The sequence below is a fragment of the Vibrio sp. FE10 genome (assembly GCF_030297155.1).
GTDB classification, from domain to species: Bacteria; Pseudomonadota; Gammaproteobacteria; order Enterobacterales; family Vibrionaceae; genus Vibrio; species Vibrio apostichopi.
On the sequence record NZ_AP028068.1, the window covers coordinates 57672 to 115342 of the forward strand.

The 57671-nt window shown below is 43.7% G+C and carries 48 protein-coding genes and 2 pseudogenes (1 of these 50 only partly in view); 15 read left to right on the forward strand and 35 right to left on the reverse strand.

Features of this window, described 5'->3' with window-relative positions; genetic code table 11:
- The first annotated feature begins 190 nt into the window (after positions 1–190).
- The 3 genes from QUF19_RS17395 (at position 191) to QUF19_RS17405 (ending at position 4483) form a co-directional block, all read left to right on the forward strand.
- On the forward strand, positions 191–805 hold the full coding sequence (locus QUF19_RS17395; protein WP_192891979.1) for an NAD(P)H-dependent oxidoreductase: 615 nt from the start codon (positions 191–193) through the stop codon (positions 803–805).
- A gap of 3 nt (positions 806–808) precedes the next feature.
- Positions 809–2731 carry a monovalent cation:proton antiporter-2 (CPA2) family protein gene (locus QUF19_RS17400; RefSeq protein WP_192891978.1) on the forward strand — a complete coding sequence of 641 codons (1923 nt, stop codon included), beginning with the start codon at positions 809–811 and terminating at the stop codon, positions 2729–2731.
- Positions 2732–3259: 528 nt separating this feature from the next.
- Positions 3260–4483, forward strand: coding sequence for a DUF819 family protein (locus QUF19_RS17405; protein WP_065112819.1), 1224 nt, complete (start codon positions 3260–3262; stop codon positions 4481–4483).
- Between the two features lie 521 nt (positions 4484–5004).
- Here QUF19_RS17405 and QUF19_RS17410 read toward each other — a convergent pair.
- The 6 genes and pseudogenes from QUF19_RS17410 to QUF19_RS17435 form a co-directional block, all read right to left on the reverse strand.
- On the reverse strand, positions 5005–5865 hold the full coding sequence (locus QUF19_RS17410) for a hypothetical protein (RefSeq protein ID WP_286301491.1): 861 nt from the start codon (positions 5863–5865) through the stop codon (positions 5005–5007).
- 179 nt (positions 5866–6044) lie between these two features.
- Positions 6045–6185: pseudogene (locus tag QUF19_RS17415) on the reverse strand (L-threonine 3-dehydrogenase); the annotation flags it as partial.
- 432 nt (positions 6186–6617) lie between these two features.
- Complete coding sequence (locus tag QUF19_RS17420) at positions 6618–7808, reverse strand: BspA family leucine-rich repeat surface protein (RefSeq protein WP_286301492.1); 1191 nt, start codon at positions 7806–7808, stop codon at positions 6618–6620.
- Positions 7809–7834: 26 nt separating this feature from the next.
- A complete protein-coding gene (locus QUF19_RS17425) occupies positions 7835–8272 on the reverse strand; it encodes a BspA family leucine-rich repeat surface protein (protein WP_102560557.1) in 438 nt (145 codons plus the stop codon).
- 363 nt (positions 8273–8635) lie between these two features.
- Complete coding sequence (gene tdh, locus QUF19_RS17430; protein WP_004730216.1) at positions 8636–9667, reverse strand: L-threonine 3-dehydrogenase; 1032 nt, start codon at positions 9665–9667, stop codon at positions 8636–8638.
- Between the two features lie 110 nt (positions 9668–9777).
- Positions 9778–10971, reverse strand: coding sequence for a glycine C-acetyltransferase (locus QUF19_RS17435; RefSeq protein WP_017094962.1), 1194 nt, complete (start codon positions 10969–10971; stop codon positions 9778–9780).
- A gap of 383 nt (positions 10972–11354) precedes the next feature.
- Between QUF19_RS17435 and QUF19_RS17440 the strand changes: the two genes are divergently transcribed.
- A complete protein-coding gene (locus tag QUF19_RS17440; RefSeq protein WP_102307159.1) occupies positions 11355–12086 on the forward strand; it encodes an EAL domain-containing protein in 732 nt (243 codons plus the stop codon).
- A gap of 7 nt (positions 12087–12093) precedes the next feature.
- Here the strand turns inward: QUF19_RS17440 and QUF19_RS17445 are convergent, their stop codons facing one another.
- From QUF19_RS17445 to QUF19_RS17475, 7 genes are all read right to left on the reverse strand, one after another.
- Positions 12094–12915, reverse strand: a complete 822-nt coding sequence (locus QUF19_RS17445; RefSeq protein WP_286301506.1) for a helix-turn-helix transcriptional regulator — start codon at positions 12913–12915, stop codon at positions 12094–12096.
- 132 nt (positions 12916–13047) lie between these two features.
- Positions 13048–13752: an ABC transporter ATP-binding protein gene (locus QUF19_RS17450; protein WP_102312109.1), complete on the reverse strand. Its 705-nt coding sequence runs from the start codon at positions 13750–13752 to the stop codon at positions 13048–13050.
- Positions 13753–13777: 25 nt separating this feature from the next.
- Complete coding sequence (locus QUF19_RS17455; RefSeq protein WP_286301514.1) at positions 13778–15061, reverse strand: ABC transporter permease; 1284 nt, start codon at positions 15059–15061, stop codon at positions 13778–13780.
- A 2-nt stretch (positions 15062–15063) separates the two neighbouring features.
- Positions 15064–16278, reverse strand: coding sequence for an ABC transporter permease (locus tag QUF19_RS17460; protein ID WP_286301515.1), 1215 nt, complete (start codon positions 16276–16278; stop codon positions 15064–15066).
- On the reverse strand, positions 16271–17599 hold the full coding sequence (locus QUF19_RS17465) for a TolC family protein (RefSeq protein ID WP_286301518.1): 1329 nt from the start codon (positions 17597–17599) through the stop codon (positions 16271–16273). Before QUF19_RS17465 ends, QUF19_RS17460 begins: the two co-directional genes overlap by 8 nt.
- Positions 17592–18725, reverse strand: coding sequence for an efflux RND transporter periplasmic adaptor subunit (locus tag QUF19_RS17470; RefSeq protein WP_286301520.1), 1134 nt, complete (start codon positions 18723–18725; stop codon positions 17592–17594). Before QUF19_RS17470 ends, QUF19_RS17465 begins: the two co-directional genes overlap by 8 nt.
- Positions 18726–18911: 186 nt before the next feature.
- Positions 18912–19505 (reverse strand): cysteine dioxygenase, encoded by a 594-nt coding sequence (locus QUF19_RS17475; RefSeq protein WP_286301523.1) that lies wholly within the window; start codon positions 19503–19505, stop codon positions 18912–18914.
- Between the two features lie 375 nt (positions 19506–19880).
- On the opposite strand from QUF19_RS17475, the gene QUF19_RS17480 reads away from it, so the two are divergent.
- Together QUF19_RS17480 and gloA2 are read left to right on the forward strand one after the other, a co-directional pair.
- Positions 19881–20813, forward strand: coding sequence for a LysR family transcriptional regulator (locus tag QUF19_RS17480; protein ID WP_286301525.1), 933 nt, complete (start codon positions 19881–19883; stop codon positions 20811–20813).
- Entirely contained in the window at positions 20813–21196 is a 384-nt protein-coding gene (gene gloA2, locus QUF19_RS17485) for an SMU1112c/YaeR family gloxylase I-like metalloprotein (protein ID WP_286301527.1), read from the forward strand. The genes QUF19_RS17480 and gloA2 overlap by 1 nt, the downstream gene beginning before the upstream one ends.
- A 113-nt stretch (positions 21197–21309) precedes the next feature.
- Here gloA2 and QUF19_RS17490 read toward each other — a convergent pair whose 3' ends face one another.
- The 4 genes from QUF19_RS17490 to QUF19_RS17505 all read right to left on the reverse strand — a co-directional run bounded on the left by QUF19_RS17490 (position 21310) and on the right by QUF19_RS17505 (position 24908).
- Positions 21310–22821, reverse strand: coding sequence for a PepSY-associated TM helix domain-containing protein (locus tag QUF19_RS17490; protein WP_286301528.1), 1512 nt, complete (start codon positions 22819–22821; stop codon positions 21310–21312).
- Positions 22822–22926: 105 nt separating this feature from the next.
- Entirely contained in the window at positions 22927–23283 is a 357-nt protein-coding gene (locus tag QUF19_RS17495; protein ID WP_026084120.1) for a hypothetical protein, read from the reverse strand.
- 305 nt (positions 23284–23588) lie between these two features.
- The gene (locus tag QUF19_RS17500) at positions 23589–23984 is read right to left on the reverse strand and encodes a cytochrome b562 (protein WP_004730193.1); all 396 of its coding nucleotides are present in this window, start codon (positions 23982–23984) and stop codon (positions 23589–23591) included.
- A gap of 177 nt (positions 23985–24161) precedes the next feature.
- On the reverse strand, positions 24162–24908 hold the full coding sequence (locus QUF19_RS17505) for a phosphatase (RefSeq protein WP_286301537.1): 747 nt from the start codon (positions 24906–24908) through the stop codon (positions 24162–24164).
- A gap of 267 nt (positions 24909–25175) precedes the next feature.
- On the opposite strand from QUF19_RS17505, the gene QUF19_RS17510 reads away from it, so the two are divergent.
- Positions 25176–28190 (forward strand): HD domain-containing phosphohydrolase, encoded by a 3015-nt coding sequence (locus tag QUF19_RS17510; protein WP_286301539.1) that lies wholly within the window; start codon positions 25176–25178, stop codon positions 28188–28190.
- Positions 28191–28241: 51 nt separating this feature from the next.
- On the opposite strand, the gene QUF19_RS17515 is transcribed toward QUF19_RS17510, so the two are convergent.
- Positions 28242–29270, reverse strand: coding sequence for a DMT family transporter (locus QUF19_RS17515; protein ID WP_286301541.1), 1029 nt, complete (start codon positions 29268–29270; stop codon positions 28242–28244).
- Between the two features lie 91 nt (positions 29271–29361).
- On the opposite strand from QUF19_RS17515, the gene QUF19_RS17520 reads away from it, so the two are divergent.
- Positions 29362–30276 (forward strand): LysR substrate-binding domain-containing protein, encoded by a 915-nt coding sequence (locus QUF19_RS17520; protein WP_286301543.1) that lies wholly within the window; start codon positions 29362–29364, stop codon positions 30274–30276.
- A gap of 72 nt (positions 30277–30348) precedes the next feature.
- Positions 30349–30669, forward strand: coding sequence for a heavy metal-binding domain-containing protein (locus QUF19_RS17525; RefSeq protein ID WP_004730185.1), 321 nt, complete (start codon positions 30349–30351; stop codon positions 30667–30669).
- Positions 30670–30774: 105 nt separating this feature from the next.
- On the opposite strand, the gene QUF19_RS17530 is transcribed toward QUF19_RS17525, so the two are convergent.
- Positions 30775–32031: a peptidoglycan DD-metalloendopeptidase family protein gene (locus tag QUF19_RS17530; RefSeq protein ID WP_286301574.1), complete on the reverse strand. Its 1257-nt coding sequence runs from the start codon at positions 32029–32031 to the stop codon at positions 30775–30777.
- A 147-nt stretch (positions 32032–32178) separates the two neighbouring features.
- Entirely contained in the window at positions 32179–33018 is an 840-nt protein-coding gene (locus tag QUF19_RS17535; protein WP_286301575.1) for a tetratricopeptide repeat protein, read from the reverse strand.
- A gap of 323 nt (positions 33019–33341) precedes the next feature.
- Between QUF19_RS17535 and QUF19_RS17540 the strand changes: the two genes are divergently transcribed.
- Positions 33342–33809 (forward strand): cytochrome b, encoded by a 468-nt coding sequence (locus tag QUF19_RS17540; protein WP_286303315.1) that lies wholly within the window; start codon positions 33342–33344, stop codon positions 33807–33809.
- Positions 33810–33890: 81 nt separating this feature from the next.
- On the opposite strand, the gene QUF19_RS17545 is transcribed toward QUF19_RS17540, so the two are convergent.
- From QUF19_RS17545 to QUF19_RS17575, 7 genes are all read right to left on the reverse strand, one after another.
- On the reverse strand, positions 33891–34325 hold the full coding sequence (locus QUF19_RS17545) for a hypothetical protein (RefSeq protein ID WP_286301576.1): 435 nt from the start codon (positions 34323–34325) through the stop codon (positions 33891–33893).
- Positions 34326–34487: 162 nt separating this feature from the next.
- The gene (locus QUF19_RS17550; RefSeq protein WP_102433803.1) at positions 34488–34754 is read right to left on the reverse strand and encodes a hypothetical protein; all 267 of its coding nucleotides are present in this window, start codon (positions 34752–34754) and stop codon (positions 34488–34490) included.
- A 234-nt stretch (positions 34755–34988) separates the two neighbouring features.
- Positions 34989–36773: an ABC transporter ATP-binding protein gene (locus QUF19_RS17555; RefSeq protein WP_286301577.1), complete on the reverse strand. Its 1785-nt coding sequence runs from the start codon at positions 36771–36773 to the stop codon at positions 34989–34991.
- Positions 36767–38530 carry an ABC transporter ATP-binding protein gene (locus tag QUF19_RS17560; protein WP_286301578.1) on the reverse strand — a complete coding sequence of 588 codons (1764 nt, stop codon included), beginning with the start codon at positions 38528–38530 and terminating at the stop codon, positions 36767–36769. Before QUF19_RS17560 ends, QUF19_RS17555 begins: the two co-directional genes overlap by 7 nt.
- 211 nt (positions 38531–38741) lie before the next feature.
- Positions 38742–39242, reverse strand: a complete 501-nt coding sequence (locus tag QUF19_RS17565) for a hypothetical protein (RefSeq protein ID WP_017111808.1) — start codon at positions 39240–39242, stop codon at positions 38742–38744.
- A gap of 13 nt (positions 39243–39255) precedes the next feature.
- Positions 39256–41364 (reverse strand): LruC domain-containing protein, encoded by a 2109-nt coding sequence (locus tag QUF19_RS17570; RefSeq protein WP_017111807.1) that lies wholly within the window; start codon positions 41362–41364, stop codon positions 39256–39258.
- Between the two features lie 551 nt (positions 41365–41915).
- On the reverse strand, positions 41916–42434 hold the full coding sequence (locus QUF19_RS17575; protein ID WP_017059522.1) for an NUDIX hydrolase: 519 nt from the start codon (positions 42432–42434) through the stop codon (positions 41916–41918).
- 382 nt (positions 42435–42816) lie between these two features.
- Between QUF19_RS17575 and QUF19_RS17580 the strand changes: the two genes are divergently transcribed.
- Both QUF19_RS17580 and QUF19_RS17585 read left to right on the forward strand, forming a co-directional pair.
- Positions 42817–43071 (forward strand): putative hemolysin, encoded by a 255-nt coding sequence (locus tag QUF19_RS17580; protein WP_048659117.1) that lies wholly within the window; start codon positions 42817–42819, stop codon positions 43069–43071.
- Positions 43072–43281: 210 nt separating this feature from the next.
- Positions 43282–43959, forward strand: a complete 678-nt coding sequence (locus tag QUF19_RS17585; protein ID WP_286301579.1) for a hypothetical protein — start codon at positions 43282–43284, stop codon at positions 43957–43959.
- A gap of 4 nt (positions 43960–43963) precedes the next feature.
- On the opposite strand, the gene QUF19_RS17590 is transcribed toward QUF19_RS17585, so the two are convergent.
- Positions 43964–44842 carry a YdcF family protein gene (locus QUF19_RS17590; protein WP_286301580.1) on the reverse strand — a complete coding sequence of 293 codons (879 nt, stop codon included), beginning with the start codon at positions 44840–44842 and terminating at the stop codon, positions 43964–43966.
- 337 nt (positions 44843–45179) lie between these two features.
- Between QUF19_RS17590 and QUF19_RS17595 the strand changes: the two genes are divergently transcribed.
- From QUF19_RS17595 to QUF19_RS17605, 3 genes are all read left to right on the forward strand, one after another.
- The gene (locus tag QUF19_RS17595) at positions 45180–46550 is read left to right on the forward strand and encodes an L-serine ammonia-lyase (RefSeq protein ID WP_286301582.1); all 1371 of its coding nucleotides are present in this window, start codon (positions 45180–45182) and stop codon (positions 46548–46550) included.
- Positions 46551–47019: 469 nt separating this feature from the next.
- On the forward strand, positions 47020–48498 hold the full coding sequence (locus tag QUF19_RS17600; RefSeq protein WP_029223660.1) for a peptide MFS transporter: 1479 nt from the start codon (positions 47020–47022) through the stop codon (positions 48496–48498).
- A 201-nt stretch (positions 48499–48699) separates the two neighbouring features.
- The gene (locus QUF19_RS17605; RefSeq protein WP_286301587.1) at positions 48700–49482 is read left to right on the forward strand and encodes a siderophore-interacting protein; all 783 of its coding nucleotides are present in this window, start codon (positions 48700–48702) and stop codon (positions 49480–49482) included.
- Positions 49483–49586: 104 nt separating this feature from the next.
- Here the strand turns inward: QUF19_RS17605 and QUF19_RS17610 are convergent, their stop codons facing one another.
- The 7 genes and pseudogenes from QUF19_RS17610 to QUF19_RS17640 all read right to left on the reverse strand — a co-directional run.
- Complete coding sequence (locus QUF19_RS17610; RefSeq protein WP_286301588.1) at positions 49587–50489, reverse strand: EamA family transporter; 903 nt, start codon at positions 50487–50489, stop codon at positions 49587–49589.
- 192 nt (positions 50490–50681) lie between these two features.
- A complete protein-coding gene (gene phnR / locus QUF19_RS17615; protein WP_102433816.1) occupies positions 50682–51386 on the reverse strand; it encodes a phosphonate utilization transcriptional regulator PhnR in 705 nt (234 codons plus the stop codon).
- Between the two features lie 68 nt (positions 51387–51454).
- Positions 51455–53113: pseudogene (locus QUF19_RS17620) on the reverse strand (putative 2-aminoethylphosphonate ABC transporter permease subunit); the annotation flags it as partial.
- A gap of 71 nt (positions 53114–53184) precedes the next feature.
- Positions 53185–54294, reverse strand: a complete 1110-nt coding sequence (locus tag QUF19_RS17625) for a putative 2-aminoethylphosphonate ABC transporter ATP-binding protein (RefSeq protein ID WP_286301594.1) — start codon at positions 54292–54294, stop codon at positions 53185–53187.
- A 298-nt stretch (positions 54295–54592) separates the two neighbouring features.
- A complete protein-coding gene (locus QUF19_RS17630) occupies positions 54593–55243 on the reverse strand; it encodes a haloacid dehalogenase-like hydrolase (protein WP_286301597.1) in 651 nt (216 codons plus the stop codon).
- A gap of 131 nt (positions 55244–55374) precedes the next feature.
- Positions 55375–56793 (reverse strand): FAD-dependent oxidoreductase, encoded by a 1419-nt coding sequence (locus QUF19_RS17635; protein WP_286301599.1) that lies wholly within the window; start codon positions 56791–56793, stop codon positions 55375–55377.
- A gap of 167 nt (positions 56794–56960) precedes the next feature.
- Positions 56961–57671, reverse strand: the 3' portion of a protein-coding gene (locus QUF19_RS17640; RefSeq protein WP_286301602.1) for a putative 2-aminoethylphosphonate ABC transporter substrate-binding protein. Its footprint extends 300 nt past the window's final position; only the last 711 of its 1011 coding nucleotides appear in the window; the start codon falls outside the window, past its right edge; its stop codon occupies positions 56961–56963.

Below are 57671 nucleotides of genomic sequence, written 5' to 3' on the forward strand. Positions count from 1 at the left end.
GGCAGGATGTGCCAAAACGCAAAAACTGACGTGTGTTTTATACCCGATTTCAGATAATAAGTACGACACTCAAAAATCACCGTATCTGAATAGATGAGTATGGCTAATTCGTTGTTCTTCAATCATTCTTCTATTATTGTATATCTATAATTCCAATAAACATTATTCGTTAATGGACAAAGAGGGCTATATGTCGAAAAATCGAGTCTTGGTGCTATTCGCCCACCCTTCTCAGCATCGCTCTGAAGCTAACAAACCCTTATTTGAGCAAGCCAAGCGCATTGATGGGGTAACCTGTGTCGATCTCTATGCGGAATATCCGACCTTCAAAATCAACATCGATCGCGAACAGAAACGCCTGTTGGACCATGACATCATCATTTTTCAGTTCCCTCTATATTGGTACTCAACACCCGCGATTCTTAAAGAGTGGCAAGACCTCGTCCTAGAATACGGATTTGCTTATGGCACCGACGGTAATGAACTGCAAGGTAAAAGCTTGTTATGCAGTATCACCGCTGGCGGCAAGAAAGATGCTTATCAGACTGACGGTTATAACCACTTCACCATACGTGAACTGCTTCACCCCATCGAACAAACGGCTTCTTTGTGCGGTATGAACTACTTGGCCCCGTTGGCTTTGTTTGGTTCACGTACAGCATTGGAAGAAGGCCGAATTCAAGATCACGTAAACAGCTATAAAACGCTTTTAGAGGCTTTTGTTGCGGGCGAAGTCGACCTTAAAAAGGCAAGCAAGGCTGAAAAGCTAAACCATTACGTTGATGAAATGATGAGCAGAGGTTAGATCATGACAGGATACTTTCTACAAGCATTTATCTATTTGCTCGCTGCAGTCATCGCGGTCCCTATCGCCAAAAGGCTTGGCCTCGGTTCTGTGCTTGGCTACCTGATTGCTGGTGTTGTGATTGGTCCAATTATCGGCTTAGTCGGCGAAGAGACCACAACCATTCAACACTTTGCTGAATTCGGCGTAGTTATGATGCTGTTCTTAGTTGGGCTGGAACTTGAGCCTAAGATGCTTTGGGCAATGAGAAACCGTCTGATGGGGCTCGGCGGCTTACAAGTCGGAGGCACAACGGCCATTGTCATGGGTATTGCATTGTTCTTCGGGCAACCTTGGACGATCGCTCTCACCATCGGCTTGATCTTCGCGCTTTCATCTACCGCGATTGTTCTTCAAACGTTTAATGAGAAAGGGCTATCAAAGACAGAAGGCGGTAAGAACGCTTTCTCGGTCTTACTGTTCCAAGATATCGCCGTCATTCCGATGTTGGCATTCATTCCCTTATTGGCTCTTCCAGAACTGGTTGCCTTGGCAGAAAGCGCTGCACAAACCGCTGCACATCACGATGAGCTAAGTTTGGTTGCAGGCTTACCAAGCTGGGCATATGGCCTTGTCATTACGGCTTCCATCGCCATCGTGGTTGTGGGAGGACATTATCTAAGCCGTCCACTGTTCCGCTTTGTTGCGAGCTCTGGTCTACGTGAGATCTTCACCGCAACGGCACTGATGCTGGTTATTGGTATTGCCGCGCTGATGAGCCTGGTTGGTTTGTCTCCAGCGCTTGGTACCTTCCTAGCGGGCGTTGTACTTGCCAACAGTGAATTCAGACACGAGCTTGAATCTAACATTGATCCATTCAAAGGGCTGTTGCTTGGACTGTTCTTCATTACGGTGGGTGCAGGTATCGATTTTGGAGTTCTGTTTAACGACTTTGGACTCATCATTGGTTTAACGCTAGGCGTTATGGCACTGAAAGCATTGGTGCTGTTCACACTGGCGCTGATCTTCAAAATCAAAAATAGCGACCGATGGTTGTTTACGTTGAGCTTGGCGCAAGCCGGTGAATTCGGTTTTGTACTACTGAGCTTCTCAGCCCAAAACCATGTACTGCCCTCAGATATTGTTCAAACACTATCGTTGGTTGTCGCCCTTTCGATGTTCTTAACACCTGGTCTGTTCATTTTGTTTGATAAAGTAATCCTGCCTCGTTACGAGCAAAAATCTAACGACCGTGAAGAAGATACTATCGAAGAGAAAGGCACGGTCATCATTGCTGGTATTGGCCGATTCGGTCAGATCGTTAACCGTTTATTGGTATCGAATGATGTCAATACTGTGGTTTTGGATCACCAAGCCAACCAAGTAGATTTATTACGCTCCATCAATATCAAATCTTACTTTGGTGATGCGACTCGTCATGACTTATTGCATACCGCAGGAATCGAAGAAGCCGCAATGCTTGTCGTCGCGATAGATAACCAAGACTCAAGCGTTGAATTGGTGAAGTACGTTAAGCACACCTACCCTAAAGTGAAAATCTTAGCGCGAGCATTCGACCGTGGTCACAGCTATCGCCTAAGAGAAGCCGGTGCAGATTTTGTGGAATCAGAAACGTACCACTCGGCGCTTGAAATGGGTGCAGAAGCCTTGCGTTCGCTAGGCCATCACCCATTCTTCGTTGAACAGCAAAAATCAACGTATCAGCGTGTTGAAAGTCGTAAGTCTGAAAAGCTCTACCAAGCTTGGTCTGAAGCGGAAGAAAACCCACGCTACGACAACAACTACCGACAAATCTTTATTCATCTAGAAGAAGCGATGAAAGAAGATATGAAAAAAGACCGCTCAGATAAGCACTCTCGCTCAGAACGAGGTTGGACACCGCCACCGAAAGGTTATGCCGACGGCTTTGAGGAAGAAGAAAGCTAAACGGAAATTCTACTAAACACTCTAAGTTACCATTCAAAAGTGGCTCTCGAGCCGCTTTTTCATTGTCTAGACACCAACAGCGCGACCAATGAAGCCAAATCACTGGACCTAAATCAGATGAACCACGAGATTTATGTGATCCAGCTATAATTTTCAATCTCAAGCTACCCGTCAAAAATGAATTCAGTTTTTACAATTATGAAACATTACCTCATCGCATAAACCACACCTTAAACATGGCTATATATGCACTCATTTTAGCAGCTCACTTGCCAACTAAAATCGAAATGACCAGTTTCAGGGGTTTGAATAACATTGCATATATCAAAATCAGCCTGTCTCATCCCAACAAAATCATTCACAAAACCAATAAATTACGCATAGCATTCACAAATCCAACCCATTTGAGTTAACACAAACGTTTCAAAGTATGTCTATCGTTACAATTTGTAACGAATGGAAGTTATCGGTATAGTCCTGCAATTCAAAAAGTGAGACCTTTGCGCTCACCTTAAAGGAGATATAATAATGATTACTAATGATGCTGTAATAATGGGCATGTTAGCTGTTATTCTTGGCGGTGTTTTTATCACGGAAAGTAGCCAAAATAGCGCACTGAAAAAATTCTACTCGTTCGTTCCGGGTCTATTGCTCTGTTACTTTGTTCCTTCATTGTTGAACAGCTTCGGCATCATTGATGCGTCAAACTCTAAGCTATACTTCGTAGCAAGTCGCTACCTACTGCCAAGTGCATTAGTTCTTCTGATCATCTCAGCTGACCTACGCAAGATTTTTGGACTAGGTTCAAAAGCCGTCATCATGTTCCTTACCGGTACTGTCGGCATTATCATTGGTGGTCCACTGGCTATCTTGATCATCGACCAAATCAACCCTGACCTTGTATCTGGTGACGTATGGCGTGGCCTAACAACCGTTGCAGGTTCTTGGATTGGCGGCGGTGCAAACCAAGCCGCAATGAAAGAAGTGTTCGAGGTTGATGACCAACTCTTCTCTGCAATGATTACAGTAGACGTTATCTGTGCAAACATTTGGATGGCTGTATTGCTTATCATGGCAGGCCGTCAGAAGAAGATTGATGCATGGTTAAAAGCGGATACTTCATCTATTGAAGAGCTAAAAGAGACGGTTTCTAAATACCAAGAAGAGAACGCTCGCCCAACTACCACAACCGATCTAATGAAGATCACGGGAATTGCATTCGGTCTGACCGGCCTAGCTCACCTATTCAGTGACCTAATCGCACCTTGGATCTCGACCAACGCACCAGAACTCGCAAAATACAGCCTTACATCTGGTTTCTTCTGGTTAATCGTAATGGTAACAACGTTCGCGCTCATCGCTTCATGCTTTAAATCAACACGCAGCCTTGAACACAGCGGCGCGTCTAAAGTGGGCTCGGCATTCATCTACATCCTAGTTGCAACCATCGGTATGCAAATGGACGTGACGGCTATCTTAGACAACCCAGGCTACTTCTTCATTGGTATCACATGGCTAACAATCCATGCCATTCTAATGATTGTGATGGCGAAGCTTATCCGTGCACCACTGTTCTTCATGGCAGTTGGTAGCCAAGCTAACGTAGGCGGCGCAGCATCGGCACCTATCGTAGCAGCGGCATTCCACCCAGCATTAGCTCCAGTAGGTATCCTAATGGCGGTATTGGGTTACGCACTAGGCACATACGGCGCCTACATCTGTGGCCTAATAATGCAGGCTGCTGCGGGTTAATTGAGTTAACTTCACTCAAGCCAACCATTAAACATCAAAGTCCGATATTGGTACGCCAATATCGGACTTTTTTATGCCTACAAGTATTGAAGAGTTTCGTTTAGGACTTCTCAACCTTCTTGTTCAAATACGAGAGAGATACTGGGGCGATGTCGTGAATTGAATCTTTGAGTGCTTTGGCTAGTAACACCGCCCTCTTCTCTGGAACGCCCACATCGTTCAAATTGGCTAAACACATGTTGAAAAATTCTTGATTTATCCAAACATACCTATCCAGTTATAGTGTTTGTAGAGGTGACCGACGATGAAAGAACTCGATAGATATTGTGAACAAATAAACCTAAACCTGACAAAACAACAAGTAGATCGACTTAGATGGAACAAGCCTGTGTTTAGCAAGCGTATTACTATTTTTTCAGCGATGTCTTTGTTTATTTTATGGGTAACGTATTGGTTTTAATTGAATAAAAGGTGAAACGATGTCCGTTCAGCCTCTCTTTTTGCATAATACTCAACAAAGATTAATCGAATAAAGACGCCAATTTATTTTCAACTACAGGGCTGATATTAAAGCTCAACATAAAGTCTGGACGCGTCTTTTCATCTTTCTCAATATAGTAATTAGCTTCAATGCCAAACTTCCAAGGACGTCCGTTCAACACCGCAGTTTTACTTACGCTAATATTCAACGGAATCTCCGCCTGATCTTTATTCCAATCGTAGGACGGTGTCGGAGCTGAGCCTACCGTCCATCCGCCCTCCAATAACTCTACCCAAAATAACTGCGTAGAAGTCTTGTTGATACGAGTATCAGAGTGATCTGCCCCATTGCCAGACAAACCATAGAGATGGCTTGGGAACACACCTACAACGCAATCGGCACTCACTTTCCCGACCATAAACTCAGGACCGACAGCAAATTGATCAGCCGTTAAGTCATTACTACCTGTAGGCAAAGAAGCAAACAGACCGAAAGCGACAATAGTCCCACCCTCCATTTTAGGCGCATAAGCTAAATCAAATGAGATGTCAGTAACGCCTGACTGCTTCATATGTTGGGAGCTTGTCGACGTATCCATATTGAAATCATTCTGAACATAAGAGATAGCCGGGCGGAAGATCACTTTGTCGCCATTATCCATTGGAAACGGTAATGTCGGCTGTAATACAGTCGCGAAAGCATCCCCTCCACCATCGTAACCACCTGAATACTGGAGCTTTAAGTTAAGGCTAGCGTAAGCTGTGTTTGGGTTTGCAAGTTCCTTTGCTGCCTGTTCTGCTGCTTGATTGCTTTCAGATTTCGAAATGTCGACCTTAGCGCTAGCAAAATTCGGCTTTAATAATAGTCCAGTTATTATCAGTGCAAGTGGTTTACAAGCCATTGAAGCCCTCTTTAAAAATTAAACGCAGTTTATTACGCGTATTTTAAAGACTAACGAGAGACAAAATGGCCATTCAGCGACATCAAGAATTAATTGATTCCCCGAAAACAAAAATGCCCCAAATCTCTTTGGGGCATTTTCAAATAATCAGGAAGCGAGGGAGTGTTTACTCCTTTAGCTTATTCCCAATCAAGAATTACTTTACCTGACATACCAGAGCGCATCATGTCGAAGCCTTTCTGGAAGTCGTCCACTTTGTAGTGATGAGTAATGATTGGTGTTAGATCAAGACCAGACTGGATTAGTGAAGCCATTATGTACAAAACAAAAATTAAACCTTACAAAACAACAATTTAATGTTAATGCACAAAGTTTATGGCGACACAGTGGCGACAGTTTCAGTCGTTGTTATAACTCCCCCACTTCAATAGGAGGTGTCTTTCCCCACCTTTCTTCCTATTTAACGCCTACAAACAAGTAAGCACTGTAAGAAAATATGCCGTAGAACTTAACAAAAACAAGTAATATTACTATAAAATCAACGATTTACTCTAATCTCAGTGTATATAAAAACAGTAACAAGTGGCGATTTACACCCATAAATAACGCTCTTTTACAATGAATGCCGCCATTTTTGCCGCCACTTTTTATTGGAATTTATCCGCTCTGTTATCCCAGCATCACTTGTAAACAAAAAAGCCAGCGTTGAATCCATCAACACTGGCCTTTGTTTAGTTAAACCGATGAGAGGGTTAGTCTACAAAATACGGCAGTTGTTCTTCAGTCAGAGCACTGTCTTTGGCAAAGTCAGTATGCCCCAGTACCCTGCTCACATTCCAATTGGTTAAATCTTGGTTAAATGCAGAAGCATTAGAAAACATCTCTTTCATATTTTTCACACTCAATGTATTCCAATTACCAATATCTTGGTTAAATACTTTTGCCCCAGAAAACATATTATCCATTGAAGCTACGTGTGAAGTATACCAATTGCCAATGTCTTGGTTAAATTTTTCTGCGCCAGAAAACATCTTATTCATAACCCATACTCTTGATGTATCCCAATCCCCAATATCTTGATTAAAGGCTTTTGCTTCAAAAAACATGTAATTCATAGTGGTTACATTCGATGTATCCCAATTCCCAATTTTTTGGTCGAATGCGAGTGCTTCACTGAACATACTTTGCATAAACTCCACATTAGACGTATCCCAATTACCAATATTTTGATTGAACGCGTATGCTTGCCAGAACATCGCATTCATATCCAGAACTCTTGATGTATCCCAATTACCGATATCTTGATTAAAGGATTCTGCCTTTCTAAACATATCCTTCATACTTGTTACATTAGACGTATCCCAATGACCAATATTTTGATTAAACGCGTATGCGTTCCAGAACACCGAACTCATATTCAGAACACTTGATGTATCCCAATAACCTATATCTTGGTTAAATACCCATGCAGAACTGAACATAAAATCCATTCTTTGAACACTTGATGTATTCCAATAGCCTATATCTTGGTTAAATGAATGTGCCCAAGAGAACATAGTACTCATATCTGTAACATTAGATGTATCCCAATGTCCTATGTCTTGATTAAAAACTCGTGCTTTGTAAAACATCCAAGCCATGTTCGTCACATTTGATGTATCCCAATCACTAATATCTGTATTAAAATTAACTTGGTCATAAAACACTCTACTCATATCCGTCACCTGTGTGGTGCACAAGCGGATATGACCTTGCTCTAAATTATCTAACAAAGTCTTATTTTTAATTAGAGCGTTATCCACCACGACATAAACTTTGCCATTCTCAAACATCACTGAGTTAACGGCTTGGTCAGGGCACTTTACTGAGATATCAGCAGCAAAAGCAGTTTGGCTAGCAAGCGCGGCGGCGCCCACAAGAAGTGAGGTTATGGTTCTTTTCATTATATTGTCCTAGGGTTGAATAGACGTTATTGCGTAAAAGTTGGAAGGCTATCTTCAGACAGGCCACTGGCTTTAGCGAAGTCGGTATGACGAGAGACGCGCTTGACGTCCCAATAAGTTAAATCTTGGTTAAAGCGCTTGGCACCAGAAAACATGCGGTCCATATTAGTCACACGAGAGGTGTCCCAACGGCTGATGTCCTGATTGAAGTATTTGTTTTTAGAAAACAGGTCACTCATGTCTGTTACGTGAGTGGTACAGAGTTGAATGTTGCCATCCAGAAAGTTTTGCCAGTAGTCTGAATTGCGGATGAGTGCGTCATTGACGACCACAAACAACTCATCTTCTTGAACCATTACTGTTCCCGGTTTGTTTGACTCGCAGGTGACTGTTTTAGGCTCATTAGCTAAAGCTTGACTACAACTTAATAGCGCGCAGGTGGAAATAATTGAACGTAACTTCATAGTTAAAACCATGATTTAATTAAAATTAGTTAAGAATCATACAGAAAGCACACCTATCTATTTCACTATTTGGGTCTGCAATTTCACTAAAAAAGTGGAATTGCATTCACCATCCCAATAAATAACATTATTAATGACAGAACGCGTTATAAATAATCCTTTGTGTCGGAGTGCCACAATAATTAGTTAATCATCTAGCACATGTTTACCCTCGTTCACCACTTCGCACTCTGCCTTAAGCATTCAGCTCTTTTTTTTTAGCCTTAAATAACGTTTTATCTACTCATTTAAATACAAAAAAGGCGACAGTAATAACTGTCGCCTTTCTATTAAGCTTTCTTAAGTTAGCTTCCTAACTCAGAATTATTCCCAATCTAGGATCACTTTACCTGACATACCAGATCGCATCATGTCGAAGCCTTTCTGGAAGTCGTCCACTTTGTAGTGGTGAGTAATGATTGGCGTTAGGTCTAAACCTGACTGAATCAAAGAAGCCATCTTGTACCAAGTTTCGAACATCTCACGACCGTAGATACCTTTGATAACCAAGCCTTTAAAGATTACTTGGTTCCAGTCTACTGCCATGTCTGATGGTGGAATACCTAGTAGAGAGATCTTACCGCCGTGGTTCATGTTAGTCAGCATGCTGTTGAACGCAGATGGGTTACCAGACATTTCTAGACCTACATCGAAGCCCTCAGTCATGCCAAGATCAGCCATTACGTCTTCAAGCTTCTCTTCCATTACGTTTACTGCGCGAGTCACACCCATTTGACGAGCAAGGTCTAGGCGGTATTCGTTTACGTCAGTAATTACAACGTGACGAGCACCAACGTGCTTAGCAACAGCAGCAGCCATGATACCGATTGGACCAGCACCAGTGATTAGCACGTCTTCGCCTACTAGGTCGAAAGAAAGCGCTGTGTGTACTGCGTTACCAAACGGGTCAAAGATTGATGCTAGATCATCAGAGATTTCTGCAGGGATCTTAAATGCGTTGAACGCAGGAATCACAAGGAACTCAGAGAACGCACCAGTGCGGTTAACACCAACACCTGTTGTGTTACGACAAAGGTGAGTACGGCCGCCACGACAGTTACGACAGTGACCACATGTGATGTGACCTTCGCCAGATACACGGTCGCCGATTTCAAAACCACGAACTTCTTGGCCAATGCCAACAACTTCACCCACGTATTCGTGACCTACTACCATAGGTACTGGGATTGTGTTTTGTGACCACTCATCCCAGTTGTAGATATGTACGTCAGTACCACAAATTGCAGTTTTCTTAATACGGATAAGAAGATCATTATGACCCATTTCAGGTTTTTCAACCTCAGTCATCCAGATGCCTTCTTCAGGCTTAAGCTTAGAAAGTGCTTTAATTTTCATAATGTTATCCAGTTCATCTCGCCTAACTGTAAGGCGAGAATCAAAAATCTATATGTGCTATTAGGTGTTGCTCTATCTAATCAAAGGATGCACAAGGCACCCCTTTAAAATTAGATGATAGCCATGTCTTTACCAACTTGGATGAACGCATCGATTGCGCGATCCAGTTGCTCACGTGAGTGTGCAGCAGACATTTGCGTACGGATACGAGCTTGGCCTTTTGGTACTACAGGGAAAGAGAAACCTACCACGTAGATGCCTTTCTCTAGTGCACGCTCTGCGAATTCAGCCGCTACTTTTGCATCACCCAGCATGATTGGGATGATTGCGTGATCAGCACCGCCCATAGTGAAACCAGCTGCTTCCATGCGAGTACGGAAGTGAGCAGAGTTTTCCCATAGTTGAGTACGTAGGTCGCCAGATTCCGCTAGAAGATCGAGAACACGGATAGACGCAGATACGATTGCAGGTGCAACAGAGTTAGAGAATAGGTATGGACGAGAGCGTTGACGTAACCAGTCGATCACTTCTTTCTTACCAGAAGTGTAACCGCCTGAAGCGCCACCCATTGCTTTACCAAGCGTACCTGTGATGATGTCGATACGGTCAACAACGTTGTGGAACTCGTGAGTACCCGCGCCGTTTTCGCCCATGAAGCCAACTGCATGAGAGTCATCAACCATCACTAGTGCGCCGTACTTGTCCGCAAGGTCACAGATAGCAGGAAGGTTAGCGACTACGCCGTCCATTGAGAACACGCCGTCAGTTACGATTAGTGTGTGACGAGCGCCTGCTTCTTTAGCTGCGATAAGTTGCTGCTCTAGCTCTTCCATGTTGTTGTTCGAGTAACGGAAGCGCATTGCTTTACATAGACGAACACCATCAATGATAGATGCGTGGTTTAGAGCATCAGAAATGATTGCGTCTTCTTTGCCTAGGATCGTTTCGAATAGGCCAGCGTTTGCATCAAAACAAGATGTGTAAAGGATAGTGTCTTCTTTACCAAGGAACGTAGATAACTTTTGCTCTAGTTCTTTGTGAGAGTCTTGAGTACCACAGATGAAACGAACAGAAGCCATACCAAAACCGTGTTGATCCATACCGTCTTTAGCAGCTTCGATAAGGTCAGGGTGGTTAGCAAGGCCTAAGTAGTTGTTTGCACAGAAGTTTAGTACTTCTTCACCAGTCGAGATAGAAACCGCTGCTTTTTGAGCAGAAGTGATAATGCGCTCAGACTTGTAAAGACCTTCTTCTTTAACTTCTTCGATTTGAGTTTGAATCTGTTGGTAAAATGCAGAAGACATTGTCTATTCCTTCCTAATTATTATTCAGCAGCATCGCGCGCCGCATTATGTAGGGGATGTAAACGATTTCAATTCGATCATTTACACTGTAAAACTTATACCCCTATTCTAGTTGAACATCCCCTTCTCGATTATCCCTTTAGTTGGAAAAACATTAATGAATCACAGGCACTAATAATAGTTCATCCCAGTGACACAGGGCACATAAACGCGTCTTACCTGTTCTTTTTAACGTCAAATCCCCTTCCGTTCCTGTCTAATTTCGCTTTCATATCAAATATCAATTTTTCATCTCAGAACGATATAGTGATGATTCTCTGCTTCTCTCAGAATGTGCGACCGTTACGCCGCTATGTAAATGAGACAAAATGAGAAACAAACACATGACCCTATCCGATCACACCATTCAAGAAGCCTTCGAAAACGACTGGTACACCTGCTTTTATCAGCCAAAGGTGCAGCCTAGTGTCGAGAAAGTGACTGGAGTGGAAGCGCTGTTTCGTTTAGATATTCCAGAAGAAGGAATTTTCTCTCCGGGCGTGTTTATTGATCGCGCGTTTGCATTGGGTTATGAAGAAGAAATCTTCTTTAGCGTGCTTGAACAATCTCTAACGGAGGTCAAATCGCTTTCCATTCATCTAAGCTTGGCGGTAAACATCAGCAAGAAAGTGCTAGCAAACCCTGATAATGTCGAAAAGGTTCGTGAATTACTTTGGAATGCATCTTTCAAAGCAGAACAGCTTACCTTTGAGCTAAGTGAAAATGATCAGTTAGATGAGCAGCTTTGTGAGCAGATAAAGCGCTTTAAGTCTCTGGGCGTCAGAATCTCTATCGACGATTTTGGTATCGGTTATTCAGACATGAATAAGGTGATTAGCCTTAATGTCGATGAAGTGAAGTTCGATAAATCGATTGTGAATAGTATTGAGCCAGCAAGCTCCGATTTAGTTAAGCGTACTTTGGCATACTGCAAAGAGTCTGGCATTGAAACCGTGGCAGAAGGCGTTGAAGACACAGATACACGTCAACTGATCCAGCAGCTAGGGTTTGATCGCTATCAAGGCTTCTTGTACTCAAAACCTCTGCCTTTAACCGACCTAAGATTGGTCATGTAGAGCACTCTTACAGACTAGAGCTTAAAACAAACTCGACACTTTTCTTCTTCTGCTTAAGGTCGTGGTAACGGATATACTTAAAGTAGATATCGTGTTTATTTTGGATGTTCTGAGAAAAAGGATTTTTCACCACTTTCTTGATATCTGCCTTGAAAAACGGCATGCCGAGCTTACTCATATAAGGTTCTAAATACAGGTCATACAAGAACTGGCACATAGCAGGGTCAAGGGTCGGAAAGCGAAACTCAGTATCAGACAAATTATCCGCCATGTAATCGAAGATCTTACGACGAATCACAATGCTAACCGCGCCAACACTGCAAAGCATCTTACTTACGCCGTCATACACCACATGACCAATAATGACCCCCTCGAAAAGAAAACAAAGCACCTGCATATCTTCTTTTTTCACACCCAGATGCTGAGAAACCTCGATAAAATCTTTGCCATAGGTTTTTAGATGCATTCCTTGAATCGACTTAAGCCTTTTCGCTGGAAGTGCTCCCATATTATATGACTCAACACTCGTCACCTCATAGTCATAACCAATATCAATACTGAATGGGCGTTCCACGTTCTTGGTTGCCGCTTTCACCTGTACCATTTCTTCAACGGAAAAGTCGTAATCGACCTGAAAGAAACTCGCGATACCAAGACGACGCACAAAACTCGGCAACGTCTTTGCCCTTTCCCACTGGCTGACCATCACCTGATTGACACCAAAAAACGCTCTATGAGAATTGGAAAGCAACTCTGCAAATTCTTCCTGTGAAATAGAGAGTGATTCACGAAGTCGTTTTAACTCTATAGGGAAATTTTCTTTATTCATCTGTTACTTACCTAGCTTTTTTATCAGTGTAGTTCACTCAATATCGTCCGTACAAGATCAGTGTTAGACACTTAAGAAAAAAGCCACTTCGTGAGGAAGTGGCTCTAAGTGAAAGCTGCAAGGTTCTAGGTTCTAGGTTGAGCAATGTAACCCTTGGCGATCAGACAATACTTTACCGTCCTTGATCGTCACTATGCGCTTAGTTCGTTCAGCCAGCGAGTTATCGTGCGTCACGATAATCAATGTTCGGCCCTCAGCATGAAGCTGATTAAACAAAGCCTCTATCTCAGCGCCAGACTTGGAATCCAGAGCCCCTGTTGGCTCATCAGCTAATATAATCTGAGGGTCATTAACCAAAGCTCTAGCAATAGCGACACGCTGTTTCTGACCACCAGACAGTTGATTCGGTTTATGGTCAAGTCGATCGCCCAACCCTACTTGTTCAAGTAATGCCGCCGCACGCTTACGACGCTCTTTGGCTTTGATCCCTGAGTACACGAGAGGCAGAGCAACATTGTCCAATGCAGATGCATACTCAAGTAAATTAAAACTCTGGAATACAAAACCAATTTTTTGATTCCGAATACCTGCAAGATCATTAGCACTCAACGCAGCAACATTTTTTCCATCTAGCTGATACTCCCCTTCCGTCGGCTTATCAAGGCAACCAAGCATATTCATCAGCGTTGATTTACCGGATCCTGACGGGCCTAAAATAGACAAAAACTCTCCCTTCTCAATCGAGAGATCGACACCGTCTAATGCACGTATTTCAGTATCACCGTTTGAGTAGTGTTTACCGATATTTGAGAGTTCCACTAAGAATTTGTTAGACATGGTTTCTCCGCTGTCTTTGATCTCATCATTCACTTTGTAGTGCCTCCATCGGAGTCACTTTCGCCGCACGATTAGCCGGGAGCCAAGCCGCAGCGACACCAATAACCACCAGCGTCAAAACAACAATGGTGACAACCAACCATGAAAGTTCAGGAACAGGTTTACCAAGACGCTCATAAAACATATTGCCTTCAAGCTCTAACGAGCGAATCACAGCAATCAGTGTATAAGTAATCACTAAGCCCAATAAACCACCCATCATCATGGTCATCAATGACTGAACCAGATAATGCATGCGAATCATCCCTGGAGTAGCACCGACCGCCATTCTCACGCCAATATCTCTTGTGGAGCGTTTCACCGTTGCATACATCACGTTAGCAATACCTATACCCGCCACTGCCAAAGTGATAAAACCAATCACACCAAGGAACCCCTGCAGACCAACTAAGAATTGTTGCATCGTTTTTTGTTTGAGAAACATATCCTCAACCTGAACGACCTGCTCATCACTGACACTGGCACCATGTTTGCGCGCAATAACCTGACGAATCGTATCGGCAAGTTTGACTCTGTCGACACCATCATGAGGTTGAACGTTGATACCACTAATGTCACCGTTAATATTAAAACGCTGCCATGTAGAGAAAGGAACAAAGCTCGAATAATTGATGCTATCTCCCTGTTCAACCTTGGCACTGTTTTTCTCTAGTACACCAATCACCGTAAACTCTTGGCTGCCAATTTTTACTGTTTTCCCCACGGGATTGACCTCTAATTTGACAGTAGCAAACCAGCTAAAGCTTTCATTAGGGTTGAACAAATCGGCCGCTAAAAGGTAACCCAACACGATGACTTTGCGTTGTTGCTTTTGGTCTAGAGGATTAAACCAACGCCCTCCTGGACGTGTCTTGAAATTCGTCACCGACTGAAATTCAGTCGTTACCGCTAACGCTTTTTTCCAAGACCCTCGCTCCCCAACAGTAAGTGATTCATCCCACACAGCTGTCGGCACCGCAGCTTTGATGTTAGGCAGAGCCTCTACAACTTTCGTATCTTCTACTGTTAGTGTCAGCGGCTTGCCCTGATGAAAAGATCCATAATCAACCGTAGCCATCCCCTCTGATAGATAAATCAAATTACCATTGCCATTTTGTGCCGTTTTAAGCACGCCTTGCCTAATGCCTTCTCCCACCGATAGCATCGCTGAAATACACAAGGTTGCCCACGCAACAGCCAGAATCGTGAGCCCAAGTCGTAGCTTTTCTGCAGACATTTCCTGAAAGATTTGTCTCATCGGTAATAGCATGATTAAGCCCTCGCACTGAGTGCATCAACAGGAGTTAGACGAGACGCCCGTTTTGCAGGAAAGTAAGAGGCTAAGAACGCCAGAATCAGTGTCACCGTTAACGCCATTCCAATCGAGCTCAACGTGATAACCGGTGATCCAATCCATTCTGGTAACGCCATCGAGCCAAGCAAATAAACCGTACCAAAGGACGCCATTAATCCCACGATGGATCCTAAGGTAACTAAAATAAGCCCCTCAATAATAAACTGAGACATGATGGAACCCTGTGTTGCACCAATCGCCAGCCGAACACCAATTTCTCGAGTTCTTTCCGTAACAGAGAGAAACATGATATTAGCCACACCCAAAGCGCCAACCGCCATAGTCATAGCGCCACTGGTCGTCAGGAATATTTGAATACCACGAAAGATACCGGTAATCACGTCCCCACCCTCGCTAAAGTCAGGCAGATAGACCGCATCTTTATCCGTAGGGTCAAAGTGCATCTGTTTAGCAAAAAAATTAACAATATTACGTCTAAACGATGCGGAATCCATGGCTTCTACAGGCTTTAATAACAGTTGCCATGGCTTATCGTTCCAGAGATCAAGATAAGTAGTTTGGGGCACAAAAACTCGTCGACTCTCACCGAAAGAGATCCCTCCTTCATTATCGACCATCACACCTATTACGTAGAATGGAATACCGTTGATCTTAATATGATCGCCAATATCGACTCCGCCCATTTGAGCAATTCGATCACCTAATACAACCACTCGTGTGTGGTTTTCCATATCCGTCACCGAAATATTTCGTGAACCAGGCTGCAACTTATTTTGTGAGATAGGAAAATAAGAGGGAGCAACACCACTCACCAGACTCCCAATATTATGCCCTTGAGTGTTAGTCACGCTGGTATCCCATTTAAGGTAAACAGCAGACGCCTCTTTAACAAAACCAGCCTGCTGGAGCAGCTCAATTTTATCTTGTTCAAGATCTATTTCGCGCCTTGAGGGCAAGCCCTGCCAAGGTTTACTCGTACTAGAGGGAAATACAACCTGAGTGTCATTGACCAAAAATGAGAAAGACTTCGTTTGATAACGATAGAAGCCTTCCCCTAACGCCATTAAAACAACAACAGACAGCACGCCCCATGAAATTGCGATAATAGCCAAGGCACTTTTCATCCGATGCGCCAATAACGTTTGCCAAGTCTGAAGGAAAAGATTAACCATGGTGCAGCGCCTGAGATATCAGTGCCATCGCTTCATCATCTAATTTACCGGTTGTCTGTAGCAGGCCTATTCTCTGACGCCAATAATCATATAAGTTGGTCTGTAGAAGGAACCTAGAATCAAATAAGCTGTTATGTGCATTGATAACATCCGAGGCTTCTAGGAAACCCGCGTCGTATAACTTTTCTTTGCTACTCAACACCTCTGCGCGAGACGCTACAACATCATGCGCCATTAACACTCGTTCCCAGTTGAGTTTCACTTGAGTAAAGTTCTGATCAATTCGCTTCTTGATGTCTATTTCAACCTTTCGTAAATCCTGCTTAGTCGTCAACAAGTTAAGCGAAGTTTGGTCCACTTTGGCGCGTGTTGAACCATTTAAATCAATAGGAACACTAAGAGTTAAACCCGCGTTGAATTCACCGTTGTCCAACCGATCACTGTCGTTATAGCCCACTTGCCCTTTAACTGTCGGGTAATAACCTCCTTGGGCAGACTTTTTGTCTAGCTCGCGCGCTTCAACGTCTTTTATGGCAACCAATAATTCAGGGCTATTATTTCTCGCTAGCTTGAGCCATTGCTGCTGAGAAGCCACCAGCATAGGAGGCTCAACCAAGTTCTCAGTACGAATTTGATCGACCGAATCAGGAGCTTGGTTTATCAGCGCTTCCAGCTCTGACTTTTTACTTTCTAACTCTGCCTTTGCTCGCAGAATATTGGCTTTGTCAGACAACTGATTAGCACGCATCTCTTCCACATCAATCGATTTCACTTTGCCTGCTAGATAGCGTTTTTCGAAGATTTTTAGCAGCTTGTTGCCTTCCTCTAACTTACTGTTGGTAAGCTGTAAGTTACCTTGAGCGCTGCCTATATCGAGATAAACCAGAAGTAACTTAGCCGCCAAATCATTATGTGCTTGAGCCAATTCCAGCTGGGATTTCAGATAATCTGATTGTGCTTTATCTAATTCAGACCACAGGCTACTATCCCAAATAACCTGAGACAGCTCTGCACCATACCGATTTGAACTACTGCGGTCTTCGCTCCAGTCTGCTGAAGCGCTCGCGCTTAAAGCGGGTAATAAAGAGCTGCGACTTAAATCCACCGAACTCTCACCGAGTTGAACACCAATTCGGGCTTTCTCATAATCAGGATCCGTCTGTTTGGCTTGCTGCCATGCTTGTTCTATAGAAATGGCATATGAAGGGCAACTGAGCACTGTCGCTAATAGCAAGCTACCGATACTCAACAGGGCCGATTTACGAGTTGACTGAGGTTTGTCTAATCGTTGTGAACAACTAAACAGCGCTGGCTTAACCATGTACTGCCCCCATCATACTGTTATCGATGACGGCTTCGTTTAACTCCACACCTTCAATGACTTCGACATTGATGCCATCTGATAGACCCAGTTTTACCGCTTGTTTGTGGAAGCCTTGTTCTGAGTTGTCTGGGATTAATACGTTAGGGCTATCGCCTTCAAATTGCAGTGCGCGCTCTGGTAGAGTGAGTACATTTTCTGATTTGACTAGAATTATCTGAGCCGATGATGAAAAACCTGAACGTAACCGGACGTCTTGCGGTATTTTGAGATCGCCAACTTCGACTTCAAAACCGTTATCAAAACTTTTGCCCGAACTACTATCAGCTGTCGAGTTAAGACTTTCAGACTGAATCGCAATCTTAGTCAGTACCCCTTCTATTTCGATACTTGGATAAGGTGCAACGGTCAGTGTTACTGGCATCCCCGGAGTAAGTTGTGCGGCATCATGCTCACTAACACTGCCCTTAAAAATCAGGCTGTTCATATCGGCCAATGACATCATTTCTGTTGCCGCTTGGCTCGATTCAGTAGAAATAATCGGTTCTCCTACCTCGACTTTTCGATTCAACACCGTACCGTCTATCGGAGCGTAAATGGTTGAGGTTAGGCGAGAGTTACCAATTGTTGACTCCCCGCTTTGAATCAACTCAAGGTTCTGACGTTTTTGCATAACGTCAGCCTGTGCTGATTTCACATTGGAACGTGCAGTCACATATTCGTCGTAGTTCTTAGGAATGATTTCTTGTTCAACTAAACTCTGCAAATTAGCGAGTTGTTGTTTTGCTGACTCAATGTTCGCCTCACTTCGCATCAATTCAGTCGAGGCATCGGTCAACGCTTTCGGGGTAGGGTTAGGTCGAACCTTAATAAGCGGTTGACCCTGCGTTACGTACTCACCAACACCGGCATAGATTTCACCAACGATCCCATCGATTTGAGATTTGATAGACACAGAGTGAGCGGGAACGATATACCCAACCGCAACCGCCTGCTTTTCGATCGTCCCCGTGGCAACCGTCAGGGTTGGAAATGCTTCAGGAGGCGTTGAAGTTTGAAAATAGAAGTACACACCTCCACCCAACAGCGTGGCACATGCCACAGACACTAACCCACGTTTAGTCATAATTTATTCCAGCTCATTATTTTATATTTGTGAGCCCTATGACTACCATGGATATGCTAAGTTCATAAATAATATAAAATTTTATAATGCATGACGTTAAAGCAAGATTAGACGACAGACTTTCTACACCTCGTTTTAACCTTATCATGGCCATTTAAGTAGAAAGTTGTCTCCGTTTAACGCACTTTAAATCTCGTAGGCCCAGCACTCTTGTTGTATATCGAGCAGTTCCGACTTGCCGTTCTCTAGCTGATAGAGGTGGAATTGGCTCAAAGGGGGAGAATACACGTGCAACGTAATGAGCGGCTCATCGCCAGCCTGTAGATTCGATATCTGATGGATATCATTATCTTTACTTACGGTCACACTGCCCTCTTGGAAATGGGTCGACTGAGAAGCAAAAATATGGCCATTGGCCGCTGTTTCAAACAAGGTTTCCGTTGCTTGCCCATGTAGAACCTTTACGCCACAAGACGTATTCAAATGATCGTGTATTTTACTTCTTTGCCCGTTAAGCCAGCTCAAAATTAAAACTTCACAATGATCGTTTTTGAAAAGCCTTTGTCGGCAGTATGTTTCTTTATCGAAACTTGCCAACGACTTGATCTCTTCTTTACTCAGCTCGATGTTATCCAATATGAACCGAATAGACGCCAGAGACATGGGTTTATTTGCCAGCTGTATTTGGTCCATAAACTCTTGGAAATTAAGCTCGTAATCGTTATTAATTAACGCGGCTAACGCGGGAGAGTGCGTTGGGGTGATATCAGTACGTTGCACAATACTTACCTCTGACTATGCTTTCGCTCTTCCGAACTCGAAGTTAAAAGTTCTCTTCGAACGATGAAAATATAGCTGATTCGATTCAGCATAAGTTGGGAGGATACTAACACCGTTTAATTGAAATTTAACAAGCAATCACAAGTATTTACATTCATATAACAAAAGCATCTAACAACCAATTTGAAGCAACGGAATCGCCATATTGACTTGAGATGTGAATAACTGAGTAATATGAAATAGGAATAACAGAAGAACGGCTTCCATCACGACTACTATTGCGCGTATCAATTAATGAAATTGATTCACAAATCAGAAAAGATCACTCACAATCAAGGTTATGGCCACCGTTGAAATCAGTCTAACTGGATACTTATGATTAACCCAAAACTCATCGCCCTACTTCCCGATCTCGCCTCGTTTATCTTAGTTGTGAATGAAGGTAGCTTTACCGCTGCAGCAAAGCAGCTAGGCGTGACACCTTCAGCGTTGAGTAAATTGATCACACGTTTAGAAAAAGCGCTCTCAGTAAAGCTATTTGAACGTACCACTCGTACATTGATCATCACGCAGGCCGGTCAGTTGGTATATGACCAAAGCGTGGTTATGATTAATGCGGCGCAACAAGCGGTTGAGCTGTCTACCTCTGACCATACTGAACCTGCAGGCTCTATAACAGTAGCGGCACCAGAAGCCTTCTTGAACTCGGTATTACAGCCTTTCGTTGTTCCATTCTTAAATCAGTACCCAGAGATTCAACTCAAGCTAAGGGCGGCTGATGGCGACATCGACATATTGCGCCAAGGCATCGACATTGCGTTTCGCCTTACCGATAAGCCAGACGAGAGTTTAGTTTTAAGAGAACTCGGAAAAACGAACCTCGTGTTATGTGCGAGCCCCGACTATCTAGATGCCAAAGGAATTCCTCACCACCCTACCGAGCTTTCTGAGCACGACTGCTTATACCTTGCAGAAACAGATAAAGACCACATTTGGGACTTCCTTAAAGATGATGAGTTTTACACAGTTCCCGTTAGCGGACGTTACGCTGTGAACCACTCTCAGATGCGATTGAAAGGCGTTAAAGAAGGGCTTGGTGTGGGTATTTTCCATGACTTCGTGATTCAAGATGCATTAGCTGAAGGCTCTGTAGTTCAAGTATTGGAAGATTGGACCATCAAGAGTAATTACCATGGCGCTATCGCGATGCAGTTTGCTCAAACCAAGTACATGCCAGCTCGACTGCGTGTATTCATTGATTACGCGATGGAGCACTTGGGTGACAAATTGGCAGGAGAAATAAACTGATGCTGAAAGGAATACACCACGCCGCCATTATTTGCTCAGACTACGAAGTTTCTAAACGCTTTTATACGGAAGTTTTAAAGCTTGAGGTGATTGCTGAGAATTATCGTGAAGCGCGCCAGTCGTATAAGCTCGACTTAGCACTGCCTAATGGCACTCAAATAGAATTATTCAGCTTCCCTAACGCACCTGAAAGACCAAGCTTTCCAGAAGCTCAAGGGCTGAGGCATTTGGCTTTTTGTGTTGATGACGTTCAACATGTCAAAAGTTATCTAGAAGAACAAGGCATTGAAGTCGAACCGATTCGAGTTGATGAGTTTACGGGAAAATCATTTACGTTTTTCGCAGACCCAGACGGCCTGCCGCTTGAGCTTTATCAGATCTAAAGCTTTATCAAATCTAGAGCTGTATCAAGTCTAAAGTCTTCCTTACAAAAGAAGCACTCGCCTGATTAATAAAACGGACCTTCTCAAATCGAGAAAGTCCGTTTGCATGTCAACTAACTCAATGCCGTCTTGAATCTCTCAACGCGTGAAAACAGCAACCAATCCAATAGCATTGCAGTCACAATCGTCGCACCCGCGAGTGGAAACAGTACCGAAATGACAACCACTGTCACTAAGCCTGCTTTCCATAAGCCTGCATCACCAAACTTCGGTGGCGTTCCCAACTTTCTTTGACCTGAAGGTCTGCGCATCCACCACATGACTCCGCCAGTCACCGACACCACAATGAATGCCAAACAGAACAACGCGTTTAAAAGCTTGTTGATGATGCTGATGTCACCTTGGTGCAGAGAGATACCAACGGCTAAAGTTTTGGCGAATAAATTGTAATCTTGCCACGTCACCTCTCCTAGAATGCGTCCAGAATATTGGTCGAGGTGAGTTGTGCGATCTTGGGTTGGGTCGATGATGTCGCCTCCCATAGTATTCGCGGCCACGGTGTAAACACCCGACTCTGAACGTGGGAAATTGATTTTATACTGCGTAAAACCAAGTGATTGAGCTTTTGCTATCACACCATCAATAGAGAAATTACTCGCAGATAATACATGCTGAGAATGATCCTCACCCATCTTAGAATGATCATGAGGCTCAGTCGCCTCTTCTGTGTGATGTACATGTTCGGCTGGCTTATCTTGAGACAAAGGCAGTGGTGTTTGCTCTAGGTTCCAAGGCATTTCCTCTTCAGAGCCGTGATTTAAAGAAGCATGCGTTTCGTTAGAAAGAGGAATGTCGTCCCACATTTGATCAGGAAACGTACTCCATGCTTGCACTAACTTACCGCCCCAAAAACCTGTCCATGATAATCCAGAGAGAATAAACAACAGAAGAATGAATGACAGTGTCCCACCGATGTTCGCATGCAAATCACGTATTAATACACGTGTTCCTGAAGCAAATCTAAGCTTAAGAAAGCCAGCGCGGCTCGCGTTATCTCGAGGAAGCCATAAATAGATTCCACTCACTAACAGAAGGATCGACAAGCTGATTGCAATCTCAATCAGGTAATCACCCCAATCGCCAATCAGTAATGTTCCATGAATATCATTCGCGAGCTGATAAAGGCTGTCGCTGCGCGGGATTTCTCCTACCACTTCGCCCGTGTATTGATTCACCGTGGCGAAAACAGACGTTCCGTCTTCAAGTGCTACCGAAAAGCGGTTGGCCAGATCAGGCGCTTTACTCGGTACAAATTGTGTCACCGAACCTTGTGGGTATTGATTTTGTACGGCAGCTAATTGTTGCGACACCTTAATCGGTTCGCCCGATGCAACAATCTCAATCGCATCGTGATGGAAAGCGAGTTCGATTTCATCATCAAACAGCATCACCAAGCCTGTAATGCTTAGCATTAACATAAACGGGATAACAAATAGCCCAGCATAGAAGTGCCAGCGCCAAGTGAGGAAGTAGAGGGTTTTATTGCGGTCTTTCGTTTTTACACTGCTTTTAGACTGCGAATTAGCTTGTGCTTTCGCAGTATCTTGAGATTCATTTCTCAACATTATTATTTCCTTTGACACACGCAAACATACCTTCTGAAAAACCAGAAAGTAATCTGAGCATGGTTAACTTTACTTAATACTTTATTTTTTAATTATTTTAGTGGGTTAGATATAAGCAAGATCAAAGGGAGGGCCACGTGGGGCTTGCCTCGTGTAGCGTTCGCTTAGAGCCAAAAAAGCGTAGCTGTCTGAGACAATAGAACTCAGTCGAGTTGTCAGTAGTGTAGTTGGAAGTTCGTCTTGGTGAAACGTGGAAAAATGGCTAAAGGGACACGGCTTACCTTTGTGGGTATTGGGTTCGCCTTCTTCAATTTGAACCAGTTCAAAGCCGTTGACCGTACATAACGACGCCCATACTCCCGCACTATTACCATGAGCATTGATAACAGGCATTAATGTCACTAGCACCCAGCTTAATGCTGTAGCAAGTAACATGGAGAAGTTGAACGAGGTTCGGCGCATTATTCCTAATCTTTATAAATTTCCCTTATTATGAGGCACTTGCTATATAGGTAAACGTAAAGATTAACATCAGGTTAAAAAATTGAAGCTAACGCACACTCTTTTTAGTTAAAAACTGGTTACAACGAAAGAGGCCAGAAAATGTGGCGAAACTCGACATAACAAACTGTTTTTAAAAAGACAATAAAAAACGCCGCCTTACACCTTCCTATAAAGAGGGTAATGTAAGGCAGCGTTTTAGAAATCGAATCTTGAGGTTTACTCTTTGTTACGTATCTAGCAAGCAAACTCTATTGATTAGCAGGTTAACCGAAGATCTTGCTCCAAATGCTTGGATTACGCTTCTCGTGATACTCTTCACGAAGGCCATCTATAGTACGAAGCTCTTGCTGTGCTGATTCAAATTCACCTTGGTCTAGCTTCTTCTCAATGCTATCAATCGATGCACTGATCTTTTTGAAACCTTCCATGAAGTGTTCTTCTTTCTCAATTGGGTAAACACCCGTTTTGAGCTCAGCAACTAGCGTGTCGATACGTACGATAGGCTTTTGCATCTCTTCAATGTTTTGAGCTTCTGCCGCTTGTTTGAACGCAAGCTTCATTTCTTGCATGTTTTTTTTAAGGTCAACATTAGCAAAAGCGTTGCCAGACAATAGCGAAGCAGCGATTAAGCCAGATAAAAGGATTGAGCGAGTTTTCATTGTTTCTCCAGGTGAAGCGATGTCTTTGAAGATAGCGCCATCGTTATTGCGGCACTTCGACTTTATTATTTTCGGCTAGTGTATACAAAAATCCGCCAGGCACAAAAATTGATTGTGTCGAAATGCAAACTGGCTAGCTAATCAACTATTAAAAATTAAACAACACCGGGCAAACCATTACTCAAATGCCGAAAACTCGGCGATAGATTGGCGACCACGTAATGCCAAAAAGGCTAGGAATTGCTTTGGCGAATGGGTAATAACCTTGCTCGAATCTACGCCCACTTCATCAAGTAATGAAGACACGAGATCCAACCCGCCTACATCTACGCAAAAATGCGCGTCGCTTCCTGTGGTAATAAATGCCCCTTTCGCTTTGGCAATTCTTGCAATCTCGTAACAGCGATCAACACTGCCAACGCGGCTATTGCCTTTAAGCGTGGTGTTATTAATTTCGATTGCTACGTTATGTTCTGCCGCGCATTGAATCACAGCTTCAAAATCGAAATCAAAATTAGGATTCCCTAAGTGACCAAGTGCGTCAATGCGACCACCTTTAATCACATTCAACAACGCTTCTGTGTGAGTGGCAACATCCGATGGGCGAAAAACGGGCTCATGAAAACTCGCGATCACCCAATCTAGGTTCTTATCGACACTCGGATGAATATCAATTTCGCCCTGTGTGTTCATGATGTTGGACTCGACACCACGAATAATCGCGACATCTTCAATAAAACGAGGAAGCACACGCTGGTTACTGAAAAACCAATAGTGTGGCGCGCCCGGCATAGACTCGGAATGGTCAGTAGTACAAAACATAGCTAAACCGTTTTGTTTTGCCGATTTCGCGTTTTCGATCAGCGTGCTGTATGCATGACCACTTGCGTATGTGTGGGTGTGAGTGTCTACTTTAAGTTCCATGAATCAATGCCCTCATAGCTTGGTCTTTAAACGTTTTTCAAAAAGGTATCCCTGAACCACTTTTTGAAAAGGAGTGCCTCGTGGCAACAATTTAACCAGTTTATCAGCTGAAAGTGACAAATAGCACTTAAAGATAAGGCTTTATTGTTATTTCACTTAGTCACAGTAAAGCACTGCGTATCCAAACCAACCTCTTAATTGCACCAATTTTTTGCAACCTACCCAAGTTCGTCAATACTTATACCAGTTAACAAGCTGGAGTGTTTGATGAGACGAAGACGATATCCGCTGAGTATCCACATCACTAGCCTTTTCCTGATTTTGACAACACTTGTTGGTGCCGTACTTATCTCAATAAGCTACCGCCATTCGCAAGAGTTGTTGTTAGGCACAGTGCGCGAAATCAGTAATGAACATCGCGACAAACTGGAATCAGTGTTTAAGCAAGCCATCGCGCCCGTTATCACAACCTTGAATGTGATGGCTGTAAGCCCGTTTGTGTCTCATCAAACTTCGTCTACTGAGCAGGAATCTTGGATTGCCTCGATAGACATCATATTCAAACAAAATACCAATTTAGTCGCGCTGTTTTACGGATCTGATGATGGAGAGTTTAGGATTTTCCGCCCACTGAGCACCAACAAACAAAGACTTGAAAACAACGCACCAGCCAAAGCCACGATGATGGTCAGCACGATCAACCTCAAAGGCGAGAACCTTATCTCTTATCTTGATGGCGCACATAAGGTATTGAGCATCGTGCAACAAGAGAGTGAGTTTGACCCTACCACCCGACCTTGGTTCCGCAACGCTAAACCCGATGGAACAATAAAACTCTCTGAGCCTTATCTGTTTTACTTTCTTAAGAAGAACGGCATCACCCTTTCAAGGCGAACTTACGAGGGTAATCATGTGGTTGGCGCTGATTTCACTTTGGACTCTTTATCCTCTCAAATAAGCCAACTCGCCTATTCACCACAGAGTCGCTTGGCTTTGTTTGACCAACATTTCAACCTGTTAGGCCAACACCAACTTGACCTAGCAATACCCAACTTAAGCCCCATAGGTGATAACAACCGCACCAATAGCAACGTAGAGGACAATAAAAGATCCGGTAGCGAACAAAGCCAGCAACTATTCAACATCCCTAAACGTGATCAAATGGCCGCCTTAAAGTCGTCTGTTCTAGCCCCTCTTATTTCTGATGAAGAGAAATTCAACCTCAATTTAAAGAACATCGAGTACAACCTAAACACTTGGGCATTAACATTAACGCCCGTCCAGCTGACACAAGACGTCACCCTTTATTTGGCCGAAGCGACGCCACACAATGATCTGCTTTCTGATCTAATCTCGATGCGTGATAAACAAGTTGCCGTAGCGATTGGTATGTTGTTTATCTGTTTCGGTATCGTGTGGTTGGTCGCTAATCGCCTTTCTCAGCCACTCAATACACTCATGCAGCTGACTGACAACATTGCTCGATTTGATTTCAGAAGAACCCATTACCCTAAGAGCATGATCAAAGAAGTGGCCAACCTCGCCCACTCCATTGAGCTGATGGAGCACACACTTCATGATCTGATTAATTTACTGCGAGACACAGCGGGTAATCAGGAGTTTTCGATATTAGCCAAGAACATTGCCCATCAAAGCTATCTAATTACCAAGGCTGAAACCATCGTGCTGTTTACTCAGTCCGAAGAAAAGGATGTGTTTGATACGGCAGCCAACCTCGCCATTCTTCCCTTCAAGGCCGACATCAATGACTTCATCAAGCATACCCCTTGGTTGCTGTGTCAGCTTAAATCGGGTGAGACCATTCACCTCAACCGAGAGGATAATGTTCTTAACTATTATCAAGATTCTATCTTCAATTCAGACCTGTATCTTTTTCCTTTATTGAATCGTGAAAAGTTGTTGGTGGGCATTGTTGTGATTGGCTATGAAAGACCGATCACCAAGATACAGGCAGATAAACACGCCTTTTTAAGAGAGCTATTAAGCTTTGCCGAAATAGCTAAAGACAACATTGACCAAATGCAGCAACAGAAAGACATGCTGAATGCCTTCATCGAATTGATCGCCTCTGCGATTGATACCAAATCGCCTTACACGGGCGGACATTGCCAACGCGTCCCAGAACTCACTAAGTGGCTAACTCAAGCGACCATTGATGATGACCGTTACTACCCTCAGTTCTCACTCGATAACAAACAATGGGAAGAGCTGATGTTAGCCGCTTGGCTGCACGATTGTGGCAAAGTGACGACACCAGAATATGTGGTAGATAAGGCAACAAAATTAGAAACGATATATGACCGAATCCACGAAGTACGCATGCGTTTTGAATTATTAAAGCAACAAGCTGAAACCGATTATTGGAAAGCCATGGCGAACGGTGCGCTCCAAGAAGAGCAACTTAAAATACTCGAACAAAGTTTGTCTGAATTGGATGAAGAGTTTGCCTTCGTTGCACAGTGCAACCTTGGCGGGGAGTCGATGACGGACGAGCAATTAGAACGCTTAGACCAAATTGCCAAGCGTCAGTGGAAACGAACACTCGACGATCAGCTAGGGTTATCTTGGTCTGAAAAAGAGAGGTTTAATGCACAACAAAGCACAACTGAGAAGAATGAAGCTGAGCCAGCAAGCAAAGACCAAACACTACCGGTGATGGAGCCACTGCTTGCTGATAAACCGGAACATAAAATACCGTGGGATAATGGCTTTAACCCAGCAGATGTGTGGCAAGAAGCGTTTGTACTCAAACCCGGTGAAGTAAAATACAACCAGGGCGAACTGCACAATTTGAAAGTTCGTCGTGGCACCTTAAACGACGAAGAACGCTTTATGATCAACGACCATATCATTCAAACCTTCACTATGCTCAATAAGCTCCCTTACCCCTCTTATCTCAAGAACATTCCTGATATTGCCAGCGGACATCATGAGCGCATTGATGGTAAGGGCTACCCGAGAGGCTTAAACGAAGACCAATTGCCTCTGCCTTCTAGAGCGATGGCGATCGCTGATGTATTTGAAGCGCTCACCTCCAGTGACCGCCCTTATAAGAAAGGCAAACTATTAAGCGAATCACTAAATATCATGACCGATATGGCTACCAGCGGTCATATCGATCCAAAATTGTATCTACTGTTCTTAGAAAACAAAATCTATGACAAATACGCGGAGCGATTCCTTGAAGCTAACCAACGCTGCGAAATCGATCAGAACAAGCATATCGAACGAGTAAAAGAGTACATACGTTCGTTGTTCTAGATTCTAACCTCTAACCTCTAACCTCTAACCTCTAACCTCTAACCTCTAGGCTCAGTGTTTAGCGGCAGACTCCAACACCGCAATGTCCGCTACAGTCGCTACAGTCACTGTGGTTCTAGATGTTTGCTTGGCTTTCGCTTTGCTGTGCCTTTTAGCCAATAGCGTATTGCTAATACTCGCCACTACAATGAGGTTAATGCCAATCATCTGCTGAGTTGAAAACACATCATCAAAGAACAAGCTCTGCCATAACGCACTGAACAGCATGTTAGTAAAAATTAAGGGAGCTAATTGAGAACCGCTGTCTACCAACTTATACGCTTTCGAGCGGAAGATTTGCGTGTTAATGGTAAATAGAGCCAATCCAAAAGCGCCAAGCCCAATCCAACGCAACTCATCAAAAGATAGCAGAGCCGACAAGGTTCCATTGTCCGCAGCACTCTCAAGCACATCAGGAGCAGCAGATACTGAAGTAAACACAACCATTGGTATCACAATGATTGCCGCGACCAAGAACGTCCACGCGTTAAGCTCTGCGGGTGTCAGGCTCGTCTTCGAGGCTCGGTACAAACTCACTTGTGAGCCAGAGTTAAACATGCCTGCCAATAAACCCAGCAACAGCGCTGGCCTAAAGAATTCTGAGCCAAACTCAAACTGCGACCAATCCCCAGCCATCATCACGACGCCAACAAAGGTTATAGCCAAACAAACGATGGTCGTTGTATGAATCTTAGTTCCAAACATTAATTTTTCTAACAACGGAATAAACAGCGGGCCCGTGCTGAATAAGACCACACTTTCCACCAACGTTAAGGTTTGTAGTGAAGTCAAGAAACACCACTGGCATGCCACCATAAAAATCGCACGCATCACCAAAGGCTTCCACATATCGAGTGAAGGTTTCGTGATCTTATAAAACATCAAGAATAGGAATAAAAACAGACTGGGTAAGAAAAAACGCACAAAGCTCAATAGTGAAATGGGCATCGTTTCAGATAGATATTTGGCCATCAAGCCACTTAAAGACAAACTGAACGTCGACAACAACATGAAAGTCGTCGCCTTGGTAATATCAGACATAATTATCACCTCCTATGACACCTATTTTAGAAGCGTGACGTGATGAAAAATAGCGAGTAATATTAACCATAACTGTAAGGAAAACTTACCAATGAAAAAACTCGTTCCGCTTAAATCCGTTTATGCGTTCATCGCTGTGGCTGAAACAGGCAGCATGACCGACGCTGCTCGTGTGTTGTACGTCAGCCACTCTGCGGTAAGCCAAGCTATCAAATCATTGGAACAACTGGTCAATAAACCATTATTCCAACGTGTAGGCCGTCGTGTTGTCCTCAATGCCGCAGGTAAGCGATATTATCGTAAAGTCGCGCCAGCATTAGAACAGGTGATAGAAGCGACAGAAGAGCTTGCCAAAACGCCTAACGATCACCGCATTACTCTCAACATGGTCAATTCACTCGCGATGCACTGGTGGATCCCACGAGTGCCTGACTTCCAAGCCTTTGCTCCCTCTCTTGATATCCGTATTTCCACGTTAACCGGCCCTTTTGATATCGAGCAGGAAGGTGTCGATATTGCCCTTGTCCATGGAAAACCGAACGAGTGGGACAAATATTACAGCGAAAAGCTCGGTAACGATGATCTGGTATTGGTGTGCAGCCCTGCACTATTGAAAAACCAAATGGGATTAAGCGTTGAACAACTTGTGAAACAAAACCCAACCATTGGTGCGTTTAACCCAAGGCGACAGCATGACTGGCAAGTGTGGTGCGATCATTACCAAATACCAATGCCGACATTCCACAGTAACTTAACGTTCGATGTATCCATTCAAGCCGTGCAAGCTGCGACTCGCTCGCTTGGTGTATTAGTCACTCACCGCTTGTTTGTAAAAGATGACATCAGCCATGGCATGTTGGTCGAAATCAGTGAACCAGTAGCTAACCCCCATCAAGATTTCTACTTCGTTTGCCCAAAAAACAAATTAAAACAAGAAAGTGTGCTAAAACTGAGAACATGGTTGAGGCATGAATTCACACGCTCAGAGACAAAACTCAGCGAGTAACTAATCATCAAGTAACAAATCAACTAGTAACAACTCATCTAGTAACCAACCATCTAACTTACAGAGGCCACTATGATTATTACCACCACACAATCTGTCGAAGGCAAACGCATTGTCGACTACAAAGGGGTTATTGCCGGAGAAGCCATTCTAGGGGTTAACGTTTTCAAAGATATGTTCTCAGGCATTCGAGATTTCGTCGGTGGACGTTCTGGTACTTATGAAAAGGAACTGGAGAAAGCACGTAACTACGCATTCAAAGAGCTGGAACAGAAAGCCATTGAGGCGGGCGCAAACGCGGTGGTTGGCGTCGATATTGATTACGAAGTATTGGGGACGGGTAATGGCATGCTGATGGTTTCAGCCAGTGGCACAGCTGTCGTTGTCGCTTAACACAACCTGCAATTATTTATAAACACTTATTCCAACCTTCGGTCTTTCATCACCGAAGGGTTGGAATAAATATAAGCCGAGGCTGAGTTTGAGTTTGAGTTTGATTTAACTCGCTGTGCCTTGTTGCTCAGAGATGATGTCATCGAAAGACGCAATTCGAGCAAGGAACGCACCCTTGTCTTTCGGCAATATAGAACTTGCCAAAGGTAGGTCAGCCTTCATCGAGTCGACCGCTTTTCCACGTACCAACACCTCAAAATGTAGGTGAGGCCCCGTTAAACGGCCTGTTGCACCCGATAGCGCTATCTTCTGACCTCGCTTAACCTGTTGCCCTTTCTTCACCAAGAAGCGGCTCAGGTGCAAATAACGAGTTGTGTAAACACTGTTATGCTCAATCACTAGGTACTTTCCTGCGTAAGGGTGGTCACGTAGCGCCACAACCCTTCCGTCTCCGGTTGAATAAATCGGTGAGCCCACAGGTGTCGCGAAATCAGTACCATTATGTGGTGATATACGCCCAGTCACAGGGTGCTTACGGAACGGATTGAATGGCGAAGTAATTCTTCGGAATTGTTTATCTATTGGGTATCGATTGAAAGCTTGCTCAAGGCTATTGCCTTCTCGGTCATAGAAACGTCCATCCGGAGCAAGAAAAGCCGCCACTTCCCTATTTCGTAACTTGATGGAGATCCCTTGCACTTCAGTCTTACCCGTTAAGTGATCTTCCGTGTATTGCTCTTTAACCAACACATTAAAGCTGTCACCAACTCTGAGTTCTTTGGAGAAGTTAATCTTATCTTTCAGCGTTCGAGTGATATTGGCTATCTGTGCAGTAGTCAAACCCGCTCGATGAGCCGACATCGAAAAGCTTCCTGTCACCGCACCTGCGTACAGTTTTTCTTTCCATTCCCCGGGGGTTTCTATGAATTGATAACTGAACGTGCCGTCATCATTTTTTGTATAAACAGCCTGTTCAACCAAGCTTTCGTGGAAGATCAATTCAACGAGCTGCTTCGTTTCACTGTCCAAAAGTAGTTCTAGGTGATCACCTGGTTTAATAGTATCCAATTTTAACGACTCAAGATCCGCTTCCAGCACCTTTTGGACGGTTCCATAAGGGAGCTGCCATGATGAAAATACGTTACTAAGCGTATCGCCAACCTTTACGAAGTAATGGATTTTAACCAGTGAACTTGGCTTAACGTGTGGTTCAGCGCTTTCCTCATCAGAAATCTGAGAGTTTTGATAAGGTGTTATTTGAATTGAGATATCTTTTGCAGGCTCAGGGTGAAAAGAGAGCAAAGCAGCAAGTGAAAATGCGCTGATCGCAGTAATGATCAGGCCAGTGCGAAGGAACTTCATAAAAATACTTAACGGTTATAACAATGAATCTTTCAGATGTTATAACATAACAATAAGTTCAATAGAATAAACAAAATGTAAGAAACCGTTCCGTAACAATGGTGAAAAGTATGGTGAGCGTGCGAAGCTCACCATGTCATAAAACAACTATTCTACACACAGAGCTTCAAAGCGATCTAAACCTCTCAGCATCTCAAAATCAGGCTCTTCTGCCAGAAGTTCTCTCATTGAGCCACTGGTTGCAATAGAACGCTCTAAGTCATCTATTGCCTGACCTTCTGCACCTAATCTTGCGTAGGCACAAGCACGTTGGTACAGAGCGTGTGCATTCTGGTCATCCACTTCTAATACACGATTACATAAGCTCATTGCCCAATGGTATTCTTGCATATCCATTGCCGCATCGGCTTTATAAGTCAGCGCTTCCAAATCTCCGGGACGAACTTTTAATATCTCATCGTAAATCTCAATTTTCTGCTCGGCCGTTTGAGCGTTTTGCGCTCTGAGCCATAAATTGTGAATCTCATTGATGATCTCAATCTCTCGGTTATTTTCAGAGATGATTCGAGTTTTCCTTTTAAGATCCCTTTCAAGGACATTAAATTTCTTTTCGTACTCTTGAGCAATCGAATTAAGTCGCTGGTCAGCCATTTCTTTAGTGGTGTGTTTGAGGTCTTTCAGTGATTGCCACCCGACCAATGCAATAAGTGAAGCGACGCCCGCAATGATGTAGAAGAAATAAGTCACCGTAACATTGGCGTAATTCAACGACTTATCTGCGACGGTGAGTTCACGATCGGTCATTTGGATCGTTAAACGCCTCTCGAGATCTTGTTGCTCCATGCGCAATTGCTTCAACTCGTCCAAGATATAGCGTTCCATCAATGGTCTATCCAAATACTCTTGATCTGAGTACTTAACCTCTTCGTTTGCAAAACTCATAGTCGTGAACATTGAGATAACTGCAATCAATAAGATTCGAAGCATTATACATTCCTTATATATTTAGCTTTAAACTAACTGTATCTCGTTATAGGCATACAAGCTAGGAAGTCGGCAAGTTTGCCTTGTCTGTATTGGAATTAACACTCTAAAACATCATTGATAATTATAAAACACCTGAAGCAACATCATTAATTTATAATTAAGGAGAATACGGCGTATTACTGTTCGATATAATTAATTCGCGATGCAAATATACTAAAAGCTAGTTTTGGCATCTATTTGAAAATTATTGTTATAACGATCAGAACGAGGTTAATTTGAATAATCCACGATACGATTTACTAAGCCGTGTGCTGCACTGGGTGATGGCTTCTGTGATCATCTATGCAACTATCGCAGGGTATGTGATGCACTTTGTCACCGGCAATCCAGAGCTATTTTCTTTCCTGTCAGTGCTTAACATGTCGCTGGCTACTGTCGCTACTCCTTTGTTGGCGATACGATATGTATGGAGTCATTTTAGAACCTCTCCGCCCATGCCTTCATCTGTGGCTGCTGGTCAAATATGCATTGCCAAGCTCGCCCATTCACTCATGTATCTCGTTATGTTCATGGTTTTCAGCACCGGTTATTTAATGCTTAAAGAGCCCTATTCATTATTTTGGCTGACAACCGTCGACAACCTAATAACCGACCCTGCAATCAACAGCTTCTTTTTCTATTTACATCGTGCCAGTTGTATTGCCCTTGCTTGTTTGATCTTCTTGCATATTAGTGCCGCGCTCAAACATCACTTCGTTTCTAAGAATTACGTGTTGAAGATGATGATCTAGATTTAAATAATTCAAACTTTTGAGCACAAACAAAAAAGCCACAGCGTGTAAGCTATGGCTTTATTCAATCTATTTAAGTGCTCAGTTCTTTTGAGTATCGAGCATCACTTGCCAATATTCACATTTGGCTAAGAACTCTTTTAAATAGAGCTCTGGATTTTCAAGTTTTTCGCCGCCTTTTACATCAGCGCCAGTCACTCGCCAAAAGCTACGGGTAACGAGATTACGATGATAAATAAAATCGCTGATTTCATTTTTTTGCAAAGGAAGTTGTTCACAAAACTTTTGCACGTACAAACTCAGCGTTGCGTCTTGCTCACTTGGTTTCTCTCTTAGAAAGGTATCCAAGTCCAAACCTAGTTGATGTTGCGCTTCCTTTGGTAGTGCTTTAGCTAACTTAGAGATAACACTGAACAGAGCCAACTCAACTTTTTGAGACGCTAATAACGATGCACCTAAAAGCGCATGTTCATTGGAAATATGTTGCTCTGTTGATGAAACGGTCGCTGTTGTCACTGTGTTAACCTCAAATAATCATAATGGGTGTTACTGAACTCGGTTCTTTTCGCTGAACTTAGAGTATGACGAGAAAGAGCGCGGTATGGCTTAGTCGCTTTTACTGGGCTGAATAGAGTCTTGCAGCTAAGCAGAGTTTTGCAGCCAAGCAGAGTTTTTTAGCTAAGCAGAATCTTTTAGCAGAACGCGCTCAGCATCAATAATGGTGAAGCCCGATGCGTCTTCATTCTTCTCGACTTGCACTAAACCTTTAAAACCAGTTTGCGACAACTTCTTCGCAAGCTGATCCGGTGCGGTTTCAAACACAACGTTCATAAAGGGCAAAGATTCAGCATCAACAAAACCATGCTCGTTAAACAGTTCCATTGCTTGAGATAAATGGTCTGAGTCGGTTAATTCAATAATTTCTACAACTTCTTCCAACAACATCTTCGATTCCATATTCGCCAGAAAGTGACTGACACAAGCAGGTTCGTCTTGCTCGCATACATCCCGATGCCCTAAGACACCCCTTTAGTAGTAGGGAGATCATAACATATTAATATTCGTAAAATATGTTTTATTTTCCCTAAGCTACTGGGAATACTAGAAAAGCATAGAAGCTGATTAAGCATAAGCCGCACCCATTCGACTTGTCGAAGCGGCAGCCCTGACTTGAGGTGATCAGGCTACCGTCACTTGGGAATCACTCGTTTCTACAATCGATTCTTGTAACAAGCCGGCATAAATACCATTGTGTGCGACCAATTGTTGATGGTTACCTTGTTCAACAATTTCACCCTTTTCCAACACCAAAATCGTATCTGAATGGCGAACGGTACTCAGACGGTGCGCAATCGCAATCACAGTTTTCTCCTTGAAGAGTCGTTGCATCGCTTTTTGAATTAGATCTTCGGTGATTGAATCTACCGAGCTGGTTGCTTCATCAAGCATCATCAGTTGGCCGCCTTGTGCGACCGCTCTAGCAAACGAAATGAGCTGCGTTTGCCCAACAGACAGGTTGGAGCCGTTCTTTTCTAAATGGAAGTCATAGCCTTGTGGCAATTGTTCAATGAACTTATCGGCGTAAACATAGCGCGCCGCTTGTTCAACCTCAGCTCTTGTAAGATGTTCCTTACCCAAAGCAATATTGAACTGAATCGTCTCTTCAAATAAGTGCACATCTTGCATCATCATTGAGAACAAGTGAGCAGAGTCTTCGCTTGAAATCTGCGACAGCTCTACGCCATTCAACAAAATGCTGCCTTCATAATCTTGATAGGTTTTAGAGATCAGACGCAGTATCGTCGACTTACCTGACCCCGTTGAACCGACAAGTGCGATTTGATGCCCTTTTTCCAGCACAAAAGAGACGTTCTTTAGAACATATGGAGAGTCGTCTTTGTAGCGGAAACTCACATTTTTGAACTCAAGACTGACAAACTTTTCTAGCTGGTTTTTAACTTGATGAGATGGCAATAAGTTGCGCCCTTCTTCTTCCGTAGGCTCAACAAACAACTCTTCAATATGATCAAAGGCCGCAAATGAACTTTGAATAGAGGCAATCTGAGAAGTAAAATCGCGAATTGGCACAAACACCTTTTCGAGCGTGTTGATGAATGCGATCAGCACACCCAATGTCAACGCGCCTTCGATGACTTGCTCCGAACCGTACCAGATCATAATCGCGATAGTGATTGAGGTAATGCCCGAGATAAACGAGAACAAAATCGCATCGTATTTATTGATCTTCTTTTGCGCTCGTAAAAACTCATCCGTGTAGCCTTGGTATCGTTGCTCAACTTGTTCCTCGGCGCGATACATCTGAACGGTTTTCATGCCAAATAAGACTTCTTGGAGAAAGCCAATACCACGAGCCAGTGTTGAGCGAGTAATCTTGTACATCACACGTAGGCGATTACGCACATAGACCGTCAAGTACATCACGGGAGGCATGATAATCAGCACAATCAACGTCAACTGCCAATCAATGAAGAGCATCATGATAAGCAGAGCAATGGTGTTGATGCTGTCTTTAACCAATCCAACAACAGATTGAATAAACGTCTCACCGATAGTTTCTAGATCGCTGGTCAGGCGCGAAAGAGTCACACCAATCGGTGTATTATCGAAATAGCTACGAGGCAGTTTAAGCACACGCTCAAACAGCACTGAACGCATGTCTGTGATGGTGTATTGACCCGTTTTACGCAGGTTATACGAATAGGTAGTGTCGACCACATAACTGGCAATCAAGACCAAAACTAAGTAGAAAACATACTCAAGCAACCCGTCCATATCCCCTTGGCTCAAATGCACGTCGATCACTTGAATGATCAGCCAAGGGAACAACAAGCTTGTAATAACCGACAGCGGAAGCATGGCAATGCCCAGAATTGCTGAGCGTTTGTATTTCTTAGCAAACTTAAAAAAGTGCTTTAGATACTTAACATCAACACCTTTTAACATGCTGCAGCCTCCGTTTCATTCTGTTGTAATTGCCAAGTGTCGTAGTAGTAAGCACTGGTTTTTAATAAGGTGTCATGGTCACCTTTGGCGATCACTTTCCCTTCATTCAGAACAATGATTTCGTCCATGTATTCAAGGGCATTAACACGATGCGATACCACCAGCACTGATTGATTTTTCAAACGATTAAACAGACCTTCTAAGATCTTTCTTTCCGTTTCATAATCGACTGCTGACAGAACATTATCCATGATGATTAAATCTGTAGGCTCTAATAAAGCACGCGCAATACTTAGGCGTTGCTTCTGGCCACCCGATAACATGATCCCTTTTTCACCGACTAAGGTTTGATCGCCGTTTTCAAAACGAGTGACGTCATTCGCTAGTTGGCTCAACTCAAGAACTTCATCAACCTGACTCTTTGCGAGGTCGGTATCTAAGCTACCAAAACGAATGTTGTCTTCAACCGTTGCTGAAAACAGATAAGGGTCTTGAGTGACCGTTTTAACATAGCGACGCAGGTCACTGCGCGAAAAGCTTGTTACGTCTGTTTCCCCGAGAAAAATCGTTCCTTCTGGAACGTCCAAGTGATGGTTTAAGCAGTTCACTAATGTCGTTTTACCTGAGCCAATTCCTCCTAATACACCAATTTTCTTACCTGCTGGAATATCAAAACTGATGTTATCGAGAATGAGTCGATCCTCACCTTCGTATTGGAAACTCAGGTTACGCACGGAAAACGTCTTTCCCTTGAGGGATTCAACGTCTAATTCAGACAACTTCGCTTCATCCAATTCTGGAACTTGCGCATTGAGAATAGTTTGTGCACTTTGAATACCTACCATGCCACGCTGATAAATCGTCGCGATTCTGCCTAGCTGCATCAATGGCATTGCGAGCAAAACGGAGTAAGTCAGGAAAGCGGTGATCTCACCTAACGTAAGCTCTTGCCTCATTAACATAAAGCCACCAAGTCCCAGAATGATGATTTTCATTAAGTCGTTGGCATAATCGAGAACAGGCATGAAGAAGACTTGAATACGAGTGATTTTAAGGCGGCATTCGAGCAGTAGCTGATTGAGCTTTTCGGTTTCTGCCTTCACCCAAGGTGACATCTGTTGGCTCTTAATCAAATCAATCCCTGATAGGTAACTCATCAGCTGAGCAGACAGGTTCTGTAAACGCTTCATATGTTCTAAATGGAGCGTTTTCATCCGTTTAAAACCAACACGGAAAATCACAAATGCGATTGAGATAGGAATAATCGAATACATCGTAAGCTCTGGCGATATGCGCCACATGTAGAGCGGTGTTAATGACAATGCTAACAAGGCATTAAAGAACTGCAGAAAGCCCACACCAAACAGCAAACGAATGCCACTGAGGTCATTATTGATGATGGAGATCAGTCTGCCTGACGCAAACCTCTGGTGAAAGCTGTTAGGTAAACGGTTTAACTTTTGGAGAAGTGTCGTCTTAAGAGCCGCCTCTGTAATCCGCCCAGGGTTCAGCGCATAGATGCGAGACAATATACGCACCACAACCATGGCGACCGACATGCCAACCACAATCCAAACATAGGTTTGAAGCTGCTGATGGCCACTTGAGGAGGCATCATCAATCAGATCTATCGCCAATTGGATATAGCGTGGTATTTCGACTTGAAGCCAATTTACGAGAAAAATGAAAACTATCGCCAACAAATAAGAAGTACGATTCATACGCAAATAGTGGGCAATAAACTGTCTTTTATTCATGGAATTCTTTCTTTGAGGACGGGTTCGCGGTTGTACCATGGATTCATCAGGAGCTTGGTACATTCTCAGGTTTAAAGGTACACCAAAAAGACATAGTTGACAATATCAACCAAATTTATATTTTAATCGTTCCGTTGTTTTTCAAAGCTACAAAAAGAAAATTTGCCGCCAAAATGGCAGCAAATATTTAAGGTTTGTTAAATGATTAACTTTAAAGGACTACGTCTACCTGCCCGTTGTTGATGTCTACTAAACGCTTCACTTCACTTCCCATTGCGGATGGATACCATACTTCTACCCAAACCTTATCAACATGATTTGGAAGAAGCAGTGTCGTTGAAAAATCAATATCCTCATTGATCGGCGTTCTCAACACTTGTGAGGTGTAATCGACAACCTCTCCATTAAAATCAGTGTAGATGCTCATAAAGCCTCGGGAGCTCTGTGAACTTGCCACATCAACGCTCACGGTAACTTCCCTTTCAGTCGAAAAATCGAAGCCTTCCGGGATAGAGAGCTCTACCGAACTCAAAGACTGTTGTGCAGGTGCAACGCTTGAGGTAACCGCGCTGCTTCCTCCAGCTGGTGCATTACTTGGTGGAGTCACGGAGCTTGGAGCTGAAGCGCTACTGCTACCACCACCTCCCCCGCCACCACAAGCTGAAAGGAAGACAAGAGACACGCTACTCAGTATTAGTTTGATTGTTTTCATAAATCCTCCTTGATTAGTCTTCTGTTGACCAAGTTTTGTCTGAAGTCGGGTTTTGGTACCAGGTTGGTTTCGCTGAACCTCCTGAGGTCGCCCATTCGGCAAAATCAGGATACGCCTCACTGATATCAATGTACTCTGCCGGGTGATTCCAAGGAGATGAAATTAATATTCCCCAAGGCATATTTTGCGTAGTTCGATAATATTTATTGCTCGACGGGTCAGAGTCATCCTGCGCAATTCCGTAGAAATCACTAACTAACGTACCGCGAGTTGTCGGTGGGAAATCGGCAGTATGAATCTCTAAGTCTTTACCCGGAGAGCTAGTGAAGCTATCACCATGATACTGACCTTCACCCGGCCCAAAGATGAACGGGTCAAAGCCACTTAACGGCACCAGTGAACTCACTGTTGGCTCACTTCCAGAAGCAAATGGTAGAGAAATGCTGAACGTCATTTGTTCAGACTCCAACGACGGACTACAAGAAGGGTTGGTGCGGTGGAACATACACTCAGCATTGATAGGTAGATCATTTTTTAGATTTAAAGAAGCAACGACGACTAGGTCTCCTCCTGGCGATGCAACTTCTTTGTCTTCCCCAGTAAACGGAGAGATATCAGCGCGAGTTACACCATTTCTTTGTACTCGAGCGGTTTGAAGATCAATATCTGACTCGTCAAAGCCATTGAGTTTCCAGCCTAAACCGTTGCCGTAAGAGGCACCATAAGCCATTATCGTTCCTGTAATGTCCATTCGAAGAACCACATCGTCTTTACTTAGAATGGTCGTGCGGTAATAGACCACAACATCATTTAGATCAAAGTCACCCACTTCTGGCCAATTATCTTCGAACGCCGCTGTATAGTAATTTGAATGTTGGATAGTGGTTCCTGGGTCAGTTACATTGAAAACATAATCCTCTACTTCGCCATCGCCTACATAACCATCACTTGGAATGTTCGGGCTACTTGCTAGGCGGAAGCGAGTTTGAACGACACCAACAACTGCATCATCACCAACACGAATCGGAACAACTTGACTACCATCCACTACTGCATGGTTTGTCAGTATTTGCTCGTCGTCAGCGAATGCCCCATCCATGTCCCAATCAGCCCACGCTTGAAGATAACCACTCCCCACTACATTTACGTTGATTAGGCTATCCAGTCCTATCTCTAGGTTAGATAACAAAGTAATACCGTCGTCATCATTCCCGCCAATATCCAAATCATCGCCATTTGATGACGCACCGGGTTGTCCATCGGTATCTGCATCAATACTCGCGCCTAGATAAAGTGTTGAAGAGACCGCGTGCTCAGCACCATTACTTGCCTGCAATGTGCCGTAACTATCAGGAGCGTCTCCGAAATCAGATTCATCGGAGCTTTCAATTGGAGTGGTGAATCCGGAGAGATCCCAGTTGCCATCGAACGCGGAAAAGATAGGATTTGGAAAACTACTACCGCTTGTCGTCACCGTTTCAAATTGTAGGGTGACAATCGAGGTGTTTTTGAACGTAAATTTGACCGCCCCTGAAGTATCGGTTTCGGAGTAATTGGTACCCGGCCCACTGAACAAAACCGAATCTCCATCTTCGCTTTCCTCAGCGGTTAAACTCGCGCCAGCAGAACCTGTTTGATAGCTGTAAAAACCTTCACTTTTAAACACACGAACTTGCTCTGATTGAACGGGTTCGCCATCAATGTCATATCCAATCATATCGAACTCTGGAACGGTATAAGGTTCTGAAAACGTGCCAGATAACCCGTCAGTTCCATCATAAAATTCGAACGTATAGATAAGACCCGCTGCGCCAGCAGAATTCGTTTGATAAAGGAAACCAATGTCTCCGTCTGGTTGATCCGGTCCTTCTTTATAATCGGGAGTGTGGAATAAAAACGTAGCATCACCAAAAACTTCGCTGCTCACTTTCGCATCTATCGTTTTTCCATTGTGTGTGCCCACATTCAAAAAATGAATGACCGTGCCATCGTAAGAAGGGCCCGCCCAAGTGCTCAAATTTGTTGATTCAATATGGTTAGAAAAGTCTAGATCAACGGACGTTGCATAGAGAGGGGCACTGACTGCCGCTGTGATAAGGGAAATAACCTGTCTGTATTTCATAATAAACCTCTACTTTATCTTCGCTAAGGCGAATTCCTTGAAAAGTACTTGAACTCAAAACGGCAGATTAAATAAACGTGATTCAAACAAGTAAATGGTGGAACGAATCAAGTGCTGGTCTATTAGTGTTGATGCCGAGTAAACAAGCTGCATATTCAATAAAGCAAAAGGGAAGCCAAGTTTTCGAGTAAGTGAAAGGTAATGATAAGGATATGAAAATAAAGGTTAATTTGTGTTTCTAACTTTTTAAACTGAGGCTGATGAGTCATATGTTCAAAATAGGAATCAATTTGCTCAAATGTTTAGTCAATTTAAAAGCCAATGGTTTGATCTATTCTTTATGCCAACATAAATCACACAAAACACGAACTAAACTGGGTTCGAAACAGCAACATTCAATTAGATGTATAGAGAGCTGATGGGCACTTAGGAATAAGTTAAACACATAAAAAACCGCCTAAAAGCACACAGCTTTTAGGCGGTTAGATATCAACTAGATTAACTAGCGAATTTTGAGGTAGAGGTGCTTAAAAAATCGAAAGTCTCTGCGTCTAAAGCATCTCTTTGGCAATCAAATGCAGTAAGAAGGTTTCACGCTCAATACTCATGCCCTTTTTCGGGCTCTCTGCCATGGTCTTTTCATTATGGGCAATTGCTTCATGGATATTCATCCAAACCGGTTTCATCCCATTTTTCACTTCATAATCTTCGTAAGCCGTTTCACCAAGCTCACGATCGATCTTGCATGAGTAGCAGTAAGAGATCATGTGCATCATATCTGCGTCGTCTTTATACCAAGGGCGGAACTCTTCAAAGATCCCAAATGGCTTGATGCTGTGAATGTTCTTTGCTCCAGTCTCTTCTTCCAGTTCACGGACCATACCTGCGATCACATCTTCACCTTCGTCCAAGCCACCACCAGGAATGGTGTAGTCGTGATAACGCTCTGTATAAAGCATCAAAATGTCTTCGCCATCTAACACAATCGCACGTGCAGCATTGCGCTTATATACGGTTTTGTTGTCTAGGTGATCGATATCAGGGTGAATAGTGGTTTTTAGGTGTCTCATGATTCTGACTGCTCAACTGAAATTTGGCGGCATCATATCATAATCATCAATAGATTCGAGGTGCACAATCGCGAACCAGAACGGTTACACGCTCATTTTCATTGCTGCTCACTCATCATTATTGAATGGTGATCGAACCACAATAACCATCAAACCAGCACACCTCAGACAAGAATGCACCTGTCATAGGAACAATCAGCGTAGCTTGATCCAACACTCAAAAAGCAGCTAAACATAGGGAAATATCAACCTATTTCAATATCTTGACCAAATTAGGACAACCTTTTCTGAAATCTAAAATATACTCATTTCATAGGGCTTCTAATTGGGTTCTGTAGAACTTAACGCATTTATTTATAGACTTATCACGTAGGAGATACACATGAAGAAAATTGGTTTGATGGCTGTATTTGCCGTTGTATTAGGCGGTTGTGCGAACGACTATGCAGAATATAGTGAAGGCCAACGAGTTTCAGTTGCTAACCCAGCCGCGGTTTACTGTGTTCAACAAGACGGCGAATTAGACACGGTGACTGAAAACAATCAACGCACAACTTACTGTGTATTCGATGACGGCGAACGCATTGAACAGTGGGAGTACTACCGCAATAACCACGAGCAAGAAACTGAAAAGTAATCACTTCTACTGCAAGTTTCCAACCTCACCGCTGTAAAAACCCACCCCAAAAATTCTATTAAATTACGTAAACTGTCTGCCTTAAGGCAGCGGTTTACCGTATACACACACCAATTGAACGGTGTTTTATTTATGACATTGCTCTGACATTAGTGAGCTTATGCCCGATAGAATGCCAGCCTGTTACAAAATATTACAAGCTGAATTGAAATGAAAAGCCAATCTAAAACGAAAGAACAAACTCACATGTCACTTGAACTCCCAGAGTTCACACTCTCACAATCAACCTCTGAAGTTATCTATAAGCGCTGCCAGACAGCATTGGTCGTTTTAGCGATCAGCATTGTCGCAAACCTTGCACTTCGAATTGATTTTGTATTGTTGAATGGCAATGTTGGTGAGATCTCAGTGACCGAGATGCTGCAACAATTATTGCTTATCGTGACATCTGCATCTTTCGCTTATTTAGCAAGAGAGAAAAGTGAAGTTAAGCATGCAGCTCTTCTCATCAGTGCATTTTTCGCAGTTTTGTTCATTCGTGAAATGGATTTTTGGTTCGACAAAATCGTACATGGTTCATGGGTTGTCCCTGCTCTATTGGTTGCAGGTAGTGCCATTTTCTACGCAATAAAGAATGGTAAGCGCACCATTGACCAACTTGCGTTGATCCTTGCGTCTCCGCACATGAACCTTCTGGTTACAGGCGTAGTGTTGCTATTGGTGTTCTCTCGTCTGTTTGGCATGGGAAGTTTTTGGCACAATGTTATGGGTGATGATTACGTTCGCGTGGTTAAAAATATCGCCGAAGAAGGCATCGAGCTACTCGCTTATTGTTTGATTGCTTTTGCCAGTCTAAAGACGGTTAATGGCATCACAAAAAAGAAATAACCGTTTATCGCCACCAGCGTTGAGTCTTATCCTGCTCTGGGTCTAAATATCGGTTCAATAAAGTCAGGTTTGTGTCTAACAGCGCTAGATACTCCCTGACTTTTTTAATGTCTGTACCTACTGGAGTTTGTTGAATACAGCTTGCTAAAACAGGTTGCAAGGTACCTATGATGCCAAACTGAGATGACTCTTTCAGAAGGCACCCCACTCTCGTTAAAGCCTCTAACGCTAGTCTTTCGGGCTCTCTCCTTACGGACTCTAAATCACGTTCAAACGAACCAGCGACAACTCCTTCAAGATAGACGCGATAGGTCGTCAGTACATCCATCAATAAAAACAATTGCCCTTGCGTACTTTGATGAGGATATGGCACCGCAACATGAGCCTCTAGCTGACGATCTATTTGCAGCTCCACCCCAAGTGCAGAACACTTCTCGACTAGAACCTTAAGCAAGCCTTGCTCGTCCATCAACATCTGAATCTCAAAAATACGTTGCAAGTGATAGTCATTCGAAACGAAAGTCACTTTTACACTCTGCCCGCGAGCAAACAACCCGCTTTCTATCATTTCCGAAGCCAAATTCTGAATGTTCTCGACCGTGTTTGTCGAAAGCTGCTCTAGTAAGATCGCGCCCAACACAAACGGGGCTTCACGCTGGCTTTCCAGCTTTCGAAAATACTGGTGCATTGCATCCGCTTCAGAGAGGGTTTGGCCTTGTGTCACCCCACCACAAAATGCAACCGCAGTTTGCTGATTGGACTCTTCTACCAAAAGCTCCGCCAGATACTCAACTAAAGCATCAACTCGACTGATCCCTTCATCAGTCAATTTATTCCCATTAAGTCGCTTACCCAGCACAATAAGGAGGTGATTAATGCTCATTTTATGTTCAAGTCTCGTTTTAGTGATTAGATAGAGTGAATTATGTATACAATATCCAGTAACAAAAGTATTTTTAAATTCTCATAGGTTGCTCGCAATAATGCTCACTATTGATAGCAACACCATATGTAATGCAGGAATAGACGTGACGCTTATAAAGCAAACATAACACGCTCTTGTATTCCATTGCTCTACGCTTGCTAACACAAGTTTCAATAAAAGAGACGTTTCAAGCAAAGAACAAGCTCGACTAAAAATGTTTCATGAAAAGTGAAACGAACAAAATACAAATTTTACACAGAGTTCGTACATCGAACCGTCTTCACAGGAAGTTACTATGCTGTCTATTTTTGACATTTACAAAATCGGGGTCGGGCCTTCCAGCTCCCACACCAATGGACCAATGATCGCTGGGTTTAATTTTACCCAAAAGATTGAATCGGTACTTGATCAAGTTACCCGTATTCAAATCGATTTATACGGTTCACTGTCACTAACAGGTATCGGTCACCACACCGACCGTGCAACCCTATTAGGCCTGCTTGGCAATCGCCCTGATACGATCAAAATAACCAGCGCTAATTTGGCCATGCGTAAAGCAATTGAAGATAAATCTTTAATGGTTAGTGGCAACCACGACATTCATTTCGATGTAGAAAGCGACCTACTCTTCCACAAAACCAATCTTCCACTTCATGAAAACGGCATGACTATCTCTGCGTTTGATGCAAGCGGTAGCCTTTTGGATATGGAAACTTACTACTCCATTGGTGGTGGCTTTATCGCGACCGCTGATGAACTGCAAAACGGCAAGTCAGAGTCAGAAACACAAGTTGAATTCCCTTTTACTTCTGCCGATCAATTGCTTGAATTGTCTGAACAACAAGGACTTAGCCTTGGAGGCTTAATCCTGCGCAACGAAGTCTCATTCCAAGGTATGGATGTGATTGACCAAAAAGCCGACCAAATCTGGAAGGTGATGTCTCTGTGTATGCAACGTGGCTTCGATACCGAAGGCATCCTTGATGGCGGATTAGAAGTGACACGTCGAGCGCCAGCTCTGCTGAAAAAGCTTGAAGCGAATGCCTCGATTGAAAACGATCCAATGGAGATCATGGATTGGATTAACCTGTTTGCCTTTGCTGTAAGTGAAGAGAATGCAGCAGGTGGCCAGGTTGTAACATCTCCAACTAACGGTGCTGCTGGCGTTATTCCTGCGGTATTAATGTACTACCATCGCTTCATCAAAGAGCTAGACACTAAGCAGTTGAAAGACTTCTTGGCAGTCTCTGGCGCTATCGGCATCCTTTACAAAACTAATGCTTCGATTTCGGGTGCTGAAGTAGGTTGTCAGGGTGAAGTTGGCGTATCTTCTTCAATGGCAGCGGCAGGCTTAACGGCCCTTCGAGGCGGTAGTAACGAGCAAATCTGTATTGCTGCTGAGATCGCAATGGAACACTCACTAGGCATGACATGCGATCCGATCGGTGGGCTTGTTCAGGTACCGTGTATTGAACGTAATGCCATGGGTGCGATGAAAGCCATCAACGCATCACGTATGGCGCTGAAACGCACCAGCAAGTGTCTTATCTCGCTAGACAAGGTTATCGCAACCATGTACCAAACAGGTAAAGACATGAACAAGAAGTACCGCGAAACGTCTTTAGGCGGTCTAGCGGTGATCCACATGGCACCACCTTGTGAATAGTTGAGATGCGATGAAGTGAGTAGTGAAATGCTACAAATAGTTGAAGTGCAATGAAGTGAAGCTATTCGACTAACAGAAGCCCTCACTCAGACCTCATTATTGTAAACTTAGTTTTCAATATCCAAACAAAGCCAGCTGCCAAGCTGGCTTTTTTAATGGCTAAAACCCAACGGTCAATTGAAAGTGATACTCACTTTAAAAACTTTACAAGATGACCCTCGCTAACTTTCCCTTTATTTGTTCATTACTTAGCCACAAATGAAAATGGTTGAATTTCACACAGCCATGCATCCACTAGCAAAATCTAACATTGCAAATTTCATTCATGAGAAATATCAATGCACTCATAAGAAAAGGTATATCGAGCAAAGTCCGGTTTGGGATACATGTTTCAGTTTATGTGTTGCTAGTAATGATATTATAATTGGGTAATTACACTACATATCAATACAAATGTGAGAATAAAATAATGTGGAATAGATTAAACAAATCAATGATGTTCTGCCAAATGATGTTCGGACTTTCGTTCTATGGCGTCATGGTGATCTTGACTCGTTTCTTCCTTGAAGATCTGAACTACAATGAAGCCGACACCATGATGGTTGTTGGTGCTTTCTCTGCAATCGGACCGCTATTTGCTATCGCAGGTGGCTTTATCGCCGACAAATTTTTAGGCGCATACCGATCTTTGACCATTGCCTTTTTAGGCTTCGCGAGTGGTTATGTTTTACTGGTACTCGGTGCAGCAGCAACCAATGTACCGATGGCATTATGTGGTATCGCTTTAGCAAGTTATGCACGTGGTTTGATGTCCCCTTCTTACCCAAGTCTTTACAAACGCACGTTCAAAACTCAAGAAGATTTTGAAAACTGCTACCCTATCAACTACTCAGTAAACAACATTGGCGCGTTACTAGGCCAATACTTGTTCCCAATGCTAGTGCTTGTTGTTGGTTTCCACGGTGGTTTCCTTCTTTCAGCTGTTCTAGCAGGTGCCGCGCTTCTAATGATGATCTTTGTTCGCAAAGGCCTTGTTGAAGCAAGTGCTGAAATCGATCAACAACCAGTAAGCACGAAAAACTGGGCGGCGTTCCTTGGTCTTTCTGCAGCAATGATTGGCTTGGTATTCTTCATGTTCTCTAACATGGATATTGGCCAAAACATCGTTTACGCAATTGGTGGTGCAGCGATCGTCTACTTTGTTTCTTTGATGCTGAAATCGAAGAAGTCAGACATGCTGAAAATGGGCACTATCTTAATCATCACATTCCTAACTACATGTTTCTTCGTGTACTACGGTCAGATGATGACATCGATGACAATGGTAGCGATCAACACAATGCGTGGTGACCTATTTGGCTTCATCCCTGTTGCTCCAGAAGCTTCGATGGCAATGAACCCACTATGGTGCATGGTCGCTGGCCCAATCATCGCGGGTATCTTCTCTAACCTAGAAAAGAAAAACATCAACTTCTCTACCGCTACCAAAGTAGGTTTCTCGTTCATTCTAACGGCTATCGCTTTCGGTATCCTTACGATGGCAGTAACTACCGTTGGTGATGATGTTCTGATTCGCCCAGAAGTGTTCCTAGCTATTCACTTCTTCCTAGCATTTGGTGAAGTGATTGTTGGTTCCATGGTTGTGGCGTTCATTCTGTCTGTTGCACCTAAGCACATCGAGAACTTCTCAGTGAGCTTGTTTTCTGTTGCAATCGCTCTTTCAGGCATTGTTGGCGCGGTATTCTCGACGTCTATTGCACTAGAGAAAGGTCAACAAATCACGCAAGAGATCGTACAAACGGTTTACGGCGATTACTTCCAAATGCTTACCGTTTTAGCGGTAGTAATGGTGGGTATCGCAATGGCTGCATCGTTCATTATTCGTAAGATGCTAGAAGCAGCGAAAGCGGCTGAAGAAACGATTGAGCTAGAGCAAGCAAACAGCTAATTCTGCTCACGTTAACCCGCTCTAATACATCAAGCCCTTTAGTTTTCTAAAGGGCTTTTTTGTTGAGGTTGTTGCCAATATAGATCAGAGCATTCAAGTTACGTTGCGCCTGTGTAAATAAAAGTAAATGATAACTATTAGTATTGAGTGTTTTCTGGTTCAGGATTATGATGTGGAAATCAAAATCTAAGAGAGCCTTATATGAGCAAGCCTAGTCCTATCACATTAACCGTTACTCAAACCTCAACCATTACTCCAAACATGCAGCGTCTAACGCTTAGCGGTGAGGGATTAAGTAAGTATCCAACAGAATGTGCTGGCGGCTACATCAAGCTTTTATTCTCGCCATTAGGCACAACCGATTTAAGCCAACTGAGTGAAGGTGAGCGTCCAACCATGCGCACCTACACCATTCGACAATACAACCTTGTAGAAAAGTGGATTGAGGTAGATTTCGTTCGTCACATCACCACAGATTTGCAATGTGGCTTTGCCGCACGCTGGGCAATGAACGCAGAAGTGGGTGACACGATTTCAGTGGCTGGCCCAGGTTTGATTCAAGGGCTAAATCTTGAGTCTGACTGGTTCTTCTTAGTGGCAGACATGACGTCACTGCCTGCGCTTTCTGCAAAAGTGAAAACACTTCCAGAAACAGCAACGGGCCATGCTGTCATTCAGATTAATTCGGCAGCAGATAAGCAAACACTTGAAGTCCCTCAAGGGATCAAGGTCACTTGGTTAATTGAAGATGAAACTGAAGAAACACTTTCACAGACGGTTCGCAATTCAGAATGGTTAGACGGTCAGGTTTCGATTTGGACAGCGTGTGAATTTGAAAGCATGCGTGAACTAAGACAGTACTTCCGAAACGAAAAAGAAGTCGCCAAAGAGAACATCTACATCAGCAGTTACTGGAAACGTGGCGTGACTGAAGATGGTCACAAAGTATTGAAACAACAGGATGCTAAGGCGCTCGCTGGCTAAAGTTGATTCTCGAATCCTAAAACGCCCTTACCGAAATTCATCTCGTTAAGGGCGTTTTTAATTCTAACGCAAAAGCTCAAACTTCCAAAACCTCAAGATGATTCTTAAGTCAGTGAGATAACTAAACCAACTATGATAAAAATGACGCCTACACCGCGAGTCATGTGCCACTTTTCCTTTAAAAAGTAGATCCCCATCACTACGCCGAAGATGATACTTACTTGCCTAAGTGCCACAACCAAGCTGACGTTCTCTGTCATAGTCATCGCAAATAACACCAAACCATAAGTCGAAGCCATCATGATGCCGGCCACTGTGGCTTTCTTTCGCAGTATCCAAGCATTAGTAAACTCGATTCTTTGGTTGGTTACCAATAACCAAACACTCAGCGGAATCACAATCGCCCAAAACTGAATGCCTAAATAGAAAACCGCTGTGTGCTTATTGGTAATGCTAGGTGTGCTAATAGGCTCCAATAATAGAAGCGCCTCTTTATCAATAATGGAGTAACCCGTTGTACCTATCGCGGCGATTAACGCCCACAACACACCAAGGTTAAGGTAAGCCTTAAGCCTCAACTCAGAGAATTGTTTAAGCGGCACAAACAAACAACCCAATGTAATCAGTGCAAATCCAATCCATTGATTCGGTGACAGTTCATAGCCAATCAATACGGTACCCAAGCCAACCATTAACACCGGTAGTGCTCGTGCCATTGGATAGATCACACCGATATCAGCTTGTTTATAGGCAGCACCCAACCCAATCAAATAAACGATTTGGCAAATCCCACTCAAGAAAACCAATTGCCAAAATGGAAGTGAGATATTTGATAGCCCTACACTGTGAACATACCAAATCAGATATGGCGTCAATATCGCTGCGGCAGCAACCCCAGAGGCTAAGAAGAAAGACGAGCCCGATCCTTGATTAGATTTACCTAAAACATTCCAACCCGCATGAAGCAAAGCCGAAATGATCACGATGATGATGGCAGAGAATTCCATTTCATTCCTAAATTGATAACTGATAAGAACAGTCGCTGAAAACAAGGGATAAAAAAGGCCTCCAGATAAGAGACCTTTGATCGTTTCACTTAGGCACGCTACAAAATTGCAGGTGCCAACCAATACGATGCGCGTTCTAGCTTTATGACTAGCGTTCTAATTGGCAGGTTAGCTTTCCAACTAGCTGAGAGATTAACGTTCTAGCTGCGCGATTGACTCAATACTGATCGCGTCGTGACGCCAATATTCAATATCGCAGTCAATCAAATCACCGTTTTGATTGTAGTTAACACGCTCAACCACCATCGCTGGAGAGCCAGAAGTCGCACGCAGGGCTTGCGCCGTTTCACCCAATAAAGACGTTGTGCTCACGCGATAGCGGATCTTCTGATAGACCACACCAAAGTGTTCGCGGTAGATGTCAGTCAAGGATTTAGACAAATCGTAATCAAGCAAGTTAGGAAACAACTCAGGTCGAATGTAGTTCGTCACATACACAACCGGCCTGTCTTCAAGGTAACGAACTCTGTCTACTCGATAAACATCCGAAAAAGGTTGAAGCTCAAGAAGCCTAGTTGCTTCCTTGGTTGCTAACATACCTTTTGCCGCGACCAACTCTGTTTTCGGCTTACGATTCTGTGACAAAGCCATATTGGTGAAGTTTAGCGTTTGCGTTGGATCATAACGAAGCGGATCCGGTGAGATAAACCAACCACGTCGGTCTTCTCGATAAATGCGCCCTTCCGCTTCAAGTGAAGACAAAGCTTCGCGCAACGTAACTCGTGTCGTATCAAACGATTCAGCCAGCTTACGTTCTGCAGGCAGCTTCTGTCGTGGCGTTAACATCCCCGACTCTATCTGTTCTACGATGACGTCTTTAATTTTTACGTACTGCACTTAATTTCCTTTCATTCTTGTTCTTGTCGTCAGCCATTCCTTGGCCAACTGCAATATAAATTGGTTCGCTAACGTTTACGCCAAGCTTGGGTGCGCTTCTCGAATAACTTGTTGATTAACATATGAATCAACTTCGCACTTGCCGCAGATATCATGATCATCACCGCCATGGCGGCCGCTGCACCGGTCTGCCCCGCATCGTCCATGTTCAATACTGAAACTGACGCAGGTATCGTATCGGTAGAATACAAGAATACTACCGCAGATGTCGTGGTAAGTGCATTAATAAACAGGTATGTCGCAATATCTAAAATCGCAGGCAGACAAACGGGCACCGTCACCTTAAAGAACAACTTGTATTGCGGTAGGTTAACTGAGGCCGCAGTTGCTTCAATTTCGTCAGGTAACTGCTTTAATGCCGTTAACGCCGTCATGTGTCCTACCGTGTAATAATGAACCACGGTATTGATGACCAAGAACGCCATCGTGCCATACAAGAAGTTAAGTGGGTTACTCAAGTCATTAAAGTAGAAGATATATCCCAAACCTAACACCATCCCCGGAACCGCCATCGGCACAACACTGAGCATCTGCATTGCCTGACGAACTGGACCGAACGCTCTGCCTTTCTCAATGCAGTACGCACCTAGGAAAATCAGAACCGTACCGATAATAGCAGTCCAAGCACCGAGCGTTAGAGAGTTGAAGAACGGCGTCCAACCATAGGTACTCATCTCCGCGAAATTGTAGTTATTCAACGTGAGCGCTTTGTTCCAAGGCCAGAACGTAACCATAGAGCCGTATATCGCCATACCCAGCACGATAACCACAGCAGCAGAGATGATGGAACAATAAAGGAAACACAAGCCATCACGCATCGTATTTGGCTCTGGTTGGTACGCGACAGATCGAGTATCAAACAAGCTCTTCTGTTTCTTTTGAACCCAGCGATCCACGGTAAACGCGAGTAATGCTGGCAACAGCAATAAAATACTGGTCACTGCACCCATAGAGAAATTCTGTTGCCCTACCACTTGTTTAAAGATGTCAGTCGATAGAACGTTGTAGCTGCCACCAATCACCTTTGGCACACCAAAGTCACAAACCACCAGCGTAAACACTACGATCAGAGTGCTGATCAAGCCATATTTTGCCGCAGGTAATGTCACCATGAAAAAGGTTTTGAACGATGAAGTATTGAGTGCGCGTGCCGCCTCATAAAGACGCGCATCGGACGTTCTGAGTGAGGTAGTCAGAATCATCAAGGCGTGGGGAAACGTCCAGAATATTAAGCCTAATGAAATACCAATCAAGCCGTATACCGAGTTGCCCCCTAACACTTCTTTGGCGATACCTTGATTACCAAATAAGAAGATCAGACTGATCGCAGGAAGCAAAGAAGGAGCTAGAATCGGCGCTGAGCCCAACACCTGAAAAAGCCCCTTAAAAGGCATGCATGAACGAGTCAACGCATAGGCATAACCAAACGCTAATGCGCCAACGACAACCGTTACTAGCAGACCCAAAGTGAAGGTGTTACCTACTGATTGCCAAAGGCTTTGAGAAGAAAAGTAGGTGGCGAAGTTTTGTAAACCTACAAAATCGCCATCTGCATTCTGAACGCTTTTCTTCAACATTGCCCAAAGTGGCATCAGAATGAATAGCGTCATGACTACGGACAAAAATGCCAAAAGCCCAAATAGAATTACGTTGTCTTTACTTAAGCGAGCAACGAAAGGTTGCATTCGTCGTTGAATAAGCAGCTTAGATTCCATCATTTGAGTCAATTCCATGATTGTTACGCAGCCTCGTCTTTCATCGCTTGTAAGCTTTCAGAGGGATAAGCTCTCAGGCCTTCTTCATCAAACGCTACGTAACGAATATCGCTGCGACGCAGTTTCAATCGATTGAACTCTTTGACTGACACATCAACGATGATCTCTTTCGCCGTTGAATCATGTTGTAATTCGCACTCAACTCGATAGAAAGCCCCTAGGAACTCGCTCGATACGATTCTGACTGGCAAAGACTCGTTAAAACGATCAACAAACTGAATTTGTTCTGGACGCACCGCGATATCAAAACGATCGCCATGCTTTGGGGTCATGTTATCTAGAACTGGCAACGGTAACATCGACTCAGCAATGCGTATTTTACCCTTGGCAGCAACAGAAGCTTGAATGAAGTTCATGCTACCAACGAATTCAGCGACAAAGCGGCTGACTGGGTTTTGATAGATTTCTTGCGGAGCACCCACTTGTTCGATAACACCATGATTCATGACCACAATGCGATCGGCCATGGTTAAAGCTTCATCTTGATCATGAGTCACCATGATGGTGGTGATGCCTAACTTACGCTGCAATTGACAGATCTCGTCACGCAGATGTGTTCTTACTTTCGCATCAAGCGCAGAGAGCGGTTCATCGAGGAGTAGCAAACCTGGAGACAATGCCAAGGCGCGAGCAAGAGCAACACGTTGCTGTTGTCCACCAGACAGTTGATTCGGGTATTTTTGGCCAGATGTTGGTAAGCCAATGGTTTCTAACCAAGACTCTACCGCTTCCAGAGCTTCTTTAGTCGACATCCCTTGGTTCTTCAAACCAATCGCGATGTTCTCTTCTACCGTCAGATTAGGAAACAGAGCATAAGACTGGAATACAATGCCAAAATCGCGCTTCTCAGGAGGTAGGAAGGTCGTATCCGTTCCATTTTGCTCAATCGAGCCTGAGGTCGGTAAATCCAGTCCTGCAATCGCACGTAGTAGTGTCGTTTTACCGCAGCCAGATGGGCCAAGGAAGCAAACGAACTCACCTTTATCGATCGATAGGGAGATGTCCTTTAACGCTGTAAATTGGCCAAATTGCTTTACAACGTTTTCAATATTCAAATAAGTTTGGTTGCTCATACTACAGCACTCTTTAAATGGTATATACCAAATTTAAACTTTGAATATTGCAGTTGAGTGACAAATTTATAGAAGCTAAGTGACAGTTATATTGCAGAAATAAAATTCATTCTAGCGGAGGATGACGCGAATTAAACAAACCCGAGTGTTCAATAACTTACAGCAAAGGGTTGCCGTTCGAGAAGTATTTAACAATAAAAGATATTTAACAATAAAGGGTATTCGACGATGAAAGCCAATGTACTTTTCACCGCCGAATATCAATGATTGCTTATGGCTATACCTCTTGCTCCTAAGCTCAGTGCACCGCACACCACGGAATAGAATCTGTTCGAGTGCTTAAGCGTTCATGTGGATTAACTAAGTGAGGGCGGTCAGCCAATTCATAGTGTGGTAAGTCGTTGATTGACTCGCCACCTTGCTGCTGACTAAACGCGCTATGGTACTCCCTAGCCCACTCTTTTAGGCCAACGAACTTCCCATATGGATGGTTAGGCAGACCTAAAATCTTAGCTGTATATTGACCAGACTCTTCCGTTAATTCAATGCCGACCGCATTCGGAATATTGAGCCTTTTCGCCACACATGCAGGAACGAATGAAACAACGGCAGATAAGATGACCATCGGCTGATCTTGTGTTTTTGACGACCAACTCTCACGCATAACTTGAGGGAAGATCTTGCTCAGAACTTTGCGGTCGATGCACTCCTCTAATAAATCACACACCTCTCGGTGTGTTTTATTGCTGAGTGGACGAGTAACAAACGTAAGATAAGCCTCTTCATTAAGAATCCCTTGAACATACAACGTCATCAACCGGCGTTCTTCGTTCAAAAAACTAGGATCATTAACCAAGCCTTTCTCAACCAAAAATTCGTTCCAAATCATGGCACTATTACCGTCCATGAGTGTTTCTTCTAGATCAAATACATACAGAGGGGTCGTCATATCAATTCTCACTTCAAATCAAATTTCACTTCGAACTCAGCTCTTGCTTAAAAACCAACTTTGTTTCAAATCTACTGTTACTTCCAAAACGACTTAGACTTAACTGGCAATGATCAATCTAAACCACGTATTTACTCCACCTTGTCGGCTTTACCTGCCGCACCCGCCAACTTTGCCAATTGCTTATCCAGCCACAAAGGCGTGTTTCCAGAATCTTCCGCGTTCTCTTTTCTTCGTACCGCATCCCGAACCATCATGGCTCCTACCCAACGGAATGGCTCTGGTGGAAAATGCCCAAGGGGTCCTTTGGTTAACCCACAACACGTCCAAGCATTGTCGGTTCCGAGTACCATGGATGACAGAATCTTTCCGCCCATACGAGTTTGAGCAACGCCATTACCTGAGTAACCGAGCCCATAATAGATGTTGTTTTGGCCTTTTAGATTACCGAAAAATGGCAATCCTGTGACGGAACGATCTGAACCACCCGACCAGTTGTAATCGAATTCACTTTGCTCAAGTTTAGGGAACAATTTTTGGAAGGATTGATTGAGAATCGGAAGATAATTGGAGGTTTGATTGAACATACTTTCGACTTGATTCGCAAATGAGAATTTATTGCCGCCTTTGCCCAACATGAGCCGTCCATCTTGGGTGTCTCGGTAGTAATGAACAAAGATTCGAGAATCGACCACCGCGGCTCCTTTCTCAGGGCCAAACTGCTTGAGCTTTTCAGGGATAGGCTTAGTGACAACCATATCTGATGAAACAACCACAATGCTGCGTTTGAACTCTTTGAAGTGATCGAGCATCCACGCATTGAGCGCCAAAATAACTTTATCGGCAAAGACAGATCCGCCCTTAGTTTGGATGCGAGCCGGAGAGCCGTAATCGAGCGAAGTCATCTCTGTGTTTTCATGAATTTCGACACCTAGATCAATAGCAACTCGGCGTAAGCCTCGAGCCAATAAAGCGGGTTGCACACTGCCCGCGGCTTCTGAGTAATAACCTTCAATATGACGATCTGACCCCGCTTTATCAGGCAATGACTGATCGCACTTCTTCCAACTATTGATACCTTGCTTGATCAACTCATTAACGACTGGCTCCATTCCACCCTTTTGCGCTTCATTGGTCGCCGTGTAATAAGTACCGCTGCGATACAGGTGCGCATCAATATTGTGTTCGTTACAGAAAGCTTCGATCTCGTAAATGACCTTTTCAGACTCCTTAACCAGCCATTTCGCCTGCTCTCTTCCATAGAGTTTTTTCAGCGTTGGATACTTTGTCGACCACGTCAGCATACAGCCACCGTTAGCGCCAGAAGCACCGCTGCCACACAAACCTTTTTCGACCACCACAACGTGCTTTTGAGGCTGTTGCTGTTTGATTAAAATCGCCGTCCATAAACCAGTGTAACCACCGCCAACAATAGCGATATCACAGTTAACGTCTTTTTGAAGCGGTTTAGCGGATTCTAGCCCCGCGTTGATGTTGCCAAACTCCTGTTCCAATGCTTGCTTGAACCAATATGCGTAGTGCTTTTTCATTTGTTGTACCTTACTTAAAACCTAAAGGCGTAAAACTAAAAAAGGAAGACCGAAGCCTTCCTTTACTGATTTCTAACTTCTAATGAGCTGCATATCTATTGGACTACGTGTCTAATAAGCTCAGTAGATAATTAACTAGAAGCTCATGAACTAAAAAGCTCAACAGATTAAGATTTTGGCTCTGATTTAGCGTCAAACTTCTCAGACCATGTTTTCAGAACATCTGCACGTTCACTGCCCATACGAGCGAAGTCCATTTTTGCCATGTTCTTCTCTACGTTCGGGAAATTCTCGGCTTTACCTGTAACATCTTGGTGGCCAACAACTGGGTACATTTCGATGTAAAGTTCATTCGCTGCTTTAGAGATAGACCAATCGATAACTCGTTGCGCTGCATCCGAAGGCTTAACAAGACCTACCGCTTCAGATTCCCAACCGATACCTTCAGGCGTAATCACAGAAAGTGGCGCACCTTGAGTTTTTAGCTTCGCACCGCGGCTCGCCATAGAAATACCGATAGCCACTTCACCCATACCGGCTTGAACACATGGCTTCGAACCTGAGTGCGTGTAATGAGCAATGTTTTGGTCTAGCTTCTGCATGTAGTTCCAACCTTGGTCTTCGCCCATGTTCTGTAACCAAGCTGAAACCTGCATGTAGCCCGTACCAGAAGACGCTGGGTTTGGCATCGCAATGTGGCCTTTATAGATAGGCTTCGTTAGGTCATCCCAAGATTTAGGTGCAGGTAAGTTAAGTTGTTTGGCTACCACTTCGTTGAAACAAACTGCATTGAAGAATGCGTCATTGCCATACCAAGCTTGAGTAGATTGTGGGTCATTAAGGTGTGCACGCAACGCTTCTACACCTTGAGGTGTGTA

Excerpts from the sequence above, each read along its gene's own strand:
- QUF19_RS17575 (WP_017059522.1), bottom strand. The coding sequence starts at position 42,434 with ATGAGACACCTAAAAACCACTATTCACCCTGATATCGATCACCTAGAC.
- QUF19_RS17595 (WP_286301582.1), top strand. The coding sequence starts at position 45,180 with ATGCTGTCTATTTTTGACATTTACAAAATCGGGGTCGGGCCTTCCAGC.
- QUF19_RS17425 (WP_102560557.1), bottom strand. The coding sequence starts at position 8,272 with ATGAAGTTACGTTCAATTATTTCCACCTGCGCGCTATTAAGTTGTAGT.
- QUF19_RS17535 (WP_286301575.1), bottom strand. The coding sequence starts at position 33,018 with ATGCTTCGAATCTTATTGATTGCAGTTATCTCAATGTTCACGACTATG.
- QUF19_RS17515 (WP_286301541.1), bottom strand. The coding sequence starts at position 29,270 with ATGTCTGATATTACCAAGGCGACGACTTTCATGTTGTTGTCGACGTTC.
- QUF19_RS17490 (WP_286301528.1), bottom strand. The coding sequence starts at position 22,821 with ATGTTGAGAAATGAATCTCAAGATACTGCGAAAGCACAAGCTAATTCG.
- QUF19_RS17450 (WP_102312109.1), bottom strand. The coding sequence starts at position 13,752 with ATGTCTAACAAATTCTTAGTGGAACTCTCAAATATCGGTAAACACTAC.
- tdh (WP_004730216.1), bottom strand. The coding sequence starts at position 9,667 with ATGAAAATTAAAGCACTTTCTAAGCTTAAGCCTGAAGAAGGCATCTGG.
- QUF19_RS17510 (WP_286301539.1), top strand. The coding sequence starts at position 25,176 with ATGAGACGAAGACGATATCCGCTGAGTATCCACATCACTAGCCTTTTC.
- QUF19_RS17600 (WP_029223660.1), top strand. The coding sequence starts at position 47,020 with ATGTGGAATAGATTAAACAAATCAATGATGTTCTGCCAAATGATGTTC.
- QUF19_RS17530 (WP_286301574.1), bottom strand. The coding sequence starts at position 32,031 with ATGAAGTTCCTTCGCACTGGCCTGATCATTACTGCGATCAGCGCATTT.
- QUF19_RS17445 (WP_286301506.1), bottom strand. The coding sequence starts at position 12,915 with ATGAATAAAGAAAATTTCCCTATAGAGTTAAAACGACTTCGTGAATCA.
- QUF19_RS17420 (WP_286301492.1), bottom strand. The coding sequence starts at position 7,808 with ATGAAAAGAACCATAACCTCACTTCTTGTGGGCGCCGCCGCGCTTGCT.
- QUF19_RS17555 (WP_286301577.1), bottom strand. The coding sequence starts at position 36,773 with ATGTTAAAAGGTGTTGATGTTAAGTATCTAAAGCACTTTTTTAAGTTT.
- QUF19_RS17565 (WP_017111808.1), bottom strand. The coding sequence starts at position 39,242 with ATGAAAACAATCAAACTAATACTGAGTAGCGTGTCTCTTGTCTTCCTT.
- QUF19_RS17500 (WP_004730193.1), bottom strand. The coding sequence starts at position 23,984 with ATGAAAACTCGCTCAATCCTTTTATCTGGCTTAATCGCTGCTTCGCTA.
- QUF19_RS17495 (WP_026084120.1), bottom strand. The coding sequence starts at position 23,283 with ATGCGCCGAACCTCGTTCAACTTCTCCATGTTACTTGCTACAGCATTA.
- QUF19_RS17590 (WP_286301580.1), bottom strand. The coding sequence starts at position 44,842 with ATGAGCATTAATCACCTCCTTATTGTGCTGGGTAAGCGACTTAATGGG.
- QUF19_RS17570 (WP_017111807.1), bottom strand. The coding sequence starts at position 41,364 with ATGAAATACAGACAGGTTATTTCCCTTATCACAGCGGCAGTCAGTGCC.
- QUF19_RS17605 (WP_286301587.1), top strand. The coding sequence starts at position 48,700 with ATGAGCAAGCCTAGTCCTATCACATTAACCGTTACTCAAACCTCAACC.
- QUF19_RS17635 (WP_286301599.1), bottom strand. The coding sequence starts at position 56,793 with ATGAAAAAGCACTACGCATATTGGTTCAAGCAAGCATTGGAACAGGAG.
- QUF19_RS17550 (WP_102433803.1), bottom strand. The coding sequence starts at position 34,754 with ATGTTGTTGGAAGAAGTTGTAGAAATTATTGAATTAACCGACTCAGAC.
- QUF19_RS17460 (WP_286301515.1), bottom strand. The coding sequence starts at position 16,278 with ATGGTTAATCTTTTCCTTCAGACTTGGCAAACGTTATTGGCGCATCGG.
- QUF19_RS17610 (WP_286301588.1), bottom strand. The coding sequence starts at position 50,489 with ATGGAATTCTCTGCCATCATCATCGTGATCATTTCGGCTTTGCTTCAT.
- QUF19_RS17580 (WP_048659117.1), top strand. The coding sequence starts at position 42,817 with ATGAAGAAAATTGGTTTGATGGCTGTATTTGCCGTTGTATTAGGCGGT.
- QUF19_RS17455 (WP_286301514.1), bottom strand. The coding sequence starts at position 15,061 with ATGCTATTACCGATGAGACAAATCTTTCAGGAAATGTCTGCAGAAAAG.
- QUF19_RS17630 (WP_286301597.1), bottom strand. The coding sequence starts at position 55,243 with ATGACGACCCCTCTGTATGTATTTGATCTAGAAGAAACACTCATGGAC.
- QUF19_RS17395 (WP_192891979.1), top strand. The coding sequence starts at position 191 with ATGTCGAAAAATCGAGTCTTGGTGCTATTCGCCCACCCTTCTCAGCAT.
- QUF19_RS17625 (WP_286301594.1), bottom strand. The coding sequence starts at position 54,294 with ATGAGCAACCAAACTTATTTGAATATTGAAAACGTTGTAAAGCAATTT.
- QUF19_RS17465 (WP_286301518.1), bottom strand. The coding sequence starts at position 17,599 with ATGGTTAAGCCAGCGCTGTTTAGTTGTTCACAACGATTAGACAAACCT.
- QUF19_RS17525 (WP_004730185.1), top strand. The coding sequence starts at position 30,349 with ATGATTATTACCACCACACAATCTGTCGAAGGCAAACGCATTGTCGAC.
- QUF19_RS17410 (WP_286301491.1), bottom strand. The coding sequence starts at position 5,865 with ATGGCTTGTAAACCACTTGCACTGATAATAACTGGACTATTATTAAAG.
- QUF19_RS17505 (WP_286301537.1), bottom strand. The coding sequence starts at position 24,908 with ATGGAACTTAAAGTAGACACTCACACCCACACATACGCAAGTGGTCAT.
- QUF19_RS17470 (WP_286301520.1), bottom strand. The coding sequence starts at position 18,725 with ATGACTAAACGTGGGTTAGTGTCTGTGGCATGTGCCACGCTGTTGGGT.
- QUF19_RS17435 (WP_017094962.1), bottom strand. The coding sequence starts at position 10,971 with ATGTCTTCTGCATTTTACCAACAGATTCAAACTCAAATCGAAGAAGTT.
- QUF19_RS17480 (WP_286301525.1), top strand. The coding sequence starts at position 19,881 with ATGATTAACCCAAAACTCATCGCCCTACTTCCCGATCTCGCCTCGTTT.
- QUF19_RS17560 (WP_286301578.1), bottom strand. The coding sequence starts at position 38,530 with ATGAATAAAAGACAGTTTATTGCCCACTATTTGCGTATGAATCGTACT.
- QUF19_RS17540 (WP_286303315.1), top strand. The coding sequence starts at position 33,342 with ATGGCTTCTGTGATCATCTATGCAACTATCGCAGGGTATGTGATGCAC.
- QUF19_RS17440 (WP_102307159.1), top strand. The coding sequence starts at position 11,355 with ATGACCCTATCCGATCACACCATTCAAGAAGCCTTCGAAAACGACTGG.
- QUF19_RS17585 (WP_286301579.1), top strand. The coding sequence starts at position 43,282 with ATGAAAAGCCAATCTAAAACGAAAGAACAAACTCACATGTCACTTGAA.
- QUF19_RS17405 (WP_065112819.1), top strand. The coding sequence starts at position 3,260 with ATGATTACTAATGATGCTGTAATAATGGGCATGTTAGCTGTTATTCTT.
- QUF19_RS17520 (WP_286301543.1), top strand. The coding sequence starts at position 29,362 with ATGAAAAAACTCGTTCCGCTTAAATCCGTTTATGCGTTCATCGCTGTG.
- QUF19_RS17400 (WP_192891978.1), top strand. The coding sequence starts at position 809 with ATGACAGGATACTTTCTACAAGCATTTATCTATTTGCTCGCTGCAGTC.
- gloA2 (WP_286301527.1), top strand. The coding sequence starts at position 20,813 with ATGCTGAAAGGAATACACCACGCCGCCATTATTTGCTCAGACTACGAA.